The following is a 51,152-nucleotide window of genomic DNA, read 5'->3' as shown; positions in this document are numbered from 1 at the left end:
CGGCGACCGTGAGTGTCGTCGCCAGGGTCAGCACGACGACCGTCGAACGGATGTCAGGACGGCCCGAGCTCATGATCACTAGGGCTCTCCTTCCAGGGGTAAGGGAGGAAGGGGGACGGGAGCCCTCCGAAACTATCGATTGTTTTTCGGGGAGTGAAGAAACACGCTGGGCTGGTTTTTCGGCCTCTCAATGAGCTGCGAGAACGTTTTACTCCCGGCCGATCACACTGAAACTTTCGGTCCAATGGGCCCTGAACTTCCGTCCCGCCGTACCCGACGACCGCGTCGTGGAGTCCGCGCTCAGCCTGGCCACAGGGCCGACAGGGCGACGTGGAGCGCGGTGGCGCCGAGGACGCTGAGCACGGCGTTGCGGGTCTTCAGGTGCAGGCCGATCGCGGCGGCGAGGGCCAGGACGGTGGGCAGCACCGAGGCCGATCGGGCCGGGTCGACGCCGCGCAAGGTGTAAAGGGCGAGGATCACCATGATGCCCGTGGGCATCTGGGCGCCGAGGAACCGCAGCACGGCCGAACCGCGCAGCGGGGCGAGCACGGCGAAGGGCAGGGCGCGCAGGCCCCAGGTGACGGCGGCGCTGACACCGACCGCCGCGGCGAGGTAGAGCGGGCTGGGCATGACCGGGGTCACCTTTCCAGGGCCGGGACGGCGTGGCTCACCTGGGCAGGCGCGGGGGTCGCCGGCTGCCGGCGGCGGCGCAGGGCGTACCGGGTGAGAAGGCTCGCGGTGAACAGGGGCAGCGCCACCAGCAGCATCTGCCCCGGGGCCAGTACGGCCGCGGCGGCGGTGCTCAGTACGGCGAGCACGGGGGTGGGGAGGTCCCGCCGCGCGCGCCAGGCGTCGACGGCCAGCACCGCGAACAGGGCGGTCAGCGCGAAGTCCAGGCCCGGCGGCGTGCCGGGCAGCAGCGAGCCCGTCAGCGCGCCGAGGGTGGCGCCCGCCACCCAGTAGGCCTGGCACAGGGCCTGCGTCCACAGCACGCGGGTGCCGCTCCACTCCCTGGCCGCCTCGCCGCCGGCCAGGGCGTACGCCTCGTCGGTGAGCGCGTACGTCGCGTAGATCCGGGCGAGCGGCCGGACGCGGTGCAGGGGGAACGACAGCGCGTAGAAGACGTGCCGGAAGTTCACCAGCAGGGCGGTCACCGCGATCTGCCCGAGTGGCGTCGCCGAGGCCACCAGGCCGAGCAGCAGGAACTCCAGCGATCCGGCGTACACCACGGCGCTGATCACCGTCGCCCACCACCAGGTCAGCCCTGTGTGCACCACCAGGACGCCGAAACCGATCCCGAGCGGCAGCAGGCTCAGCCCCACCGAGGAGGTGTCCCGCGCCGCCGCCCGGAATTCCCCCGGGCGCTCGCCGGGCCCACGACGCCGGGAATGCCCTATTTTACTCATGGGCGCAATTTTAGTGCGCCAGTACTATTATTTGGTGTCAACTTCCATCGAGAACGGCGCCCGATGAGCAATTCCATAACGCTTGATGCGATAGACCGTGAAATATTGTTTCTTCTGGAGCAGGACGGCCGCCTGACCAACGTGGAACTCGCCCGCCGGGTGGGCCTGACGCCGCCGCCGTGCCTGCGCAGGGTGAAGCGCCTGGAGGAGGCCGGGGTGATCGCCGGATACCGGGCGCGGATCTCGCCCGAGGCGCTGGGCCGCTCCCTGGAGGTCGTGATGTCGGTGGAGATCGCGGTCAACGACCTGGAGACCGTGGAGGAGTTCGAGTCCCGCATCGCCGGCCTGGAGGAGGTCCTGGAGTTCCGGCGCATGTTCGGCCGCCCCGACTACTACATCCGCGTGGCCGTCCGCGACCAGTTCGCCTACGAGGAGTTCCTCAGCCAGCGCATCCTCCCGCTCCCGCCGATCGCACGGGTCGACTCCCACCTCACCATGAAGCGCATCAAGGGCTGACAGAAACCTACTGATGCCATGTGGCACCGCTATGGTGCCAAAGTGGTGCCATAAAGGCTTGCGATGGTGCCATGGGTGTGCCATCCTTGGTGTCATGGACCTCACGCCGTACGTCGAACACCTCCGGCACGAGCTCGCGGTCGCCGCCGACGCCGGCGGGAGCGAAGCCCGGGCCCTGGCCGAGCGGCTCACCGCGCCCCTGGAGTCGGCCGTCCGGCTCACCTTGCTGAACGCGCTGTCCGCCGCCATGGGCGAGGTCACCCGCGACCTCGCGCCGGGCTCGGTCGACGTGCGGCTGCGCGGGCTCGACCCCGAGTTCGTGGTGACGCCGCCTGCTCAGGAGCCGTACGAGGACGCCGGTGGGTACGACACCGCGCCGCGCGCCGCGCCGCCGCCGCCCCCGGCGGACGGCGACGAGGCGAGCGCCGCGCGCGTCAACCTCCGCCTCCCCGCCCACCTCAAGACCAGGGTCGAAGAGGCCGCCGGGCGCGAGGGCCTCTCGGTGAACTCCTGGCTGGTCCGGGCCGTCGGAGCCGCCCTGGAACCCGGCGAGCGCGGCCATCCCCCGAGCCGGGCCCGCCGCGGCGGGCCGCAGGGTTTCACGGGCTGGGTCCGCTAGCCCGTCGTGGCGCACCTCGCCACCTCATCACTTCACCTCCATCACCCGCCCGACCGGCGGGAACGCAACCCACCGCCATGAGAACGGGCCAGTCATGCCTGAGTTCGACACTCCAGAACCCATCTCCGTGACCATCGAGTTCGACGTCGGCACCGCCCGCGTCACCGCGAGCCGGCGCACCGACACCGTCGTCGAGGTGCTCCCGATGAACCCCGACGAGGACGCCGACGTGCGGGCCGCGCAGCAGACCAAGGTCGGCTACGCGGGCGGCAAGCTGCTCGTCAAGGGGCCGAGGAAGCGCTCGCTGTTCGGCAGGAGCGGGTCGATCGACGTGCGCGTCGAATTGCCCGCCGGATCGGACGTCCAGGGCGCCGCGCCGCTCGGGGACTTCACCTGCGAGGGCCCGCTCGGGGACTGCAGGCTGTCCGCCTCGGTCGGCGACATCCACGTCACCGAGGCCGCGAGCGTGGACCTGCGCACCGACCACGGCGGCATCCGCGTGGACCGCGCTTCGGGCGACGCCGAGGTCACCGGGGCGGGCCGCCTCGAGGTCGGCGAGGTCGGCGGCACCGCCACCGTCAAGAACGTCAACGGCGAGACCACGATCGGCGAGGTCGGCGGCGACCTGAGGGCCAGGGCGTCCAACGGCCGCATCTCGATCGGCGTCGCGCACGCCGGGGTCGACGCCAGATCCGCCAACGGCGGCATCCTGGTCGGTGAGGTGTCGCGCGGCCAGGTCACGTTGCAGACCGGCATCGGCGACCTGGAGATCGGCATCCGGGAGTCCAGCGCCGCGTGGCTCGACGTGAAGACCCGCCTCGGCAAGGTGCGCAACTCCCTCACCCCGTCCGAGGGCCCCGAGACCTCCGGCACCACCATCGAGGTGCGCGCTCACACCGCCCTCGGCGACATCATCATCCGCCGCCCCTGACCCCCGGCCCTCCGCCTTCTCCACTCCACCGCCTTCGCCGCCTCTGACCACCCGGGTCCGTCTGCCCTGACCACCCGGATCCGCAGACCCCGGCCCTTTCGACTCCCCGGCCCGCGCCCGGACCCGCACCGGCACTCCGCCGATCGACGGCGCCCGCATGCCGTCCGCGCCGCGTGCCCGGGCCGCGCGCACCACTCCCGTTCCTCCCGCTGAGATGAGGCATTCGTGAATACCCAATCATCCCGATCGGCAATACAGGCAAAGGGCCTGCGCATGTCGTACGGCGACAAGGTCGTGCTCGACGGCATCGATCTGGACGTCCCGGAGGGGACGGTCTTCTCCCTGCTCGGTCCCAACGGCGCCGGCAAGACCACCGTCGTGCGGATCCTGTCCACGCTGGCCCGCGCCGACGGCGGCGAGGCCCGGGTGTCCGGGCACGACGTGGTCACCGAGGCCGACGCGGTGCGCGCCGTGATCGGCGTCACCGGCCAGTTCGCCGCGGTGGACGGGCTGCTCACCGGCGAGGAGAACCTCATCCTCATGGCCGACCTGCACCGCCTGGGCAGGGCCGAGGGGCGGCGCCGCGTCGCCGGCCTGCTCGACAGGTTCGACCTGGCCGAGGCGGGCCCCAAACCGGCCTCCACCTACTCGGGCGGCATGCGGCGCCGCCTCGACATCGCGATGACCCTGGTGGGCGAGCCGCGCGTCATCTTCCTCGACGAGCCCACCACCGGCCTGGATCCCCGCAGCCGCCACACCATGTGGCAGATCATCCGCGAGCAGGTGTCCCGCGGCGTCACCGTCTTCCTCACCACGCAGTACCTGGACGAGGCCGACCAGCTCGCCGACCACGTCGCCGTGCTGGACCACGGCACGCTGGTCGCGCAGGGCAGCCCCGAGGAGCTCAAACGGCTCATCCCCGGCGGCCACATCCGGCTGCGGTTCAGCGACCCCGGCCGGTTCGACGCCGCGGCCGGGATCCTCGGCCAGGCGCAGCGCGACGACGAGGCGCTCGCGCTGCAGGTCCCGAGCGACGGCAGCTCCCGTTCGCTGCGCGCGCTGCTCGACCGGCTCGACCGGAACTCGATCGAGGCCGACGAGCTGTCCGTGCACACCCCCGACCTCGACGACGTCTTCTTCGCCCTCACCGACAAGGACAAGGTCCGATGAGCCACGCCATCACCGATTCGGCGACCATGCTGCGCCGCAATCTGCGCCACGCGCTGCGCTACCCCGGCATGACGGTCTCCAACGTGGCCATGCCGATCGTCATGCTGCTGCTGTTCGTCTACGTCTTCGGCGGTGCCATCGGCGGCGGCCTGCGCACCGGCGGGAACTACATCGACTACATCACCCCGGGCATCGTCCTGATGGCCGCGACGTCCGGCGCCATGGCCGTGGCCGTCGGCGTGTGCGTCGACATGACCGAGGGCATCATCAACCGGTTCCGCACCATGGCGATCACCCGGGCCTCGGTGCTGACCGGCCACGTCGTCGGGGGCGTCATCCAGACGATGATCAGCATCGTGCTGGTGGTCGGCGTGGCGCTGCTCGCCGGCTTCCGGCCCGCGGCCGGCCTCGCCGGGTGGCTCGGCGTCTTCGGCCTGCTGGCGCTGCTCAGCTTCGGCCTCACCTGGCTGGCGGCGGCGTTCGGCCTGATCAGCAAGACCCCCGAGGGCGCCAGCAACGCCGCGCTGCCCGTGCAGTTCCTCCCGTTCTTCGGCAGCGCCATCGTCACGCCGGAGTCGATGCCGGCGGGCCTGCGCTGGTTCGCCGAGCACCAGCCGTTCACCCCGGTCATCGAGACCCTGCGCGCCCTGCTCAACGGCACCCCAACCGGCACCACCGGCCTGGTCGCCCTGGCCTGGTGCGTCGCCCTCGCGCTGGCCGGGTACCTGTGGGCGCGCACCAAGTTCGACCGCGTCTAGCCCGGCGCGATCCTCCCACGCACGTGACCGATCTTCTCGCGAAGCGGCGGCCCTCCCCACCGGGGCGGGCCGCCGCGTCCGTGTCCGCGAGCCGGTGTCACCCGGAGAGGCTCATCAGGGGGATCACGACGACGGCGTAGGCGATCAGTGCCAGCGGCACGGCGGCCGTCAGGGTCAGTGCCCGTTCCCTGAGGGTGCGGCCCAGCAGCAGCGGCACCAGCACCATGGCCGCCAGGCAGGCCCACGCCTGGGAGGCGTGATGCAGATTCCAGGCGGCCAGGAGGCCTTCCATGCCGAAGACACCGGCCAGCGCCGCCGGCCCGGCGACACGGCGCCGCCGGTCCCGGCCACGCCGCCACCAGGCGCCCGCCACACCGAAGAGGGGCCCGGCGACGAAGGCCATGGCCAGCCACACCAGCGGGAAGAACAGGTCGCCCATGCCGTCCCTGCCGAACTCCGCGTAACCGTAGTAGCCGGCGACCAGCCCGGCCTCGGCGCACAGGCCTCCGGCGACGGCCACGGGCAGCGGTCGCCGGGCAAGCACGGCCCCGGCGGCGAACGCGGCGACCGTCCACACGGCGCCGGAGTTGGCGAGCTGGTTCCACCCGCCGGGCAGCCAGCCCTGGGCGAGGTTGGTGAGCACCCCGAGCGCGAGGCCGCCGCCCAGCGCCGCGCCGAGCGACAGGACCCACACCCGCGCGCCTGCTCGCGTGCGTACGGCGGCGGGGGAGTGGGTGTCGCTCATGGTGCGGATCCTTGCCGGGTCGGGGAATCGGAGGCGCTCCATTGTGCAGGTGGCGGGGCCGTCGCCACGGCCCGGGGCCCTGGAGGGGCCCGCCGTCCCGGCGCCGGCGACACATCCGGCGTCCCGCCGGCTTGTCAGGTAACGCCTGACGCCGTAGGGTGGCGGTCGTCTTGTCAGGCAATGCCTGACATCCTGCCCCCTGGAGACGATTCGCATGACCGCCACCACATTGGACGAGCAGCAGATCCGCTGCTCGTTCTGCGCCAAGTCCAAGACCGAGGTGAACAAGCTGGTCGCCGGGCCGGGGGTGTTCATCTGCGACACCTGCGTGGAGTTGTGCATCACCGTCCTGGACCTGCCGAAGAGCGCCTCGGCGGTGGAGATCCCCTGGTCGGACTCCATGACCGACGAACAGATCCTTGAGTTCCTGCCCCGCATCGGCGCGGTGAGCGCCCAGGTCGACGCCAGCCTGCGGCTCTGGGTGGAGCGTCTGCGCGACCGCGGCGTCACCTGGGCCCGCATCGGCGCCGCCCTCGGCATGGCACGCCAGTCGGCCTGGGAGAAGTTCTCCGGCGAGGAGTGATCCGGCCACGGCGGCGGGCCCGTGCCGCCCCGGGCCCGCGCCGTGTCAGCGGAACGCGGCGACGAAGCGGTGCGCCCAGCCGGCGAACGGGCGGGGCGCGCGGCCGAGGACCAGCTCGACGTCCGGGCTGACGAGCCGCTCGTCCGGTGACGGGTGGCCCATGATGTCCAGGGTGCCTTCCACCACCGGCTCGGGCATGAAGGCCAGCAGCCGGGCACGGGCCTGTTCGCGGGTCTGCTCGGTGAACCGCACCGGCTCGCCGAGCGCGTCGCCGATCGCCCGGGCCCGCTCGCGGGGGGTGGTGGCGGCCGGGCCGGTGAGCACGTAGGTGCGGCCGATGTGGCGGGTGTCGCGCAGGGCGGCCGCGGCGACCTCGGCGATGTCGGCCGGGTCGACGGACGGCAGGGCGACGTCGCCGAACGGCGCCGCCACCGCACGGTGCGCGCGGACCGTGTCGGCCCAGGCCAGCGCGTTGGAGTGGAACCCTCCGGGCCGCAGCGCCGTCCAGTCCAGGCCCGAGCCCCGCACCGCGTCCTCGAACGCCCGCAGCGGGGCGTGGGAGGGCGACTCCGGCCGGGTCCCCGCCCCCTGGGAGGACAGCAGCACGATCCGGCGCGCGCCGCCGGCCTTCACGGCGTCCAGCACGCCGTGCGGATCGGCCCCCGCGCCGGGGACCAGCACGAACACCGCCTCGGCGCCCTCCAGCGCCGGCCGCAGGCTTCCGGGGTCGGACAGGTCGGCCCGCAGGTGCCGCACGCCGTCCGGCTCCAGGGGCGGGTTGCGCGACACCGCCGTCACCGTCTCGCCCGCCTCGGCCAGCATGCGCACCAGCGGGCGGCCGACGTTACCGGTGGCCCCCGTCACCACGATCATGAGAATGCTCCCGTCTCCGTATCGTCGCGGGGCGTCCGCCCGCACGACCTCGGCGACGTTAGCATCCTGGATATAGTAGGTACCTAGAGGAAAGTATCGAGGTCGGAGGCGTGTGTGTGGAGTGACACGGCGAAGGCCGGGCCCGAGCTGGCCTGCCCGATCGCCCCGGTGGTCGACATCGTGTTCAGCCGGTGGACCACCCCGATCCTGTGGACGCTGCACGAGCACGGCCGGCAGCGGTTCGTCGAGCTGGAGCGCCGCATCGGCACGATCACGCCCAAGGTCCTGACCCAGCGCCTGCGGCAGCTGGAGCGCGACGGCCTGGTGCTGCGCACCTACCACCCCGAGGTGCCCCCGCGGGTGGAGTACGAGATCAGCGACCTGGGCCGCAGCCTGGCCCCCCTGTTCGCCTCGCTCGCCATGTGGTCGGCCGCCCACCTGGACGAGGTGGACCAGGCCCGCGAGCGCTACGACTCCACCGATCACCTGCCCGCCCGCCGTTCCTGACGTGTCGAGGCGGGGACGCGTCAGGCGATCCCGTTCTGATGGGCGTAGATGACGGCGTGGATCCGGTCCCGCAGGCCGAGCTTGCCGAGGATGCGGCTGACGTGCGTCTTCACGGTGCCCTCCGTGACGACCAGCCGGTCCGCGATCTCCTGGTTCGACATGCCCTGAGCGATCAGAGCGAGCACGTCCCGTTCCCTGGCGGTCAGCGCCGTCAGCGCGGCCAGTGCCGCGGTGCCGGGCGGGCGGGGCGCGGTACCGACGAAATGCCTGATCAGGCGGCGGGTCACCGTCGGGGCCGCCACATTGTTCCCCTGGGCGACGGACCGGACGGCGGCCACCAGGTCGGTGGCGAGGGTGTCCTTGAGCAGGAAGCCCGCGGCTCCGGCGCGCAGCCCGGCGTAGACGTACTCGTCCAGGTCGAAAGTGGTCAGAATGATCACGTGCGGCGGGCCGTCCGGACCGGCCGCGGCGCGCAGGCGGCGGGTCGCCTCGATGCCGTCGATGCCCGGCATGCGGACGTCCATCAGCACCACGTCGGGCCGCACCCGGCCGGTGACCTCCAGGACGGCCAAGCCGTCGGCGGCCTCGCCCGCCACGGCGATGTCGCCGGTCTCGTCGAGAATCATGCGGAAACCGGTGCGGACCAGGGCCTGATCGTCGGCGATCACCACGCGGATCACGCCGGTGACTCCAGCGGCAGCACCGCGACCACCTCGAAGCCGCCCGAGCCCGGCCCCGCCCGCAGCGTGCCGCCGAGAGCCGTCACCCGTTCGGTGAGGCCGCGCAGACCGTTGCCGAACACCGGGGCGGGCGCGGGCCCGCCGGTGTCGACGACCTGGATCCGCAGCAGGCCGGCGGCGAAGCGGAGGTCCACGCGGCAGCCGCAGCCCGGGGCGTGCTTGAGGCTGTTGGTCAGCGCCTCCTGGACGACGCGGTAGGCCGACAACTCCACCGCGGCGGGCAGCACGGCGGGCTCGCCGGTCACGGCGAACGCCACCTCGGTGCCGCCCGCCCGCACCCGTTCGATGAGCTCGGGCAGCGTGGCCAGGCTTGGCTGGGGGGCCAGCTCCGGGCCGGTGCGGATGAGGCCGAGCAGGCGTCGCATCTCGGCGAGCGACGCCCGCCCGGTGCCGATGACGTCGGCCAGCGCGGCCTCGGTGCGCTCAGGATGGCGTCGCAGCGCCGCCTGCGCGCCCTGGGCCTGGATCACCATCACCGACAGGCCGTGCGCGACGACGTCGTGCAGCTCGCGGGTGATCCGGCCGCGTTCGGTGGCCACCGCCAGGGCGGTGCGCTGCTCCTGCTCACGGGCCAGGTCGGCGGCCCGGGCCTCCAAGACGGCCAGGTGCGCCCTGCGGGTACGCGCGCTGTCGCCGACCGCCCACGCGACGCCGAGCAGCAGGGCGGGCAGCACCGCCTGCGCGGCGGCCTGCGCCAGCGGGTCCTGCGGCCCGCGCGGGACGGCCAGGAGGGATTGGGCGAACAGGTACTTGCTCCCGGCAGCGCCGTACGCGACGGTCAGGCAGATCCCGGCCACCACGGCCTGGACGGCGGCGAACGCGGCCACCGAGCGGCCGCGGGTCCGGGCGGTGGCGGCCACGGCGTACATGGTGAGCAGCGAGACCAGGTCCAGCGGCGTGTGCGGCAGGGCTGGGCACAGCAGGTGCCCGCAGGTCCCCGCGGCCGCCAGCCCCATGGCCGCCCCCGGCCGGCGGTGCCGGGCGAACAGGGCGAGCACGGTGACCAGGGCGGCCAGGCACCACCACAACCGCTGCCGCTGCCATTCGGGCACCGACCCGAACACCTTGAACATCGCCATCTCGTCCACCGGCCCGAGCAGCGTGCCGGGCCCGGACAGCACACTGGCCGCGAGCACCCCCGCGGTAAGGGCGACGTCGACGGCGAGCCGTCGCGCACCGGCCGAGACCCGCCCCAAGAGCCGCACGGCGGCAGGATACGCGGCCCGGCGGCGGCCCGGCATCTGCCGTGAGACGGACATCGATCTCCACCCGGCCGGCGCCGCGAGGCGGGATGTCCGTCCGGGGAGGGACGCCGGGGTCCGCCGGCCGGCGGACGCGCCGGGGCGGGGGGAACGGCGAGCCTTCAAGCCATGACTCCACGACTCGCCTCGGCGGCGCTGGCCGTGGCGCTGACGCTCGGCGCCACCGCCTGCTCGCCCGGACCGTCCGAGGGCCCGGCGGGAGCGACCGCCTCGCCGTCCCCCGACGACGTCCAGCGGGAACTGGCCGCGGCCCGGCGGTTCGCCCAGTGCGCCCGCGACCACGGCCACCCCGCCTTCCCCGACCCCGTGATCGAGGACGACCGGGTCACCTTCCCGGCAGGGGACGGGGACACCCCCCGGAAACGTGAGCTCGCCGCCCTGGAACGCGTCCCCGAGTGCCGCGCCATCATGAGCGAGATGGGCTCCCGCGGTTCCGCGCGAGGCCCCGCCCGCGTCCCGACCGCCGCCGAGCTCCGCCGGCTGCGGCAGCTGGCCCGGTGTGTCCGCGGCCACGGCGTTCCCGCATGGCCGGACCCCACCGCCGAGGGCATCTTCCCGGTCGGCTCCAGCCAGGTCGGCGACCCCAAGTCCGCCGCGGTGCGAAGAGCCTTCGAGTCCTGCGAACAGTACGCCCTCCCCGGCTTCGGCCAGCTCTCGTGAGGAACGGCCGGCCGGTTCCGATGCGGACCGGGGTGGTCCTGGCGGCCGTCCTCTGTGCCGCCTGCGCGGGGCCCGCGCCCGCGGACGGAGCGGGCGGGCCGCGGGTGGCGGTGACGTCGGCGCCGGTGACGCTGGGGGATGTGACGTCCCGGGTGTCGCTGCCCGGGGTGCTCGGCTTCGACGGGGACCGCAGCGTGGTCAGCGGCCTGCCGCCCGGGGTGGTGACGGCCGCGCCCCGTCCGGGGGCGGTGCTGCGGCGCGGGGCGCGGCTGTTCGCGGTGGCCGGGGTACGGGCGACGCTGCTGTACGGGACGGTCCCCGCCTACCGCCGTTTCGCGCCCGGCATGGGGGACGGCCGTGACGTCGAGCAGCTGGAGCGCAACCTCTCCGCCCTGGGCATGGACCCGGGTCGGGTGATGACGGTGGACCGGCACTTCTCCACGGCCACCGCGGCGGCGGTGCGGCGCTGGCAGGCCGCCCGGGGGCTTTCCGCCGCCCGCCGCACCGGCACCCTGGACCTGGGCGAGGTGGTCTTCCTTCCCGGCCCGGCCAGGGTCGCCCGGGTGGTCGCCGCCCCGGGGACGCTGGCCGGGCCGGGAGCCCGGATGCTGACGGCCACCTCCACGACGCGGGTCGTACGCGTGGCGCTGCCCACCGATCGGCGCCACCAGGTACGCGCCGGCGACCGGGTGGAGGTCCTGCCGCCGGGCGCCACCCGGCCCGTCCGGGGCCGGGTCCGCGCCGTGGGCGAGGTCGCCGCCGCGGCCGGGCAGGAAGGCGGCACGGCCACCGTCCCGGTGACGATCACGCTGATCAGGCCGGGCGCCGCCTTCACCGGGCTGGACCTGGCCCCCGTCCAGGTGGGCATCGTCGGCGAACGCCGCCGGGGCGTGCTGACCGTGCCGGTCACCGCCCTGCTGGCCCGCCCCGGCGGCGGCTACCAGCTGGCCGTGCTGGACGGCGCCGCGCGGCGCTTGCTCCCGGTCGAGCCCGGCCTGTACGACGAGGACGCCGGCACGGTCGAGGTGACCGGCGGGGGCCTTCGCGAAGGCGCCCGGGTGGAGGTGCCGCTGTCATGACCCCTGCCACCACGACCGGCGGCCGCCGGGAGGGAAGGTCCCGCGTCCGGGCGGCGGACCTGATGTCCCTGGCCACCGCCGGACTGCGGGCGCGGCGCCTGCGGGGCGTCCTGTCGGCGCTGGGCATCGCGATCGGGATCGCGGCGATCGTGGCGGTCCTCGGGATCACACGCTCCAGCCAGGCCGAGCTGCTCGGGCTGATCGACCGGCTGGGCACCGATCTGCTCACCGTCACCACGGGCCGCACCGTGGGCGGCGACGAGATTCAGCTGCCGGTCACCACCGGGGCGGCGGTCGCGCGGACCGACGGGGTGCGGCGGGTGACGGCGACCGCCCGGCTCGAGGACGGGCCGCGGGTCCGCCGCACCGACCGGATCCCCGACCACGGCGGCGGCGCCGTCGACGTGCGCGCCACCGAGCCCACCCTGCTCGCCACCCTGGACGGCGCCACGGCGGCCGGGGTCTTCCTCAGCGCCGCCACCGGCCGTTACCCGGTCGTCGTCCTCGGCCACGACGCCGCCGCGCAGCTCGGCGTCGCCCATCTCGACCCCGCGACCCGGATCCGCATCGGCGAGCACTGGTTCGCCGTCATCGGCGTGCTGCGGCCCCTGGAGCTCGCGCCGGAGATCGACCGGTCCGCCCTCATCGGCATGCCGGCCGCCGCCGGGCTCTTCGGCTACGACGGCCACCCCACCCGTGTCTACCTGCGGGCCGACCTGCGGCGGGTCACCGCGACCGCGGAGCTGCTCTCCCGCGCGGTCAACCCGCGGGCACCCAACACCGTCACGGTCAGCCGCCCCTCCGACGCGCTCACCTCCCGGATCCTGGTCGCGGGCTCCGGCACGTCGCTGCTGCTCGGCCTCGGCGCCGTCGCCCTGCTGGTCGCCGGGGTCGGCATCGCGAACGTGATGGTCATCTCGGTGCTGGAACGGCGCGGGGAGATCGGCCTGCGCCGCGCGCTCGGCGCGACCCGCCGCCACATCACCGTGCAGTTCCTGCTGGAGTCACTGCTGCTGGCGGCCCTCGGCGGCGCGGCCGGGACGGCGTCGGGCGCGCTCATCACGTACCTGACGGCCCTGAACCGCGGCTGGCCGCCCGTCGTCCCGGCCGGCGGCGTGGCCCTCGGCCTGGCCGCGGCACTGATCGTGGGCGCGCTGGCCGGGCTCTACCCGGCCGCCCGAGCCGCCCGCCTCGCCCCCACGGAGGCGCTGCGCGCCACGTGACCGGATTCCCCGCGTCTTCCGGCCGACGGGACGCCGCTCGCCGCCGCGCCGTGCGTACCATGGACGTGGTGACGGCGTTTTGCTCGATATCGTGATCGTTCCGGATTTCCGCGGCCAGCAGGCGCTGAACGCCTGGCTGGCCGGTCACGACGCCGGGGTGCTCCTGCAGGGGCCCGACCCCGACGGCGCCGATCCCGTCATGAACGGGATCGTGGTGGCGCAGGAACCGCCGCCGGGTACCCGTGTGGAGCGGTGGCGGGCGGTGACCGTGTGGGTCCGGGACGCGCCTGACGACGGCAGCGGGGTGCGTGAGCCGCGTGATCCCGCGCCGCCCTCGCGGACGCTCCAGGCCGGCCTTTCCGAGGAAGGCTGACGGTTCAGCGGGTGAGCAGGTCGCGGATGGCCTTGGTGACGTCGGCCGGGGACTCCTCGGCCATGAAGTGGCCGCTGGTGACCGTGGCGTGGTGCAGGCCGGGGGCCCAGGCGCTCCACAGGGACGCGGCGTCGAAGCCGAGGGCGGCGCCCCAGTCCTGCTGGAGGACGGCGACCGGCATGCGCAGCCGTGTGCCGGCGTCGCGGTCCGCCTGGTCGTGATCGGCGTCTATTCCGGCGGAGGCGCGGTAGTCGGCGACGATCGAGGGGACGGCGGCGCGGCAGGCGTCCAGGTAGGCGGCGCGGACGCCGGGCGGGATGACCTGCGGGCCGCCCGCCCAGATGTCGAGGAAGTGGCCGAAGAAGGCGTCCGGGGCGGCGGCGATCATGCGCTCGGGGAGGCCGGGCGGCTGGGCCATCAGGTAGAGGTGGAAGCCGACGGCCGCGGACCTGCCGCGCATCACCTCCCACATGTCCAGCGTCGGCAGCACGTCGAGGCAGGCCAGGTGGGTGATGGTGTCCGGGTGGTCGAGCCCGGCGCGGAAGGCGACCAGGGCGCCCCGGTCGTGCCCGGCCAGCGCGAACCGCTCGTGCCCCAGCGCGTGGGCCAGGGCGACGATGTCGGCGGCCATGGTGCGCTTGGCGTAGACGTCCGGACCGGTCTCGGCGGGTTTGTCGCTGGCGCCGTAGCCGCGCAGGTCGGGGCAGATCACCGTGTGGTCGGCCGCCAGGTCGGCGGCGACGTGCCGCCACATCAGGTGGGTCTGCGGGAAGCCGTGCAGCAGCACGACCGGGCTGCCCGAGCCCGCGACGGCGGCGTGCAGGCGCACGCCCTCGGCGACCTGGACGCGGTGGTGGGTGAAGCCGGGGATGGACGGTGTCATCGGTACTCCGTTTCGTGGCGGTGGGGGATGTCCTCAGCCTGCCGGGCGCGGATGAGCAACCGATGAGCACGGCATAGCGTGGTCGGAGGGGTGATGTCCCCGAAGGGGCGTGCGTCGCGGTGCGGCGTATCGGGTGACGCGGACGGCCGTGTCCGGGAACCCGAGGGGACTCCCCGGGCTGAGTGGCCGCTCCCGCGCGGCCCCGGCGCAGTGGTCGTCACGGTTCCGAGGAGAGGACGGGCGAGGGTGGAGGTCCGGTTCGGAGTGCTCGGGCCGGTGACGGCGTGGGAGGACGGCGGGGACGCGATCGCGTTGAGGGGGCCGCGGCACCGCGCCGTGCTGGCCCGGCTGATCGTCGCGCGCCGCCGGATCGTCCCGGTCACCCGTCTGGCCGGGGACCTGTGGACCGACCCGCCGTCCGACCCGGTGGGCGCGGTGCGCACCTTCGTGGCCGCGCTGCGCCGCGCCCTGGAACCCGGGCGCCCGCCCCGTGCCCCCGCCACGCTCCTGGTCACCGAGGGGCCGGGGTACGCGCTGCGCGCCGGACCGGGGTCGGTGGACGCCTGGCGCTTCGAGCGGGCGGTGGCCGCCGCCGCGACGCTCCCGCCCGCCGAGGCGCTGGCGCGGCTGGAGGAGGCGCTCGGCTGGTGGCGCGGCCCCGCCTACGCCGAGTTCGCCGCCGAGGACTGGGCCCGGGCGGAGCGTTCCCGGCTGGCCGAGCTGCGGCTGCACGCCGTCGAGCTCCGCGCCGAGACCCGCCTGGCGCTGGGCCTGGCCGCCGAGGCGGTGCCCGACCTGGACGCCCACGTCGCCGAACATCCCTGGCGCGAGGACGCCTGGCGCCTGCTGGCCCTCGCCCTGTACCGCACCGGCCGCCAGGGCGACGCCCTGGCGGTGCTGCGCCGCGCCCGCACCCTCCTGGCGGGACGGCTGGGCCTGGACCCCGGCCCCCGCCTGCGCCACCTGGAGACCGACATCCTCCGTCAGGCTCCCCACCTCGACCCCGGCCTGCCACGCGAACGAGACGACGCCGTCCAGCGCGCGGGTGAGGCGGGGCTCGCGGTGGACGCCGCCGCCGGGATCGCCGCGGCGGCCCCCAAGGCCGCCGCACCGGGCGACGCGCCTCACGGATCCGGCCCGACGGCGGACGCGGCACAGGTGTGGGCGCGGGCCGCGGACGCGTACGACCGGGTCGTCGCGTCGGGGGCGCGGGCGCGGCTGGAGTCGACGGTGGGGCTGATGCGCAGCCTCGCGGTGACCGGGGGCGGCGGCTTGGAGGAGGCCCGGCGGCACCGGGTGGCGGCCGTCGCGGCGGCCGAGGAGCTGGGCGACGCCGAGCTGACCGCCCGGGTGATCGGCGCGTACGACGTCCCGGCGATCTGGACCCGGGTCGACGAGCCCGAGCAGGCCGCGCGGGTGCTCGCGGCGGCCGAGCGCACCCTGGCGGATCTGTCGGCCGCCGGGCACGAGGCGGCGCGGGCTCGGCTGCTCGCCACGATCGCCGTGGAGTCGCGCGGCACCCGCGCGGCGCGCGGGCCCGAGGCCGCACGCCAGGCGGAGCGGCTCGCCCGGGGCCTGGACGATCCCGCGCTGCTGGCGTTCGCCCTCAACGGCGTGTTCATGCAGACCTTCCACCGGGCGGGCCTGGCCGGGGACCGGGACGCGATCGGCGCCGAGCTGGTCGCCCTGTCCGCCCGGCACGGCCTGGTCACCTTCGAGGTGCTCGGCCACCTCGTCCGCATGCAGGCCCGTGCCGCGCTCGCCGACTTCGCGACGGCCGAACGGCACGCCACCGCCGTGGACCACCTGGCCGCACGCAACGAGCTGCCGCTGGCGGGCGTGTTCACCCGCTGGTACCGCGCGCTCCGCCTCGCCGCCACCGGCCCGGGCCCGGCGCGGGAGGCGGAGACGGCCTACCGCGCCGCCGCCGCGCACCTGGACGGCGCCGGAATGCCCGGCCTTGAGCACGGCCTGCTGCCCCTCGCCCTGCTGTCCCTGCGGCTGAGCCGGTCACGGCCCTCCCAGACGTCCGGGACCGCCGGACCGGTGCCGGGGCCCGGCAGTGTGACCGCGGACTCCACCCCGGCGGCCGTCCCTGTCGACCGGACGGCCGTCCCCGACGGCCAGGTGGCGGAGGCCGCCGGCCAGGTGACCGGGCGGGCCCGCTGGGGGCCGTACCTGCCCTGGGTGCGTCCCCTGCTCCTGGCCCGGGACCGTCCCGGCGAGGCCGCGGCGGCGCTGCGGGAGATCCCTGAGCCACCGCGTGACCTGCTGTTCGAGGCCCTGTGGTGCCTCGTCGCCCGCGCGGCCGTCGCGGTCGGCGACCGGGAGACGATGGCGCGCGCCCGCGCCGAGCTCGCCCCCGCGGCGGCGGAACTGGCCGGGGCGGGCAGCGGGCTGTTCACCTTGGGTCCCGTCGCCGGGTACCTGAGCGATCTCGACGCCGCCCTGCGCCGCCCCCGGTGAGGGGACCCGGGCCCTCGCCTCACCGGTTCCGGGAGGCCTAGACCGTGATGACGACCTTCCCCGGGGCGTGGCCCTCCTCCAGGTACCTGACGGCGGCCGGGATCTCCTCGAACGGGTAGCGCCGGTCGATGACCGGGGTGACCCTGCCGTCCTCGCAGAACTCGGTCAGCATCATCAGGTTCTCCCTGTTCTTCGGGCAGTTGACGGCGTCCGCCAGGACCACCCGCTGCGACGCGAACACCCCCATCGCCAGCGCCGAGAACGCGTGCCCGGCGGGCTGCACCCACCGGCCGCCCGCCCCGCCGATGACGACGAACGTCCCCTTGCGGGTCAGCACGCGGCGGCAGGCCGTCAGCGAGCGGCTTCCCGCGACGTCCAGCAGCAGGTCGTAGCGCCGCTCGCCGCGCGTGAAGTCCCGCGCGGTGTAGTCGACGACCTCGTGCGCGCCGATCGACCGCACCAGGTCCACGTTCCGCGTGCTGCACACGCCGGTGACCTCGGCCCCGGCCGCCCGGGCCAGCTGCACCGCGAACGTCCCCACACCGCCGGACGCCCCGTTGACCAGGACCTTCTGCCCCGGCTGGAGCCGTCCCTGGTCGTGCAGGGCGATCAGGGCGGTGTTGCCCGCCATCGGTATCGCCGCCGTCTGCTCGAAGGACAGGTTCTTCGGCTTGGGCGCCAGCTCGCTCTCCCGGACGCACGCGTACTCGGCGAAGCCGCCCTGGTGGACCAGCGCGAACACCTCGTCGCCGGGACGGAACCGCGTCACGTCCCTGCCGACCGCCTCGACCTCCCCGGCCACGTCGGTGCCGAGGACGGCGAACTTCGGCCGGCGCTGCCCGAGCCCGCCCATCAGCCGCGCCACACGCGGCTCGCCACGCATGTGGTGCCAGTCGTAGGGATTGACGGACGTCGCGCGCACCCGGACCAGTACCTCGGTGTCCCCGGGCACGGGCTTGTCGATGTCGGTGAGCTCCAGCACGTCGGGTGAGCCGTAGGAGCGTAAGACGAATGCCTTCATTGCGTACCCCTCATCCGCTGAGGCGCGGAACCCGTAGGCCGCGCTCACGGAACCGAGACTAAAAGTCACGCCCCGCCGGGCTCATCGGTCGAAAGTACGCCTGATCGAGGGCCGATCGGCGGGGGCCGGTCAGCTCCCGACGCGGTTGGTCTCGTAGGCCCACATGGCGATCTCGACGCGGTTGCGGGCGCCGAGCTTGGCCATCAGGCTGGCGACGTGGGTCTTGACGGTGCTGAGCGAGATGTGCAGCTCGTCGGCGATCTCGCTGTTGGTGCGGCCCCGGGCCACGGTGACCAGGATCTCCTCCTCGCGGTGGGTGAGCGCCTCGATGGGCCGGACCGGGGGTGAGGCGGGGCCGGTGCGGGCGAACTTCCCGAGCAGGCGCGCGGTGACGCTGGGCGCGATGAGCGCGTCGCCGTCGGCGGCGGCGTGCACGGCCTGGGAGAGCAGGGCCGCGCCGGCGTTCTTGAGCAGGAAGCCTCTCGCGCCGGCCCTGAGGGCGCTGTAGACGTACTCGTCCAGGTCGAACGTGGTGATGACCACGACGGCGAGGGGGTTGTCCACGCCCGGCCCGGCGAGGGCGCGGGTGGCGGCGATGCCGTCCAGGCCGGGCATGCGGATGTCGAACAGGCACACGTCGGGGCGCAGGCGCCGGGCGAGCTCGACGGCGCGGCGGCCGTCGGCGGCCTGGCCGATCACCTCGATGCCGGGCTGAGCGTCGAGGATCATCGCCAGGCCGGTGCGGACGATCTCCTGGTCGTCGGCGACGAGCACCGTGACGCTCATGTCGCCGCCCCGGCCCGCGGCAGCACGGCGGTGACCGTCCAGCCCCGCTCGGGGTCCGGCCCGGCGACGCAGGTGCCGCCGAGCAGGGTGGCGCGCTCGCGCATGCCGATGAGGCCGTAGCCGGGGGGCGCGGCCGGGCCGCCGGCGCCGTCGTCGCTGACCCGCAGGCGCACCGTGGTGTCGTCGGCGGTGACGCGGACCTCGATGCGGGTGGCGTGCCTGGCGTGCCGCCGGGCGTTGGTCACCGACTCCTGGGCCAGCCGGAAGACCGCCGCCGTGATCGACGGCGGGAGGTCGTCGAGGTCGCCGGACGTCTCCACCTCGACGGACGGCCCCGAGCGGAACCGACCGGCCAGCCGCCGCAGGTCCTCGACGCTGCGGCCGGGGACCAGCTCCGCGGGCTGGTCGCGGCGCAGGACGCGGACCATGGCGCGCATCTCGTCCAGGGCTCGCGCGGCCTCGGCCTCGATCACGCGCAGCGCGTCGGTGGCGGCGTCCGGCCGTGACTCGGAGGTGGCGAGGCCCGCCTGCGCGCGGATCGCCATCGCCGAGACGTGATGGGCGACGGTGTCGTGCAGGTCCCGGGCCAGCTGTTCGCGTTCCAGCAGCTTGACCTGGTCGAGCTCGCGCATCCTCGCCCGGGAGCGGTAGCGGAACGCCACCCCGAGGGCGATGGCGGAGAACATGACGGCGATCGCGGGGAGCACGTCGGCGGGGGCGATGCGGTCGGAGACGAACGACAGGGTGACCGCGGTGAGCATGACGCCCATCCCGATCACGGCCTCGCGCCCTGCTCCCCACCGGAACAACGCGTACACGACCAGCAGCAGGAATCCCTGGGTGTTGGTCTCCACCGGCACGCCGCCGGTCAGCAGCGGGACCAGGCTCGTGGTGCCGAAGACGACGAGGACGACCGTCAGGGGATGGGTCCTGCGCCACAACAGCGTGGGCACCAGGGCGACGGTGACGGCCACCGCCAGGACCCGTAACGGGAGATCGGGCCGCAGGAACCCTTCCACCACGGCGAGCGGCGCGAACAGCGCCACGAGGGCCCAGTCCCGCCACACCCGCCGGGGCGGGTCGGGGGGACGGGGCTCATCCCACACCGAGCGAACGAGGCCGCGCACGCAATCATCGTACGGAAGGCGGCGGCGCCGCGGACCGGACGTGAGGCGCCTGTTTTCACCGGGGGTCAGGAGGCGGGCAGGCGGGAGGTGGCGTCGGGGGCGGTGTCGGCGATCAGGTGGCCGAGCAGGGCGATGGACTCGGCTGCCGGGCTGCCGGGGGCGGCGTGGAACAACATCAGGATCTGGCCGTCGCTGCCGGCTACGGCCAGCTTCTCGAAGTTCAGCTCCATGGGGCCGACCTGGGGGTGGCGCAGGCGCAGGACGCCGCTGGTGCGGGGGCGGATGTCGTGGCGGGCCCACAGGCGGCGGAACTCCTCGCTGCGCACCGCCAGCTCGCCGACCAGCTCGGCCAGGTAGGAGTCGCGGATCTCCGGGCCCGTCAGGGCGCGCACCGACGCCACCAGGCTGCGTGCGCACTTCTCCCAGTCGTCCTCGTACAGCGCCCGCACCCCCGGGTCGAGGAAGGTGGCGTGCAGGACGTTGAACCCGCAGGTGACGCCGTACAGGGCGGCGGCCAGGGGGTTGGCCACCAGCACGTCCTTGTAGCGCCCCACGACCATGGCCGGGATGTCGAGCCGGGACATCACCAGTTCCCGCAGCCCGCACGGCACCCGCTCGGGCTGGCGCCGGACCGCCCGCCGCCGCACCGGCCGGGCCAGCCGCCGCAGTTCGGCCAGCCCTTCCTCGTCCAGGCCCAGCACCCGCGCCAGCGCGTCCACGACCTGCGCCGACGGATGCCGGTCCCGTCCCTGCTCCAGCCGCAGGTAGTACTCCGCGGAGATCCCCGCCAGCTGCGCGACCTCGTCCCGCCGCAGCCCCGGCACCCGCCGGCGCCCCCCCGTTCCCAATCCGGCCTCCTCGGGCCTCACAAGGTCACGCCGGGAGCGCAGGAACACCCCCAGCTCATTGCTCTCACTCATGCCCTCAGGCTAGGCGCGCTCCCCCCAACCAGCCTGGTCCTGCCACAACCCCCCGGAACCGCCCAGACCGCCCCCCAGCTACCAGGGGGGCGGCGTTTTGGGCCTCCTCACCACCCGGGAACGGCCCAGAAGGCGGGTGGGGCCCGCCACCCGGGCGCGGCCGGCGGAGGGCGTGTGCCGGAGCATCACCGGCCGGGACTTCGTCAGCCTCGTCTCCGGGGGAGCGGGGGTGGCGCGCCTCACATCGCCCCCCATGTGGCCGACGGTCTGTGCGTCCCACGTTCGGGAGGAACAGGGGTGACGTGCATCACAACGCCACCTGCGTGGCGGTGCATGTCCATGTCGCGACACCGATCAAGTAACCGTTGTCGGCAGGGCGGCGACCGTCATCCGGTCACGTGGAGGACCCACGTGACCGGACGCTCGGCTCCGCTCACCGCCCGGGTGCGGCGAAGCGGACGATGTACGGCTGGGCGCCGGAGAGGCGGATCCGCTGCACGTGCTCGGGCACGAAGCCGTGGCCGATTCCGGTGGCGATGTCACCGCCGCCCGGGAGCAGCAGCACGGCCGTCCCGCCGGGTGCGAGCACGCGGCGCAGTTCCCGCCACCACGCCGAGGGATCCCCGGCCAGCGTTCCGCCCGCCCCGACCTGCGCGCCCCACGGCGGGTTGCACAACACCCGGTCGGCCACCCCGCCGGGGACGGGCAGCCGCCCCGCGTCCGCCTGCTCGACGCTGATGGGCACGGCGGATCGCACGCCCCCGCCGGGCCATCCCACAGGGGGCGGCGATCCGTCCCCGATGAGCAGGCGATCGGTGTCCGCGGCGGGCGCCCCGGCGGCGTTCCGCCGGGCGGCACGGACCGCGGCGGGCGAGAGGTCGAAGCCGTACAGGTGAGACCCCGGCTGCTGCAGGTACGCCTCGATCAGGAGGGTCCCGGCGCCGCAGCAGGGATCGAGGACGGTGTCGCCGGCCTGGACGCCGGCCAGGCGGGCCATCGCGGCGGCCACCGGCGGGTGCAGGCTCCCAGGCAGGGTGATCCCCTTGTAGGCGCGCCGATGCAGCGGACGCTCCCCGACCCGCAACATGAGGCTTGCCCGCACGCCGTCCATGGCCAGCCGCCATCCCCCGCCGGTGGCCGCGGGCACGGCTCCCGAGCGCCGGGAGTGGTACCCGACCCCCAGCCGCCGCGCCAGAACCGGCCCGACGGCATCCTCCACGTCGTACCGGTTGAACCTCCGCCTGCCGAGGAACGACGCCGACACCTCGACTCCGGTGAGTGCCCCGCCCCCCGTGTACCGCTCCCGCAGCCGCACCACGCCCAAGGCGTCCACCGCCGCCGCGAGCTCCGCCAGCGCCCCCAGCCCCTCCCTGCCCGGGCCGATGTCAGGACACGCCCCGGCCAGCAGGAACACGTCATCCGCCGTACTGGCGGCTCTCCATCCGCTGGCTCCCGCCCGGAAATGCACCTCGCGATGCCCAAGACGAGTGACGGTCACCCCGTCGCTCTGCAGGATCTCGGCCGCGACCACCGTCTCCAGCCCGCGCACACACCGCGCCACCAGGCGCGCCGCCGTCACAGAACGGCAGCCGCGCCAGGACGCAGGGCAACAAGAAACCACGCGCGAATGCGCATAAATCGTTCTTCTCCCACGTCGGCCCCGGGAACGGCACCCCACCGCCCCGCATCACCGGCAACGGGACAGACCACGTCTCACCGGCGGGGACCTAACCGAGCGGAAAGAAGAACTGCATGATCACCACCCTAACGCCCCCACCCTCACCCCCTCAACCGAAATCCCCGCCCCCCAACCAAGCCCCGGCCGCACCCCCACGGTCGCCCAGCCGGGATCAGTCGTTGCGGTCAGGGGGTGGAAGCGGTCGCGCGGTGGGTGGTGACGGCGTGGTGGGTGTCGGCGGTGATCAGGGCGGAGTTGATGGCGGCGGCGGCGCGGACGCCGGACCAGGCGGCGCCGATGACCTGTTCGAGGGGGTCGGCCAGGTTTCCGGCGACCCAGACGCCGGGGACGGTGGTGGCGCCGGTGGGGTCGGCGGGGATGTGGGTACCGATCACGTGGTCGCCCAGGAGGCGGTCGGCGGGGGTCAGGCCGAGGGTGGTGAGGACGTCGGCGCGGGCGGTGAGGCGGGTGGCCACCACCAGGGCCTGGCGGGGGATCGTGCGGCCGTCGTCCAGGCGGACGCCGGTGAGCCGGTCGCCGGTCACCTCGACGGCGGCCACCCGGCTCTCCACGACGGGGATGCCGCGCGCGGCCAGTTGCTCGCGCTCGTCCGGGCCGGGCTCTGGGGCGGTGTGGGTGAAGTAGGTGACGTCGGCGCTCCATTGCCGCCACAGCAAGGCCTGGTGCACCGACATCGGGCCGGTGCCCACCACGCCGATCGCCTGGTCGCGGACCTCCCACCCGTGGCAGTACGGGCAGTGCAGCACGTCCCGCCCCCACCGCTCGGCCAGGCCGGATATGCCGGGCAACTCGTCCACCAGCCCGGTCGCCACCAACAGCCGCCGCGCCACGACGGTGCGCGCGCCGTCCGAGGTGGGCTTTCCGTTCGACACGGCGGCGCCGTCCAAGAGGGCCGCACCGTCGTCCGGTGCGGTCCGGGCTTCGCGGACGGCGTCGTTCCCCGCTGTGGTTCCGGTCGGCGGCGCGCCCCGGTCGTCCACCGTGGCGATCTTCTCCAGCGTGACGTCGAAGTCTCCGTCGGGGCGGCGGCGGATCGCGCCGGCGGTGGCTGTCACGATCTCGCCGCCGTAGCCGGTCACCTCGGCACGGCCGATGGCCAGCAGTTCGCCGGGTGGGGTGCCCTCGCGGGTCAGGTAGGTGTGGACGTGGGTCGCCGGGGCGTTGCGGGGGTGGCCGGCGTCGATCACGAGGACCGACCGGCGGGCCCGGGACAGCGTGAGCGCGCCGCTCAGGCCGGCGGCACCGCCGCCGATCACCACGACGTCGTACCGTTGTCGACCGGGACGGGGTCCTGTCTGTTCTTCTGTCTTCGTCATGAGTGGATGCTCGGCCCGTACCGCCCTCTTTGACAAACTGTCTTGCCGTATCGGCAAGAGGGTGGCTCAGGAGCGGCCGGCGGCGGCGAACATGACGACGACGCCCAGGGAGGCGAGCAGGAGGTTGGCGAACAGTTCGTAGCCGGTGACGAAGTCCAGGCGCGGGATGATCTGGCGGTTGAAGAAGTTGAGGATCGGCCCGAAGAACGGCTGGACGGCCAGGTGGTCGATGGCTCCGCTGACGCCCTGCACGGTCATGATGAAACCGATGGTCGCGATGGCTTTGCGCATGCCGGGAAGCCTAGGAACCCCGCGCTACCCGGCGAATCGGCCATAAGGCCCTCGTGCCCGGCCGATCGTCGCGGGCTCCGGACGTGCGGAGCGACCAAAGTAGCGGGCCGGGGTGACTTCGGTATCGGCCTGGGCCGCCGGGGTCCGGGAGCGGGCCGGGGCGCCGTAGGCTCCCGGGCAGGATGGAGACTCAGACCCCCGCGCCGCGGCGGCGCCTTCGCAATGGCCTGGTGGACACCGCCCTGTTTCTGCTGGCGGTGTCGTTCGGGGTGGTCGCGGCCGCCATGCGCTGGGACGCGGAGGCGCTTCCGGTGCCCAAGTGGCTGTTCAACCTCGACCAGCTCAGCGGCGCTCTGGGCTGCGCGGCGTTGTGGCTGCGCCGCCGCCACCCCGTGGGGCTGGCGGTCACGCTGGTGGCGGTGTCGACGTTCTCCGAGCTGGTCGCGGGCGCGATGCTGGTGGCGCTGTTCACCGTGGCGGTGCATCGGCCGCCGCGGATCACCTGGGCGGTGTACGGGCTGAGCCTGCTGGCGGCGCTGTCCTACTCGCTGCTGCGGCCGGAGCCCGGCGCGTCGTGGGTGCTGCTGATGATGATGGGGGTGGTGGCGCAGAGCGCGGCGGTCGGGTGGGGCCTGTTCGTGCACCACCGGCGCCGCCTGATGGAGTCGCTGCGCGAGCGCGCGGTGCGCGCCGAGACCGAGGCGCGGCTGCGCGCCGAGCAGGCCCAGCACCACGCGCGCGAAGAGATCGCCCGCGAGATCCACGACGTCCTCGGCCACCGCCTGTCGCTGCTCAGCGTGCACGCCGGGGCACTGGAGTACCGTCCCGGCGCGCCCCCGGAGGACCTGGCACGAGCGGCCAAGGTGATCCGTGAGAGCGCGCACCAGGCACTACAGGATCTACGCGAGGTGATCGGCGTCCTGCGCGCCCCCGTGGGTGAGCTTCCCCAGCCCACCCTGGACGACGTACGCCACCTGGTGGCCGAGTCGGGCCTGGCCGGGATGCGCGTGCACCTGTGCGAGCACACCGAGGGCACCGTCCCCGGCGCCCTGGGCCGCACCGCCTACCGGATCGTCCAGGAAGCCCTCACCAACGTCCGTAAACACGCCCCCGGCGCCGAGGTCACCGTCCGCCTGTCGGGTTCCCCCACCGGGGGACTGACCGTGGAGATCCACAACACCCCGCCCGCGCCAGGGGCCGGCCCACCGGGAACCCCGGACACGCCCGGCGGCACGTCCGTGACGGCGAGCATGCCCGTGGTGAACTCCCCGGCTGCAGCCGGGACGCAGAGGCTCTACCTGCCGGGAACGGCGGGCCGGACGGCGCCGGCGTCGGTGATGGCCGCGCCGGAGGGCTCCGGGGGGCAGGGGCTGATCGGGCTGGGGGAGCGGGTGGAGCTGGTGGGAGGGCGGCTGGAGCACGGGGCGACGGGGGCAGGTGGATGGCGGGTGGCGGCTTGGTTACCCTGGCCGTCGTGAGGCCATCGCAGGACGTCGTCGGCGCGCCGGAAACGTGGACGGTCGATGTGCTGATCGTGGACGACGATCCGCTGGTGCGGGCGGGGCTGGCGATGATGCTGGGCGGGGCGCCCGACATCCGGGTGGTGGGCGAGGCCGGTGACGGCACCGAGGTGCGGCCGCTGGTGGATCGGCACGCTCCCGACGTGGTGCTGATGGACATCCGGATGCCGGCGATGGACGGCCTGGCCGCCACCGAGGCCCTGCGGGCCCGGGAGGGGGCGCCGGAGGTCATCATGCTGACCACCTTCGACGCCGACGCCCATGTGCTGCGGGCGCTTCGGGCGGGGGCGGCGGGGTTCCTGCTCAAGGACACCCCGCCCGCCGAGATCGTCGCCGCCGTACGCCAGGTGGCGCGGGGCCGCCCCGTGCTGTCCCCCTCGGTGACGCGGCGCCTGATCGCCCGGGTCGCCGAGTCCGGCCAGGACCGCCGCCGCGCCGAGGCGGCGGGACGCCTGGCGCTGCTCAACGACCGCGAGCGGCAGGTCGCGGTGGCGGTCGGCCAGGGCCGGTCCAACGCCGAGATCGGTGCGGTGCTCCACCTGAGCCTGCCCACCGTCAAGACCCACGTGTCGGGCGTCCTCGCCAAACTCGGCTTCAACAACCGCGTCCAGATCGCCCTGCTCGTCCACGACGCCGGCCTGCTGGACGACCACCCCGACACCGGCTGACGCCGTACCGGGACCGTGGCGGCCTTCCGGGCATGGTCCCGTCCGGCGCGTTCGCCGGGGGTCAGGGGGAGTCGGTGGTGTGGTCCTCGTCGACGATGTCGGCGGCGGAGATGACGATCCTGGGGTCGGGGGTGCCGACCACCTGCTTGTCCTTGTCCTCGTAGTCGAACAGGCTGAGGACGTGGCGCATGGCTTCCAGGCGGGCGCGTTTCTTGTCGTTGCTCTTGATGACCGTCCAGGGGGCGGAGTCGGTGTCGGTGTGGAGGAACATCTCCTCCTTGGCCTGGGTGTAGTCGTCCCATTTGTCGAGGGAGGCGATGTCCATGGGGGAGAGCTTCCACTGCCGTACCGGGTCGACCTGGCGGATGACGAAACGGGTGCGCTGCTCGGCCCGCGACACCGAGAACCATAGTTTGACCAGGCTGATCCCGGACTGGACGATCATGCGCTCGAACTGCGGGGTCTGCTGGATGAACTCCGCGTACTGCTGGGGGGAGCAGAAGCCCATCACCCGTTCCACCCCGGCGCGGTTGTACCAGGAGCGGTCGAACAGCGCGATCTCCCCGGCGCCGGGCAGGTGGGCGATGTACCGCTGGAAGTACCACTGGCCCTGCTCGCGCTCGCTGGGCTTCTCCAGGGCGATGACGCTGGCGCCGCGCGGGTTGAGGTGCTCCATGAAGCGCTTGATGGTGCCGCCCTTGCCGGCGGCGTCCCGGCCCTCGAAAAGGATCACCAGCCGCCCGCCGGTCGACTTCAACCAGTACTGCAGTTTCAGCAGCTCGATCTGCAGCAGCCGCTTGTCGCGGTCGTAGTGGGCGCGGGAGACGCGCGTGTCGTAGGGGTAGTGCTGGCGCCAGGTGTCGACGGGCGTGCCGTCGGACCGCACCAGTGTCGGGTCGTCGTCATCGTCGTCCTCCACCCACAGGCCGGGCATGGTGCGCAGCAGCTCGCTGCGCTGGGCGGCGGCCTGCGGGCCGACGATCGGCGAATCCGGCCCGTTCACCGGGGCGCCTTCACGGCCTGGGCGGCGGACACCGTCATGGGGTTCATACCTCCCCATCTGACACCACAGCGCGCGCTTAATCCCACCGGGGTGCCTCCGTTGGGGAATTCACCCGGCGTCCACCGCTGAGCCACCTTCCCCCCTAACCGGCCCCTAGGGCGCCGCGGGCGGGTGCCGCCGGGCGGGCCGCGGCGGCGACCCTGCCAGAGAGTCCCCCCACCCCGAAGGAGATCACGATGAAGAGGATAGTCGCGTCGTTCTTCCTGTCGCTGGACGGCGTCATGGAGGCACCGGAGAAGTGGCACTTCCCGTACTTCAACGACGAGATGGGCCAGGCGGTGGAGGAGCAGCTGTTCGCCGCGGACACCATGCTGATGGGACGGCGCACCTATGAGGAGTTCTCCGGGGCGTTCGCCGGCAAGACCGCCGAACAGGACCCGATCGCGGGGCGGATCAACGCCACCCCCAAGTACGTGGTGTCCACCACCATGACCGGCGCCGACTGGGAGAACAGCACGCTGATCGGCGGCGACGTCGTGGAGGAGGTCACCCGGCTCAAGCAGGGCGGCGGCGGCGCCATCGCGATGAGCGGCAGCGCCACGCTGGTGCGGACCCTGCTGTCGGCCGGGCTGGTCGACGAGCTGCGGCTGCTGGTGCACCCGATCGTGGTGGGCGCCGGGGCCCGCCTGTTCGACGAGTCGGCGCAGATCCCGCTGCGCCTGGTGGAGTCGCGGACGTTCGCCACCGGCGTGCTGCACCTGACCTACGCCCCCGAGGCCTGAGCGGCGCTCATCGCCAGCCGTCGTCCTCGACCCCGCCGGGCACCGGGGCGGCCGGGTCGTAGGGCGCGCGGGTGAACACGAAGGTGTTGAGGTCCAGGTGGCTGACCGTGCCGTCGGGGCGCCGCACCACGCGCAGGGTCTCCCCGGCGTAGTAGCCCTCCAGCCCGACCCAGGTGCCGTCCTCGCGGGCGGCGAACCGGGAGGCGCGGCCGTGCACGCCAGCGGGGGTGATGGTCAGGTCGCGTCCCGAGCGCAGCCGCAGCACGTACGGCGCGGGTCCCCAGTACCAGGGGCCGGTCAGCTCCAGCAGGCCGGTGTCGCATTGGGCGGGCCGCCAGGCGCGGGGCACGGCGGGCTCGTGGGCGTCCAGGATGTCCAGCAGGTCGGTGCCGATGGCGGGGCGCAGCCCGGAGGTGGCGTTGGCGAGGATCACCACGCCGGTGCCGTCGGCCGGGTCGGCCCACACCAGCGACAGGAAGCCGGGCATGGAGCCGCCGTGCCCGGCCAGGCGGCGTCCCCGGTGGCGCAGCAGCTGGACGCCGAGGCCGTAGCCGCCGGTCCAGGCGTCGGCGTCGTCCACCGCGGCGGGCTCGCGCATCTCGGCGAGGGTGGCGCGGCTCAGCACGGCCTGGTCGCCGAGGGCCAGGAACGCCGCCCACCGGCCGAGGTCGCCCAGGGTGGACCACAGCTGCCCGGCGGGGGCCATGGCCACCGCGTCGTGCTCGGGTTCGGGCAGCAGCACGTCGGCGTAGGGGTGCACGGCGTACCCGCGGGCGTGCGGCGCGCGGGGCCGCGGGGTGGTGTCGCGCATGCCGAGCGGCTCCAGCACCTCCTGCCGCACCGCCTCGTCCCACGGGACGCCGCGGTGCCGGGCCACCAGCTCGCCGAGCAGGGCGTAGCCGACGTTGGAGTAGTGGTAGCGGCGGCCGGGGCGGTGGCGGGCGGCGGTGGCGTCCAGCGAGGCGGTCAGCGTGTCGGCGTCCACCCCGGCGGTGCGCTCCCACCAGGGGCCGGGCGGCTCGGCGGTCAGCCCGGCGGTGTGCGACAGCAGCTGGGCGATCGTGACCTCGCCGACCGCCGTGCCCGGCAGGTGCTTGTCCAGGGGGTCGTTGAGGTCGACCAGCCCTTCGTCGCGCAGCCGCATCACCGTGGTGGCGACCAGGGTCTTGGTGATGGAGCCGATGCGGTACTGGGTGGCGGGACCGGGCGGGGCGTCCTCCACCTGGCCGCGTGCCCCCGACCAGACGGGCTCGCCGTCCCGGAGCACCGTCGCCAGCAGTGACGGCACGCGCGCCTCGGCCTGCTCGATCGCCAGCCGGCGCAGCAGTGCCCGCGCCGTACCCTCCAGAACCGCCGCCATGGCCGACCTCCCGCTTGCGTGAACCGTGTGCACGGTCCGGGGGAGGATACCGCCCTGACCACCCGGTGAGCCGTGACCCGCGGCCCGGCCGGGCGGGCGCCGCCCGGCGCGGCGGTCACCTCCGCGGGGCCGGGCGGGGGTGCGGCCTCGTGCCGCCGCGGGAGATCGCACGGGTAGATCAGTGAACCCTTCTGGAAAGTTGCCGAGTATTGATCTCGCGTTTCTAATCAACGGAGACGGGATCAACACCGCTTCTATCTCGTGGAAAAGTCCATCGGTCATCGGCGCCTCCAGATCTCGACAGAGGAGAACTCCCCATGTCATCGGACCACCTGACCAGGTCACCGCTAATTTCCACGCTCCTCGCGCCCGGCAGGCTGCGCACGGCCGTCGCCGTTTTGGCCGGCACCCTGCTTCTCCTGCTCTTCACGGCCGCCCCCGCCGGCGCGATGCCGCTGCGTGCCCTCGACTGCCCGGCCCCTTCATGGGTCAAGGTCGCGCAGTCCAACAGCGCCGGATCGGTCAACCACAGCAACTCGGCCGTCTCGCTCAGCCCCGGCGGCACCGTCGAACTCCGCTACAGCCAGCCCTCGACCCGTTATGTAAGCCATTTCGGCGACATACGTCCCAGCACCCGGGCGACTTTCAACTTCTACGAAATCAATTCGGGCACCCTTATCTACTCGCACACCACCTGGCCGTCGCGCAATAACGGCGTCATCCACCAGGAATACGAGGTGTCTCCCATCAACGTTCCCCCCGGCGTGGTGCTCACCATCTGGACCACGTTCAACGACGAATGCGGCGCCGGCCTGATCGATATGCACCTCGGCTACCTCAGCATGATCGCCTGACCCGCGGATCCGGAACGAAACGGCCCAGGACGGCCGGACCATGACCGTCCTGGGCCACGCCCGCGGGCGGGGACCGGCTGCTCTACGCTTGGCGAAAGCGCTGCGCGGGAGGGGTTCGGTGACGACGGGATCGGACAGGACCCCCGGCGCGACGCTGGACGCGGTCCTGGAGCGCATCACCTACGCCAACGAGGAGACCGGGTACACCATCGCGCGGGTGGCGGTGGAGCGGGGCGGGGACGATCTGGTGACGGCGGTGGGGCCGTTGCTGGGGGCGCAGGTGGGGGAGAGTCTGCGGCTGACCGGGCGGTGGGGGTCGCATCCCCGGTACGGCAGGCAGTTCGAGGTGTGGTCGTACACGACGGTGCTGCCGGCCACCGTGCAGGGGATCCAGCGTTATCTCGGGTCGGGGCTGGTGAAGGGCATCGGGCCGCGGATGGCGGAGCGCATCGTCGATCATTTCGGGCTGGACACCCTGGAGGTGATCGAGTCGGCGCCCGAGCGGCTGGTGGAGGTGCCGGGGCTTGGGCCCAAGCGCACCAAGATGATCGCGGTCGCGTGGGAGGAACAGAAGATCATCAAAGAGGTGATGATCTTCCTGCAGGGGGTCGGGGTGTCCACCTCGATCGCGGTGCGCATCTTCAAGCAGTACGGCGACGCCTCCATCACGGTGGTGCGCACCGAGCCGTACCGGCTGGCCGACGACGTGTGGGGCATCGGGTTCAAGACGGCCGACACCATCGCCCAGGCGGTCGGCATCCCGCACGACAGCCCCGACCGGGTGAAGGCCGGGCTGCGGTACACCCTGTCGCAGGCCGCCGACGGCGGGCACTGCTACCTGCCGGCGCCCAACCTGGTGGGCGACGCGGTGAAGATCCTCGAGGTGCCGGCCGAGCTGGTGGCCTCCTGCCTCGACGAGCTGGCCGCCGACGAGGGGGTGGTGCGCGAGGAGGTGCCCGCCGGGGACGGCACGGTGCCCGCGGTGTACCTGGTGCCGTTCCACCGGGCGGAGCTGTCGCTGGCGGGGTCGCTGCTGCGGCTGCTGGAGGGCGGCCACGACCGGCTGGGCGTGTTCCGGTCGGTCGACTGGGACGCGGCGCTCGGGTGGCTGCGCGAGCGCACCGGCACCGAGCTGGCCGCCGGGCAGGCCGAGGCGGTGCGCCTGGCGCTCACCTCCAAGGTGGCGGTGCTGACCGGCGGCCCCGGGTGCGGCAAGAGCTTCACGGTGCGTTCCATCGTGGCGCTGGCCCGGGCCAAGAGGGCCAAGGTGGTGCTGGCCGCGCCCACCGGCCGGGCGGCCAAGCGGCTGTCGGAGCTGACCGGGCACGAGGCCACCACCGTGCACCGGCTGCTGCAGCTGCGGCCCGGCGGGGACGCCACCTTCGACCGGGACAACCCGCTGGACGCCGACCTGCTGGTGGTGGACGAGGCGTCCATGCTGGACCTGCTGCTGGCCAACAAGCTGATCAAGGCGGTCGCCCCCGGCGCGCACGTGCTGCTGGTGGGGGACGTCGACCAGCTGCCCTCGGTGGGGGCCGGGGAGGTGCTGCGCGACCTGCTGGCGGCCGAGGTGCTGCCCCGGGTGCGGCTGACGCAGATCTTCCGGCAGGCGCAGAAGTCGGGGGTGGTGGTCAACGCGCACCGCATCAACACGGGCCTGCACCCGGCCCTGGAGGGCATGTCGGACTTCTTCCTGTTCCCCTGCGAGGAGCCCGAGGAGATCGCGGCGCTGACCGTGGACGTGGTGTCGCGGCGCATCCCGCGCCGGTTCGGCCTGGACCCGCGCCGCGACGTGCAGGTGCTGGCGCCGATGCACCGGGGCGCGGCCGGGGCGGGCAACCTGAACACCGCGCTGCAGGAGGCGCTGACCCCCGCGCGGGAGGGCATGCCCGAGCGGCGGTACGGCGGGCGGGTGTTCCGCATCGGCGACAAGGTCACCCAGCTGCGCAACAACTACGACAAGGGCACGGCCGGGGTGTTCAACGGCACCGTGGGGGTGGTCACCGACCTGAGGCCCGAGGACGGCAGGCTGACCGTCCGCACCGACGAGGACGAGAACGTCGACTACGCCTTCGACGAGCTGGACGAGCTGGCGCACGCCTACGCGGTGTCCATCCACCGCTCCCAGGGCAGCGAGTACCCCGCGGTGGTGATCCCGCTGGCCACCAGCGCGTGGATGATGCTGCAGCGCAACCTGCTGTACACGGCGGTGACCCGGGCCAAGAGACTGGTGGTGCTGGTGGGGTCGCGCCGGGCGCTCGGGCAGGCGGTGCGCACCCGGGGCGCCGGGCGGCGGCACACCGGCCTCACCCACCGGCTGCGGCAGGACTGACCCCCGCGCGGGGATTAGGCCCGCCGGTGCGGGCCGATAGTGATCATTGTTTCGGGGTAGTCCGGGCAATGTGCACCCCATAGGCGTCTCAAATGCTGACAAAGACCGTAACTCGCCCCGGCGGCCCCACATGGCCTCCCACGTCCGCATTCGTCCTCTGTGGTGGCCGAAATGTGATCTAACTCGCCCAAAAGATGTACGTATCGGTGCCCATGCCTATTAGGGTTTTTTCATGGGACTTTGCCGACTGGGGGAGAAGTGACCGTGCGGGACGTTCGTCAGCGTCTTAGGACCCCGATCACCGCGCTGGCCCTGGTGGTCGCGGGCCTGCTGACCGTGTCGTCGTGCTCCGGTGGCGGTCCCGCCCTGCCCGGTGCCTCCTCCGGGCCGGACGCCTCCACCGCGCCCCCCGTCCCCGCGCCCACCATCAAGATCAGCCCGGTGAAGGGCGCGGCCAAGGTCCGCCCCGACAAGCCGGTCGTGGTCACCGCCGCCGGCGGCGCCCTGGAGGACGTCAACCTCACCAGCGGCGGCAAGCCCGTCGAGGGCGAGTTCAACGCCGACCGCACCCGCTGGAAGTCCAGCGGGCCGCTCAAGCCCGCCAGCGAGTACAGCATCACCGCCAGGGCCGCCGGCGAGGGCGGCCCGGCCACCGTCACCGGCGGGTTCACCACCCTCACCCCCGCCAGGCAGCTGCGGATCGCCGACGTCACCCCCAACCTCAAGGGCGAGACGGTCGGCATCGGCATGCCGATCATGGTGACGTTCGACCAGGAGGTGAAGGACAAGAAGTCGGTGGAGGCCGCGCTCACCGTCACCTCCGACAAGCCGGCCACCGGCGCGTGGCGCTGGATGAGCGACCGGCTGGTCATCTACCGGCCCGCCAAGTACTGGGCGGCGCACCAGAAGGTCAAGCTCACCGCCAACCTGCAGGGTGTGCGGGGCGCGTCCGACATGTACGGCGTGCGCAACTACACGGCCACCATGAAGATCGGCGCGGCGTGGATCAGCACCGTCAGCACCCGCGCGCACACCATGGTGGTCCGCAAGGACGGCAAGGTGGTCAAGCGCATGGCGATCAGCGCCGGCAAGGCCACCACGCGTGAGTACACCACCACCAACGGCGTCCACCTGACCATGGAGCGCGGGAACCCGGTCACCATGATCTCGCCCGGCAAGAAGGAGGGCGACCCCGGCTACTACAAGGAGATCGTCAACCACGCCGTGCGGATCTCCAGCAGCGGCGAGTACGTGCACAGCGCCCCCTGGTCGGTCGGCTCCCAGGGCCGCGCCAACGTCAGCCACGGCTGCGTCAACGCCCGCCCCGACCAGGCCAAGTGGTTCTACGACAACTTCCACCGCGGCGACATCGTCAAGGTCACCGGCACCAACCGCCAGCTGGAGTGGAACAACGGCTGGGGCTTCTGGCAGATGTCGTTCAAGCAGTGGCGCAAGGGCAGCGCCCTCCCCAAGTCCACCCAGACCGTCACCGGCTGACCCGCCCGGACCCCGGGAAGGGCCGTAAAGGCCCGTACGGGCCCGCGGATCGGCCTGGCTACCGGTTACAGCAGGGCCATCTGGCGGGTGGCGGCGCGGCTGGGGGTCCAGGGGCGGTTCTTGGCGCCGATGCCGTACAGGCGGGCGAACTCGGTGACGCGGGCGGTGACGCGGTCGCGGTAGGCCTGGGCGGCCACGGCGCCGCCGCCGTACAGCTCGGTGTAGCGGGGCAGCAGGGCGGGGTGCTGCTCGGCGAGCCAGCGCAGGTACCACTCGCGCGAGCCGGAGGGCAGTTGCAGCACCAGCGGGGTGATGCTCACCGCGCCGGTCTCGGCGACCCGGCGCACCACGGCGCGCAGCTGGTCCTCCGAGTCGGTGAGGCACGGCAGGATGGGCGCCATCAGCACGCCGCACGCGGCGCCGCGCTCGTTGAGCTCGGCGCATAACTCCAGGCGTTTCTGCGCGCTCGGCGCGCCGGGCTCCACGGCGCGGCGCAGGCGGTCGTCCACGAAGCCGATCGACACCATCACCCGCGCCTCGGCCACCTCGGCGGCCTGGGCGATCAGGTCGGCGTCCCGCAGCACCAGCGCGCTCTTGGTCATCACCTGGAACGGGTTGCCGCTGTCGCGCAGCGCCGCCACGATGCCCGGCATGAGGCGGTAGGTGCGCTCGGCGTCCTGGTAGCAGTCGCCGGTGAGCCCGATGGCGACCGTCTCGCCGCGCCACCGCGGCTTGGCCAGCTCGGCCCGCAGCCGCCGCGCGGCGTCGGTCTTCACCACGATGGCCGACCCGAAGTCCCGCTCGCCGTCCAGCCCGAGGTAGCGGTGCCCGCGCCGCCCCGCGCAGTACAGGCACGCGTGGGCGCACCCGCGGTAGGGGCTGACCGACCAGTCGACCCCGAGGCCGATGGCGGGGGGCACCTTGTCGATGACGGTGCGCGAGGCGACCTCGTAGAACGTGGTCTCGCCCTCAGTGCGGCGCACCGCCCGCCGCTCGATCCGCGGGCGTTCCGCGGGGGCGTCCGCGACGAGGGGAAGGGCGTCGAAACGCATGCCCCACAGTGGAACACGTTTTCGATACCGTTGGCAACCCGGCTCGCCGCCGCCCGCCCCCCGACCGGACTCCCGGGGCGGCGGGGGCACAGCTGGTACGGTTGGGGCAGGTGAGCCGGGAAGCCTGGTCGGCACGTTTCGTCCCGTCGGTTGTGAAGGATGTGCGTGTGCGCGCCCGAGACCTGCTCGCTGACCTGCCCGTCGTCGGGCTCGACGACCCCATCACCGAGGCCGCGCGCCTGCTCGCGCGGCACGACCTGCCCGGCGTGATCGTGGTGGACGCCGCCGGGGTGCCGGTGGCGGTGCTCCCCGGGCCGCAGGTGCTGCGCCTGGCGGTGCCGGCCTACTGCCAGGACGACCCGGCGCTGGCGCGGGTGGTGGACGAGGCGCACGCCGACGAGCTGCTGGGGCGCCTGCACGGCCTGGTGGTGCGCGACGCGCTGCCGCCGCACCCGAGCGAGCTGCCGGTGACCGACCCGGACGCCACGGTGCTGGAGCTGGCGGCACTGATGGCCCGGACCCGCAGCCCCATCGTCGCGGTGATGGACGGCGGGCGGCTGGCCGGGGCGGTCACCCTGCGGGCGCTGCTGGCGCGCATGCTCGCCGCATGACGCTGCTCGCCTGGGCGAGCGTGGCGGTGTTCCTGGCCGCCTACGCGCTGATCGCCACCGAACGCGTGCACCGGGTCGCCGCCGCCCTCGGCGGCGCGGGCGTCATGCTGCTGATCCACGCCACCGACGCCGGGGCGGCGTTCTTCTCCCGGCACTCGGGGATCGACTGGAACGTCGTGTTCCTGCTGCTCGGCATGATGATCATCGTGGGGGTGCTCAAGCAGACCGGGGTGTTCGAGTACCTGGCCATCTGGGCGGCCAAACGCGCCCGCGGGCGCCCGTTCCCGCTGATGACGCTGCTGGTGGTGATCACCGCGCTGGCCTCGGCGCTGCTGGACAACGTCACCACCGTGCTGCTGATCGCGCCGGTGACGTTCCTGGTGTGCGAGCGGCTGGCGCTGCCGGTGGCGCCGTTCCTGATCGCCGAGGCGATGGCGTCCAACATCGGCGGCGCCGCCACCCTGGTCGGCGACCCGCCCAACATCATCATCGCCAGCCGCGGCGGCCTGACGTTCAACGACTTCCTGGCGCACATGGCGCCCATGGTGGCCGTGCTGATGGTGGTGTTCGTCGTGCTGTGCCGCCTGATGTTCGCCCGGCGGCTGCGCTACGACCCGGCGCGGGCGGGCGCCGTCATGGCGCTGGACGAGCGGGAGGCGATCGCCGACCCGCGGCTGCTGTGGCAGAGCCTGGCCGTGCTCGGCCTGGTGCTGGCCGCGTTCGTGCTGCACCCGGTGCTGCACTACGAGCCGTCGGTGGTGGCGCTGCTCGGCGCCGGCACGCTGGTGGCGCTGACCAGGGTGACCACCCGGCAGGCCCTGGCCGAGGTGGAGTGGCCCACCCTGGTGTTCTTCGCCGGGCTGTTCGTCATGGTCGGCGCCCTGGTGGAGACCGGCGTCATCGGCCGGCTGGCCGAGGCCGCCGCCGGCGCCTCCGCGGGGCGCCCGGAGCTGACCGCGATGGGCCTGCTCGGCGTCTCGGCGGCGGCGTCGGCGATCGTGGACAACATCCCCTACGTCGCCACGATGAGCCCCATCGTCGAGCAGCTGGTGCACACCTCCGGCGGCCCGGACGGCGGACGGGTGCTGTGGTGGGCGCTGGCGTTCGGCGCCGACCTCGGCGGCAACGCCACCGCCGTCGGCGCCGCCGCCAACGTGGTGGTCCTCGGCATCGCCGCCCGCAACCGCACCCCGATCAGCTTCTGGGAGTTCACCCGCTACGGCCTGATCGTCGCCGCGGTCACCGTCACCCTGGTGGCGCCGTACCTGTGGCTGCGCTACCTGTGAGCGGTCAGTCCCCGGCCGGGGGGTAGGGCGTCGCCGACACCACCGCGCCGGCCGGGACCGGGCCGTAGATGTGGGGGAACCGCTCGGCCGCGCCCGGCGGGGTCTCCAGCACCACCGGGCAGCCGAGCAGGGACTCGTCGATGGCCAGCACCACCAGGGGCTCGGTGACGCCGCCGTAGTAGCGCCCGGCGACCCCGTCCAGCTGCTCCCTGCCGGAGCAGGCGTGGATGTAGCCCTCCTGCTCCAGGGTGCGGCCCAGGGTGGACACGCGGTACTCGCCGGCCTGCCGCGCGGCGGCCCAGTCGGCGGCCAGCGCCAGGTGAAGGATCATCAGTGGGCTCCCGTCAGGTTGAGCAGCACCACGCCGCCGATGATCAGGGCGATCCCCGCCACCTTGGGCAGGCTCAGGCCCTCGCCGAGGAACAGCGCACCGATCACGGCGATCGCCGCGGTGCCCACCCCGGCCCACACCGCGTACGCGATGCCGACCTCCATCTGCGTCTTCAGCACCCGCGCCAGCAGCGCGAACGAGGCGACGTACCCCAGCGCCACCACCACCGCCCACCCCTTGTGGGCGAACCCGTCGCTCAGCTTCAGCGCCGTGGTGGCCAGCACCTCGCACGCGATCGCGCCCGCGAGCAGCAACCACGCCATCGACCCGGCCTCCAGAGGTTCCCGGCCGGCGCGGCGCGCCGGCACGCCGCCCGACTCTAGCGCCCCCCGTCCCCCCGGTTCCCCTCAGGTCCCCCCGGTCGTCAGGGCAGCAGTTTGCTCCGCAGGCGGGCCGCGGCGAACATCAGCCCGGCCGCGGTGAGGGCCAGCAGGTAGGCGGCGTGGCCGAGCAGCGGCCAGCCGGGCGCCCCGACGCACAGGCCGCGCACCAGCTCCACCGAGTGGTACAGCGGCGTCAGCCAGACCACCACCTGCGCGGCGGCCGGGTAGTCGCCGACCGGGGCGAAGGTGCCCGAGAACAGGAACAGGGCGAACTGGCCGGTGTTCATCAGGTCGAAGTCCTGCCAGCCGCGCAGCAGGGTGCTGACCGCCATGCCGAGCGCCCCGAACGCCAGCCCCACCAGCATGGTCGCCGGGAACGCCGCCAGCGCCCACAGCGGGGACGTCAGCCCGAACGCCACCATCACCACCAGGAACGCCGCGGTGTACACCGACCCGCGGATCATCGCCCAGCCGAGCTCGCCGAGCGCCACCTCCAGCGGCCGCACCGGCGTGGCCAGCACCGCCTCGAACGTCTTCTGGTACTTCATCTTGAAGAAGAAGTTGATCGTGGTCTCGGCCAGCGCGCCCGACATGGCGGCCACCGCCAGCATCGCGGGGGCGACGAACGCGGCGTAGGACAGGGTGCGCCCGCCCACGTCCAGGTTCCCGACCAGCGCGCCCACGCCCACGCCGATGGACAGCAGGTACAGCAGCGGCTCGCAGAACCCCGACAAGATGACCAGCCAGTAGGCCGGTCCCGAGCGCATCACGCCGACGTTGCGGTTGATCACCGCGCCCACCCGGGCCGGGGACACCCGGGCGGCGATCATCGTGGTCACCATGGCGATCAGTCCTGGAGGCGGGATCGGAAGGCGCGCAGCGCCCAGACGACGCCGGCGGCGGACACCGCCAGCAGGTAGGCCACGTGCGCGGCCACCGGCCAGTGCGGCGCGACGCCCAGCGTGGCCGCGCGCTGCAACTCCACCCCGTGCCACAGCGGCGACACGTACGCCAGCGGCCGGACCACGCCGGGCAGCTGGTCCACCGGGAAGAACACCCCGCCGAACAGCATGGCGGGGACCAGCACGAACCGGAACAGCAGCACGAAGTAGCTGTCGTGCGGCACGGTGGCGGCGAAACCGGTGGTGGGCGCCGCAGCGGCCAGCCCCGCCAGCGCGCACACCAGCGGCGTGGCCAGTGCCCACGGCGAGCGCAGCGCGCCGAACAGCGCGGTGACGGCCAGCACGATGAGCACCGACAGCAGCACGCGCAGCACGACGAACAGCAGCCAGCCGCACACGATGTCGCCGATCCGCACCGGCGTGGCGCGCATGGCGTGGAAGCCCCGCACCCATTTGAAGTCGCCGAACACCGGCCAGGTGCACTCGCCGACCGCGATCTGGAACGCGGTGGAGGCCAGCACCCCGGGCACGATCCACGCCAGGTAGTCGACGCCCTCGACCTGCCCGACGCGGCCCCCGACACCGACGCCGAAGCCCACAAGGATCATGAAGGGCATCAGGAACGAGGAGAACGCCGACGCCCGCCACAGCCTGCGGTGCAGCGTCAGGTACCGCTCCAGCACCGCCGTCGTCGGCCCGAGCCCGGCGCCGCCTCCGAAGGGCCGCGGAGGGCCGCCCGGCGCGGCCCCGGCGGCGGGCCCGGTCGCGGTGGTGGTCATCGCTCACCTCCGGCGGGCGCGTGCGGCCCGGTCGTCGCGGCGGCCATCAGTCGACCAGGGTGCGGCCGGTGATGTGCAGGAAGACGTCCTCCAGGGAGGAGCGGCGCACCAGCACGCTGGTGGGGGACAGGCCGCGCCGGTGGATCTCGGCGACCGCGGCGTCGCCGTCGGCGGCGTACACCAGCACGCGGTCGGGCAGCGGGTCGGCCCGCTCGCCGACGCCTACCAGCTTGCCGGCGACGTCGGCGGGCCGCTGGTCGCCGAACCGCAGCTCCACCACCTCGGCGGTGGAGTAGGTCTCGATGAGCGTGCGGGGCGAGCCCTCGGCGACGATGCGGCCGCCGTCCATGACGACCAGCCGGTCGCACAGCTGCTCGGCCTCGTCCATGTAGTGGGTGGTCAGCACCAGCGTGGTGCCGCGCCGTTTCAGCTGGAACAGCCGCTCCCACAGCAGGTGCCGCGCCTGGGGGTCCAGCCCCGTGGTGGGCTCGTCCAGCAGCACCAGGTCGGGGTCGTTGATCAGCGCCCGCGCGATGGTGAGGCGCCGCTTCATGCCCCCCGACAGCGGCTCCACGGGGCTGCCCGCCCGGTCGGCCAGCTGCACGAACTCCAGCATCTCGTCGGCGCGGCGCCGCGCCTCGGCCCGCGCGATCCCGAAGTACCGGGCGTAGGTGGTGAGGTTCTCCCGCACGTTCAGGTCGGGGTCGAGGTTGTCCAGCTGCGGGCACACCCCCAGCCGCCCCCGGATGCGGGTGCCGTCCCTGACCGGGTCCATGCCGAGGATGCGCAGCTCCCCCGACGTCGGCGCCGACACGCACCCGATCATGCGCATCGTCGACGACTTCCCCGCCCCGTTGGGCCCGAGGAACCCGAACGCCTCACCGGGCGCCACGTCCAAGTCGATGCCGTCCACCGCGGTGAACCCACCGAACCGTTTGACCAGCCCACGCGCGTAGATGAGGGAGTCCCCAGACATGCGCCAGACCCTAGCCCGGCCCCCCGACATTCCGGCAACAGGTTTTCCGCCCCCGGCCCTCCCGGGACGCCGCACCCGCGGCCCCTCCGGCGCCGCGCTGCGGCGCGGCCGTGACGGCGCGCGCTCCGGCATCCCCGGCCGCCCGCCCCGGGGGCGGCGCGTCAGGTTCCCGCCGCGCCGGAGGGGTCACACGGTGCCGCTCTCACCGGAGGGCGGGCCGGCGCTCACACGCCGTCGCGGGGACCGGACGAGACGACCTTCGCCGCCACCCTGCCGGTCAGGCGCCGGACGGCCCACAGCACGCCCTGGTGGACGGCCACGCCGGCCAGGGCGTTGGCGGCGCCCAGGGCGGCGGCGCCGAGCAGCAGGGTAGGGGACGCCGCCGCGCCGGAGCTGGTGCCCAGCACGAGCAGGGTCCAGACGACGGTGCCCGCCAGGAGGGCCGGGCGGGGCCAGCGGCCGAACAGGAGGCCGTAGAGGATCATGGTGGGGATCAAAAGATCGCTCCCGGTGGACGACGGACGCCGACCGCACCATCATCGCCCCTGCGGGGCGGCGGGGCCACCGGCCGCGTGATCGCGTCCGGGCCCGGCGGGGCGGGGTTACTCGACGACCAGCCGCACCGGGATGTTGCCGCGGGTGGCGTTGGAGTAGGGACACACCTGGTGGGCGGCCTCCACCAGGGCCTCGCCCTGCTCGCCGTGCAGTTCGTCGGGGAGCTCGACACGCAGGGTGACCTCCAGGCCCATGCGGCCCTCCGCCGCGGCGACCAGGCCCACCTCGGCGGTGACCGAGGCGTGGGAGACGTCGAGCTTGCGGCGGCGGGCCACCAGGGACAGGGCGCTGGCGAAGCAGGCGGCGTATCCGGCGGCGAACAGCTGCTCGGGGTTGGTGCCCTCGCCGGTGCCGCCGAGCTCGGACGGCGGGGCCAGCGTGAGGTCCAGCAGGCCGTCGGAGGAGACCGCACGCCCCTCACGGCCCGAGGCGGTGACGATGGCGGTGTACAGCGTAGACATGGAGGATCCCTCTCTGGCGCCGGACGCGAACCGAATTATGTTCGGTACGAGCCAATCTAGCGCCACCCGAACACGCCGCGGCGGCCGGGTCCCCGGGCCCTGTGCGGGCGCCCCTGTCGGGCTCGTCACCCGGGCCGCCGGGGCGTCGTCGCGCGGCGGTGGGCCGGTGCGGTCAGATGACGGGGCCGCCGTCGGCGCGGGGGCGGGGGAGGCGTTCCAGCATGGTGGCCAGGTCGTCGGCGTGGTCCTCCTCGTCGGCGAGCAGCTGCTCGAAGACGCGGCGGGTGGTGGGGTCGCCGTCGCCCAGCCACTGGGCGATCTCGGTGTAGGAGGCGATGGCGACCCGTTCGGCCACCAGGTCCTCCCTGATCATGTCGAGGAGGTCGAGGCTGGAGTCGTACTGGGTGTGGGCGCGGGTGCTCAGGCGTGCGGGGTCGAAGTCGGGCTGGCCGCCGAGCTGGGCGATGCGGTCGGCCAGCATGTCGGCGTGCCGCTGCTCGTCGGCGGCGTGCTCCAGGAACTCCTTCGCCACCGGCTCGGCGTGGATGCCGGTCGCGGTGTAGTAGTGGCGTTTGTAGCGCAGCACGCAGACGATCTCGGTGGCCAGGGCCTCGTTGCAGACCTGGACGACGCGGGGCAGGTCGGCGCCGTAGGCCTCGGTGACCGGCCCTTTGTCGATCTGCGCCCGTGCCCGGTCGCGCAGCGTCTGGATGTCCGTGAGAAACTCCGCCATGTGGTGCCTGTACCCCGCCCCACCCGGCAGGATGCGCCATTAATCCTTTTTGTCGGTTTCGGTGGGCGGGACGATCCCGGTGGCCGCCAGGAAGTCCTCCACCAGGTGCCCGGTGTCGCGGGAGAAGTCCAGCACCACCCCGTTCTCGTCCGGCTCCAGCGGCTCCAGCGCCGCGTACTGCGAGTCCACCAGCGACGCGGGCATGAAGTGCCCCTGACGGCCCGCCACCCGCCGCCGCACCACCTCGGGGTCGCCGTGCAGATGCACGAAGAACACCGCCGGCGCGGCCTCGCGCAGCACGTCCCGGTAGCCGCGCCGCAGCGCCGAGCAGGCGGACACCGCCCCGGTGCCGGCACGCCCCGCCAGCCATTCGCCCACCGCGCGCAGCCACGGCAGCCGGTCGGCGTCCTGCAGCGGGATCCCGGCCGCCATCTTGGCGACATTGGCCGGGCTGTGGAAGTCGTCGGCGTCGGCGAACGGCAGGCCGAGGCGCGCGGCCAGGGCGCGGCCCACCGTCGTCTTGCCCGACCCCGACACGCCCATCACCACCAGCAGCGGGACAGGAGAGGTTTCGGAGCCCGGGGAGCGGGCAGCGGGCGGAGGGTCGGCGATGGTCATCGGCTGCCTCACGATGGTGAGCGGTCGGCGGTGTGGCGACAGAGTGGCACGACTGATCAGTCATAATCAAGTACAAGCACTCATAAATCATATTTATAGGGCGTGTGGCTGGCTTTGCATCTGTTTTGTGGAAGGATCGGCGACCGTGGGGGGCAATGACCAGACCATTCCGCCGGCCGCCGGCTCGGGCCTGCACGGGGACGTGCTCGACGGCCTGGGCACCCTGATCACCTCAGGGGCGCTGTCCACCGGCGCGGTGCTGCGCGGCGAGCAGCTGGAACGCCGCTTCGGGGTGTCGCGGTCGGTGGTCCGCGAGGCGATCCGGGTGCTGGAGTCGATGGGCCTGGTGACCAGCCGCCGGCGCGTCGGGGTGACCGTGGCGCCGCGCACCGCCTGGAACCTGTTCGACCCGCACGTCATCCGCTGGCGCCTGGCCGGGGCCGACCGCGCCGAGCTGCTGGGGTCGCTGGGGGATCTGCGCCGCGGCGTGGAACCGGTGGCCGCCGCCCTGGCCGCCCGCAACGCCACCCCCGCGCAGTGCGGCGTGCTCACCGGGGCCGTCATGCGCATGGCCGTGCACGGGCGCGCCGGGGAGTCGCGCGACTACCTGCAGGCCGACGTCCTGTTCCACCGCACGCTGCTGGAGGCCTCCGGCAACGAGATGCTGCGCGCCCTCACCGACGTGGTCACCGAGGTGCTGCGCGGCCGCACCCAGCACGGCCTGATGCCCGCCGTCCCCGAGGGCGCCGCGATCCGCCGGCACGCCGACGTCGCCGAGGCGGTGCAGTCCGGCGACGCCGAGGCCGCCGAGCGCGCCATGCGCGACATCGTGGACGAGGCCACCACCGCCATGCTCACCCCGCCCCCCGCCGAGCCCCCGGCGCCGCCCCCCGGGCCGGCGCACCACAACAACCACCAGGCCGACGCCCACTGACCCCCGCGCTCAGCCGAGCCGGGGACCGCGAGACGCGGGGATCCACAGCGTGCGGTCGGCCGGCGGGGGAGTGAACGGCAGGGTGACCACCGCCTCGGGGGTCCCCGAGGGGTCGAGGGCGTCCAGGACCAGCAGCGCGGCGCGGCGCCGCGCGTGGTCGCGCACCGGCACCAGCAGGCGGCCGTCGCCCTCGGCGGCGCCGCGCGGCACGAACACCGGCTCCTCCGCGCGCAGCCCCGGCGCCAGCGCCAGCACCCGGCGCGTCCCGGCGGCCAGGTCGCACGCCACCAGCGCCCGCCCGTCCTGGTCCGGCCCGAACAGCACCTGGTGCCTGCGCCCGGCCCGCCGCGGGTCCACCGCCGCCCCCTCCGGCGCTCCCGCCAGCGGGGCCGTCCGCACCGTCCCGCCGGCCGGGTCCAGCGTCCAGCGGCGCGGCCCCCGCAAGACCGGCTCCACACCGCGGGCATCCGACTCACCCTGAATGTCGGTTCCGGTGACGTCGACGACGACGCGTGCGCCGTCGTCGAAGGCGTTCACCACCCGGGCGCACGGCTCGGCGGCGAACCAGCGCGGCCCGCCGTGCCCGTGGCGGGGGAGCAGCCCGACGCGGGCGGGGCGGCCGTGCGGGCGGTAGGGGAGCGGGTCGCCCATCAGGTCGGCGGCGCGGCTGTAGGCGACCGGCGGGTCGTACACCACCCAGAACCGCCCGGTCCGCGCCACCACCCGGGCCTGCGGCGCCCCCGGGACGGCCCGCTCGCCGCCCGGGGTCCCGGCCGCGGCCAGTTCCGCCGCGAGCGCGGGGGGCAGGCCGGGGAGGGCCAGGCGGCGGGCGGTGCCGCCGGACAGGCGGATCCCGCAGACCAGGGGGCGGCCGGGCCGCCCGGAGGGGCCGATCCGCACCAGGGCGCCGTCCAGCGCGGCGGGGATGGCGCCCTCGACGGGGAACGGCCCGGCGCCGTCGGCTCCCCGGGGACCGTCCCGGTGGACGGGCGGCTCCCGGCCCGGCGCGGCGGCGCCACCGGTGGCGGCGGGGCGGGGGAGCCGGGGCGCCCGGGGGTGGGCGTGCTCGGTGACGGCCATACTGGGCACCTCCTGGTGCGGGTTACATAACGGCGTTATGTCAAAAATAACGGTGTTATGCCATACTGTCAAGGTGAGCCCACGACGATCCGATCCGCGTACCGGCCCCGCCCTGGTCGACATCGCCGCCCGCCTGCTCGCCGACGAGGGCCCCCAGGCCCTGTCGGCGCGGCGCCTGGCCTCCGAGGCGGGCAGCTCCACCATGGCCGTGTACACCAACTTCGGCGGCATGAGCGGCCTGGTCCGCGAGATGGTCTACGAGGGGTTCGCCCGCCTGCAGGAGTACTTCTCCCGGGTCGCCGAGACCGGCGACCCGGTGTGCGACATGGTGCTGCTGGGCCGCGCCTACCGCCACAACGCCCTGACCAACCCCCACCTGTACGCCGTGATGTTCGGCGGCGCGTCCCTGGCCGGGTTCTCCCTGGGCGCCGAGGACCGCCAGTACGGCCGCTACACCCTCGGCACCGTCGTCGACTGCGCCACCCGCTGCCTGCGGGCCGGCCGTTTCGCCGTCGGCGACGCCGAGCTGATCGCCCACCAGCTGTGGACCGCCGTGCACGGCCTGGTCACCCTGGAACTCGGCGAGTACCTCATCGCCCCCTGCGACGCCGACCGCGTCTTCGAGTCCCAGCTGGCCGCCCTGATGGTGGGCGCCGGCGACACCCTGCAGGCCGCCACCCGCTCGGTCGCCGCGTCCCTGCCCCGCCTGGACACCGAGGTCCGCACCCCCGCCTGACGGGCGCGCCGCCGCGAAACATCGGGGAACCGGGATGATTCCCGGGGGCGGGGATGTTCGGTGATGTTCGGACGACTGGCGTCACCGGAGGAGAGAGAGCACCATGACGGATCGGGCGGATCAGACGATCAAGGCGTTGCGTTCGGGGCTGGACGACCTGGCGGCGCTGGTGCGCGGGCTGGGCGAGCAGGACCTGGCGCGGACCTCGGGGGCGTCGCAGTGGGACGTGTCGCAGGTCCTCAGCCACCTGGGCAGCGGCGCCGAGATCAGCCTGGCGGGCCTGCAGGGCGCACTGGCCGGGACCGGCGCCCCCTCGGGCGACTTCATCAGGGGCGTGTGGGCACGCTGGGACGGCATGTCGCGCGCCGAGCGGGCCGCCGAGTTCGCCACCGCCAACGAGGCCCTGGTGCGGCGCTTCGAGGACCTGGACCCCCGGGCCCGGCAGGACCTGCGGATCGAGCTGTGGTGGCCGTCGGAGCCGCTGGACGTCGCCGGGTACGCCGCGATGCGGCTCAGCGAGTTCACCCACCACACCTGGGACGTCAAGGCCGCCACCGACCCCGGCGCGGCCCTGGCCCCCGAGGCGGTGGAACTGCTGCTGGACACCGCCGGCGGCCTGGTCGGGTTCGTCGGCAAGGCCGACGGCCTCGGCGGACGCACCGCCAGCGTCGCGGTGCGCACCACCGCCCCCGCGCGCTCCCTCGGCCTGCACGTCGGCGGCACCGTCACCCTCACCGCCGCCCCCGACACCCCCGACGCCACGCTGGAGGCCCCCGCCGAGTGGTGGCTGCGCCTGGTGTCGGGCCGCCACGCCCCCGGGCACACCCCGCCCGCCGTCCGCCTCACCTCCGCCACCCTCACCCTGGACGACCTGCGCCGCGTCTTCCCCGGCTTCTGACCGCCCCGCCCCGGGCCGCGGGGACCACACCCCCGCGGCCCGGCGCCCGCCGCGTCCCCAGGCCGGCCGGGTGTCACATCCAGGCGGGCGGCGCGGTCATCTCCGTGGAACATCCGTTTCCCGGAGAAAAGGGGATAATGATCATGGACATCGCCTTATGGGCAGCACAGATCCTGCTGGCCGGCGTCTTCCTGGGGTCGGGCGTGGTCAAGTCCATCTGGCCCAAGGACCGCGTGATCGCGTCCGGCCAGACCGGCGTGGCACCGTTCCCGCAACCGGTGATCCGGCTGGTCGCGGCGGCCGAGCTGTGCGGCGCGGCCGGCCTGATCGCGCCGTGGGCGACCGGGATCGCGCCCCTGCTCACCCCGGCCGCCGCGATCGGCCTGAGCGTCGTGATGATCGGCGCCCTGATCAGCCACAGCGCGCTGCTGCGCGCCGACCGCCGCGCCGGGCGCGGCTCCCGCGAGGCGCGCAACCTCGCCGTCAACACGGTGATCCTCGCGTTGTGCCTGTTCGTCGCCATCGGCCGCCTCTGAACCGGGCCGCGCCACCCCGGCCGGGCGGGATCCGGCGTCAGCCCGGCGGCGGGACGGGGGAGGGGACGGTGATGCGCCACGCGGCCGGGGTCACCGTCCACGTCCGCCCCGACACCGGGCCGGTGATCTCACCGTCGGCGTTCACCTCCGACGCGGGCCCGCTGATCTGGATCCGCGAGCCCCGCGCGAACACCACCGTGTCCTGGCGCCCGTGCCGGCCGAGGCGCAGCAGCACCCCGTAGACCAGGCGGCGCACCGGGCCGGTGGAGAACGACACCATCACGTCGGCCAGCCCGTCGTCGGGCCGCGCGCCGGGCGTCAGGGGGGTGCCGCCGCCGATGCTGGTGCCGTTGCCGACACCCACCATCAGCACCCGGCGCCGCCCGTCGGCCAGGACCCGCCCGTCCACCTCCACCCGCACCCGCCACCCCCGCGCGCGCACCCCGGCGGCCAGCCCCCCGGCCGCGTACGCGAACCGCCGCAGCACCGGCTTGAGCGCGGTCGCCGCCTGACCGGCCGCCACACCCACACCCAGATGCACCGCGTTGACCACGATCCCGCCCTGGTCGTCGTACAGCAGGTCCATCCGCCGCTCCACCCCGCCGGTCACCACCCGCGCCGCCTGCGAGGGCTCCAGCGGGATGCCCAGCGCCCGCGCCATGTCGTTGCCGGTGCCCAGCGGCACCAGCCCCACCGTGCGGGTCTTCAGCTCGCCACGCGCCGACAACGCCGCCACCACCCCGTGCAGCGTCCCGTCGCCCCCCACCGCCACCGGATCGCGCCCCGGATGCTCACCCAGCAGCCCGGCCAGATCCCGCGGATCACCAGCCGTGACCTCCACCACGTCGGCGTGCTCCTTCAGCACCGCCATGACCACGTCGTGCGCCTCGTCACCGGCCCCTCCGGCCGAGGGATTCCTCAGTACGAGCAGCCGCCGCATCGCCTCGCCCTCCGCCCAGCCCGCCACGGGCACCGGATGCCCCGCCGCTGACGGTCTACCCCCCACCCCCCGGCGAAACGCCCGCCCCGCACCCCGGCCGCGGCAGGGACACCCGGCACGGGCGCACCGCCGGACGCCGGGCCGCGGCACGCACACCAGCCCGGCCCCGTACCCGGCCGGACGCCGGGCCGCGGCACGCACACCGGCCCCTGCCCCGGCGCGCCCCGCCGAACGGCAGGGCGCGGTGCACGGCCAGGCCCGCGTCCCGCCACGGCGGCCGGACGCGGGGCCGCGGGTGGTCAGCTGCCGGCGTACACCCGGTGGACGAACTCGGCCAGTTCGGTGTCGGAGAGCTCCTTGGCCAGGTCCGCCTCGCTGATCATGCCGACCAGGCGGTGGTGGTCGATGACGGGCAGCCGCTTGATCTGGTGGCTGGTCATCACCTCCAGCGCCTCCTCGACGCTGGCCTCCGCGTTCACCCACACCAGCCCCCCGGCCAGCTCCCCGGCCGTGGTCCGGTCCATGTCGCAGCCCTCGGCGCAGCACCTGACCACGATGTCCCGGTCGGTGATGATGCCCTTGAGCCGGTCGTCCTCGCCGCAGATCGGCAGCGCGCCGACCGACAGGTCGCGCATCATCCGCGCGGCCACGCGCAGGTTGTCGTGCTCACCGACGCACTGCGCGCCCTCGTGCATGACGTCGTGCGCCGTCTTGCCGGATCCGTATGCGGTCATCGGTACCCCCGGTGTAGTCCGTCGGACTTCTACCTACGAGGGAGTTATGCCCGGGAAATTCCGTCAACCGGGGATTATGCGGACTATCTCCCGGTTGTTGTGGTGCTGGTTGCCGGGCCGGGGGAGCACCACCCCGGCCCGGCAACCGCGGACAGGGCCGCCGCGGCCCGCTCCCCGGCGACCCTGCCCAGTCCGATCCCCCCTCCCGGCCCCGGCCGGACGGCGCGGGGTCAGGCGGTACATCCTCAGGCGGTCATCCCGCCGCCACCGCCGGCTCACCCGCCGGTTCCACGGCCGGGGGGATGTTGAGATTGCCGCGGAACACGTTCCCCGGATCCCACTCCCGCTTCACCCGCGCCAGCCGCAGCCAGTCGTCCGCCGCGTACGCCGACGCCGTACGCGCCGGGTCGGACAGAAAGTTCAGGAACGACCCCCCGGTCACATGCGGCCGCACCGCCGCCACCAGCTCGGGAACCCGCTCGTCCAGCGTCACCGACAACGGCGCCGCCCGGTGACCCACCGGCCCCGCGCCCGCCCCGGGACGCGCCATCGCGCCACCCCAGTGCCGCACCTCCACCGCCGACACCGGCGAATCACCGTCGTCCACCGCCCCGGCCAGCACCTCCACCAGCGCGTCCGGAAGATCATGGGCGAACTCCACGTGCGCCGACCGGGTCCCGCCCATCGCCGCCTCGGCGAACGGCACCCGCTCCAGGCCGTCGTGCAACGCCGCCCCGGCCACCGCCCGCAACGGCCGCAACGCCCGCTCGGCCCGCCCCGGCGCCCCCGTCGACAACACCTTCAGCACCACCGCCCGCCGGCCCCGCACCACCGCCGGGATCTCCGGCGCGTCCGGCAACCGCCGCACCAGCACCGCCGTACTCAGCCCGTCCGGCGCCGACCCCACCCACTCGCGGTACCGGGCCAGCAACTCCGCGGCCCGCGCCGCCGGGAAGTACACCGCCCCGGCGTACACCCGCCGCACCGGATACAACCGGAACGACAGCGACGTCACCACCCCGAAATTCCCCCCACCGCCCCGCAACGCCCAGAACAGATCACCGTGCCGCCCGCCGTCCACCTCCGCAAGCCGCCCGTCCGCCGTCACCACCCGCGCCCGCACCACACTGTCGGCCGCGAACCCGTACCGCCGCGCCAGCCACCCCACCCCACCGCCCAGCGTGTACCCCGTCACCCCGACATCGGGGGACGACCCCGCCAGCGGCGCCAGCCCGTACACCGCCGCCGCCTCGATCACCCGGCCCCAGCACGCACCCGGCCCCACCCGCGCCACCCGCGCCACCGGATCCACCTGCACCGCGTCCATCGCCGCCGTCCGCAGCAGCACCCCGCCGTCACACGGCACATGCGTACCGTGCCCGGTGGCCTGCACCGCCAGCGGCACCCCGTGCCCGGCCGCCACCCCCACCGCAGCCCGCACATCCCCCTCCGACCGCGCCTCCACCACCACCGCCGGCCACGGATCGATCGTGTCGAACAACGGCGCCCGCGCCGCGTCGTACCCCTCGTCACCGGGCAGATGCACCGCACCGGCCACCCGGCCACGCAACCGCCGCCCCGCCGCCCGCACCGCACCACCGGAACCGAGGCCACCGGCAGGCGACGAACCGTCCTCCACACGCCGGGTCATGTGCGCACCCCCATCCGTCCGAATCCGACAGCGGCCCGCACCGGCCCGCCGCAACCACCATGCGCCACCCCCTTTACGGCCACCTGACCACCGCCTTACGGCCCCCCGCCCACCACCCCGTAACCACCACCCCACACCCACGCGACGCCGTGAAACCCCGCCCCGCGCGGCGTTATCGTGACACCCATGCGTTTTGGCGTGCTGGGGCCGCTGACAGCCTGGACGGCCGACGACCGCCCGGTCCCCATCCCCGGCCTCAAAGTCCGCGCCCTGCTGGCCGACCTGCTCGCCCACGACGGCCGCCCCGTCCCCGCCGACCGCCTCATCGACGACCTATGGGCCGGCGACCCCCCCGGCAACGCCACCGGCGCCCTGTCGGCCAAGATCTCCCAGCTGCGCCGCGCCCTGGAGGACGCCCAGCCCGGCGCCCGCGCCCTGCTCGCCGCCCACCCCGCCGGCTACCAGCTGTGCGTCGACACCACCAACGCCGACCACCTCACCTTCACCGACCTGCTCACCAAAGCCCGCCACACCACCACCCCCCGCACCAAGGCCACCCTGCTCGCCGACGCCCTGGCCCTGTGGCGCGGCCCCGCGTTCGCCGACTTCCGCGACGAACCATTCCTGCACCCCACCATCGCCCGCCTGGAAGAACAACACCTCACCGCCCGCGAAGAACACGCCGAGACCCGCCTGCACCTCGGCGAACACACCCAGCTCGCCGACGAACTCACCGAACTGCTCCGCGAGCACCCCCTGCGCGAACGCCTGCGCGCCGCCCACATGCGCGCCCTCTACCGCGCCGGACGCCCCAGCGAAGCCCTCGACAGCTACCACCGCCACCGCGACCACCTGGCCGCCGAACTCGGCCTCGACCCCGGCCCCGCCCTCACCGGCCTCCACCAGGCCATCCTCACCCAGGACCCCGCCCTCGACGCCCCCGCCACCACCCCGCCCCCCACGCCCCCGCCCGCCCTCCCCACCCC

General features: G+C 74.0%; 55 protein-coding genes. 25 read left to right on the top strand and 30 right to left on the bottom strand.

The genetic code is table 11. The annotated features are described in order from the left end of the window. Window positions 1-300: 300 nt before the first annotated feature. Both ACFP1K_RS31185 and ACFP1K_RS31180 read right to left on the bottom strand, forming a co-directional pair. A complete protein-coding gene (locus ACFP1K_RS31185; protein ID WP_380760036.1) occupies window positions 301-630 on the bottom strand; it encodes a branched-chain amino acid transporter permease in 330 nt (109 codons plus the stop codon). A gap of 8 nt (window positions 631-638) precedes the next feature. Further along, the gene (locus ACFP1K_RS31180; protein WP_380760034.1) at window positions 639-1,406 is read right to left on the bottom strand and encodes an AzlC family ABC transporter permease; all 768 of its coding nucleotides are present in this window, start codon (window positions 1,404-1,406) and stop codon (window positions 639-641) included. A gap of 63 nt (window positions 1,407-1,469) precedes the next feature. Between ACFP1K_RS31180 and ACFP1K_RS31175 the strand changes: the two genes are divergently transcribed. The 5 genes from ACFP1K_RS31175 (at window position 1,470) to ACFP1K_RS31155 (ending at window position 5,400) form a co-directional block, all read left to right on the top strand. Continuing rightward, a complete protein-coding gene (locus tag ACFP1K_RS31175) occupies window positions 1,470-1,922 on the top strand; it encodes an Lrp/AsnC family transcriptional regulator (protein WP_380760032.1) in 453 nt (150 codons plus the stop codon). A gap of 94 nt (window positions 1,923-2,016) precedes the next feature. Next, window positions 2,017-2,541 (top strand): hypothetical protein, encoded by a 525-nt coding sequence (locus tag ACFP1K_RS31170; RefSeq protein ID WP_380760030.1) that lies wholly within the window; start codon window positions 2,017-2,019, stop codon window positions 2,539-2,541. A gap of 94 nt (window positions 2,542-2,635) precedes the next feature. After that, window positions 2,636-3,472, top strand: a complete 837-nt coding sequence (locus ACFP1K_RS31165; protein WP_380760028.1) for a DUF4097 family beta strand repeat-containing protein — start codon at window positions 2,636-2,638, stop codon at window positions 3,470-3,472. A 273-nt stretch (window positions 3,473-3,745) separates the two neighbouring features. Beyond that, a complete protein-coding gene (locus ACFP1K_RS31160; RefSeq protein ID WP_380760026.1) occupies window positions 3,746-4,642 on the top strand; it encodes an ATP-binding cassette domain-containing protein in 897 nt (298 codons plus the stop codon). After that, on the top strand, window positions 4,639-5,400 hold the full coding sequence (locus tag ACFP1K_RS31155; protein ID WP_380760024.1) for an ABC transporter permease: 762 nt from the start codon (window positions 4,639-4,641) through the stop codon (window positions 5,398-5,400). The genes ACFP1K_RS31160 and ACFP1K_RS31155 overlap by 4 nt, the downstream gene beginning before the upstream one ends. 97 nt (window positions 5,401-5,497) lie before the next feature. Here ACFP1K_RS31155 and ACFP1K_RS31150 read toward each other — a convergent pair whose 3' ends face one another. Beyond that, window positions 5,498-6,145 carry a DUF6518 family protein gene (locus tag ACFP1K_RS31150; protein ID WP_380760022.1) on the bottom strand — a complete coding sequence of 216 codons (648 nt, stop codon included), beginning with the start codon at window positions 6,143-6,145 and terminating at the stop codon, window positions 5,498-5,500. Between the two features lie 214 nt (window positions 6,146-6,359). On the opposite strand from ACFP1K_RS31150, the gene ACFP1K_RS31145 reads away from it, so the two are divergent. After that, window positions 6,360-6,728: a ClpX C4-type zinc finger protein gene (locus ACFP1K_RS31145; protein WP_380760020.1), complete on the top strand. Its 369-nt coding sequence runs from the start codon at window positions 6,360-6,362 to the stop codon at window positions 6,726-6,728. A 45-nt stretch (window positions 6,729-6,773) separates the two neighbouring features. Here the strand turns inward: ACFP1K_RS31145 and ACFP1K_RS31140 are convergent, their stop codons facing one another. Then, a complete protein-coding gene (locus tag ACFP1K_RS31140) occupies window positions 6,774-7,601 on the bottom strand; it encodes an SDR family oxidoreductase (RefSeq protein WP_380760018.1) in 828 nt (275 codons plus the stop codon). A gap of 114 nt (window positions 7,602-7,715) precedes the next feature. Here ACFP1K_RS31140 and ACFP1K_RS31135 point away from each other — a divergent pair, with 114 nt between their 5' ends. Beyond that, window positions 7,716-8,108: a winged helix-turn-helix transcriptional regulator gene (locus ACFP1K_RS31135; protein WP_380760016.1), complete on the top strand. Its 393-nt coding sequence runs from the start codon at window positions 7,716-7,718 to the stop codon at window positions 8,106-8,108. A gap of 20 nt (window positions 8,109-8,128) precedes the next feature. Here the strand turns inward: ACFP1K_RS31135 and ACFP1K_RS31130 are convergent, their stop codons facing one another. Further along, window positions 8,129-8,788: a response regulator gene (locus tag ACFP1K_RS31130; protein WP_380760014.1), complete on the bottom strand. Its 660-nt coding sequence runs from the start codon at window positions 8,786-8,788 to the stop codon at window positions 8,129-8,131. Continuing rightward, window positions 8,785-10,053: a sensor histidine kinase gene (locus tag ACFP1K_RS31125; protein WP_380760012.1), complete on the bottom strand. Its 1,269-nt coding sequence runs from the start codon at window positions 10,051-10,053 to the stop codon at window positions 8,785-8,787. Before ACFP1K_RS31125 ends, ACFP1K_RS31130 begins: the two co-directional genes overlap by 4 nt. Before the next feature lie 165 nt (window positions 10,054-10,218). Here ACFP1K_RS31125 and ACFP1K_RS31120 point away from each other — a divergent pair, with 165 nt between their 5' ends. The 4 genes from ACFP1K_RS31120 (at window position 10,219) to ACFP1K_RS31105 (ending at window position 13,445) form a co-directional block, all read left to right on the top strand. After that, window positions 10,219-10,770 (top strand): hypothetical protein, encoded by a 552-nt coding sequence (locus tag ACFP1K_RS31120; protein ID WP_380760010.1) that lies wholly within the window; start codon window positions 10,219-10,221, stop codon window positions 10,768-10,770. A 20-nt stretch (window positions 10,771-10,790) separates the two neighbouring features. Continuing rightward, window positions 10,791-11,849, top strand: coding sequence for a peptidoglycan-binding protein (locus tag ACFP1K_RS31115; protein ID WP_380760007.1), 1,059 nt, complete (start codon window positions 10,791-10,793; stop codon window positions 11,847-11,849). Further along, window positions 11,846-13,072 (top strand): ABC transporter permease, encoded by a 1,227-nt coding sequence (locus tag ACFP1K_RS31110; RefSeq protein WP_380760005.1) that lies wholly within the window; start codon window positions 11,846-11,848, stop codon window positions 13,070-13,072. The genes ACFP1K_RS31115 and ACFP1K_RS31110 overlap by 4 nt, the downstream gene beginning before the upstream one ends. Window positions 13,073-13,163: 91 nt before the next feature. Further along, window positions 13,164-13,445, top strand: coding sequence for a PASTA domain-containing protein (locus ACFP1K_RS31105; RefSeq protein WP_380760003.1), 282 nt, complete (start codon window positions 13,164-13,166; stop codon window positions 13,443-13,445). A gap of 4 nt (window positions 13,446-13,449) precedes the next feature. On the opposite strand, the gene ACFP1K_RS31100 is transcribed toward ACFP1K_RS31105, so the two are convergent. After that, a complete protein-coding gene (locus ACFP1K_RS31100) occupies window positions 13,450-14,328 on the bottom strand; it encodes an alpha/beta fold hydrolase (protein ID WP_380760001.1) in 879 nt (292 codons plus the stop codon). Between the two features lie 246 nt (window positions 14,329-14,574). On the opposite strand from ACFP1K_RS31100, the gene ACFP1K_RS31095 reads away from it, so the two are divergent. Continuing rightward, a complete protein-coding gene (locus ACFP1K_RS31095; RefSeq protein ID WP_380759999.1) occupies window positions 14,575-16,794 on the top strand; it encodes an AfsR/SARP family transcriptional regulator in 2,220 nt (739 codons plus the stop codon). 37 nt (window positions 16,795-16,831) lie between these two features. On the opposite strand, the gene ACFP1K_RS31090 is transcribed toward ACFP1K_RS31095, so the two are convergent. The 7 genes from ACFP1K_RS31090 to ACFP1K_RS31060 form a co-directional block, all read right to left on the bottom strand. After that, window positions 16,832-17,815, bottom strand: a complete 984-nt coding sequence (locus ACFP1K_RS31090) for an NAD(P)-dependent alcohol dehydrogenase (RefSeq protein ID WP_380759997.1) — start codon at window positions 17,813-17,815, stop codon at window positions 16,832-16,834. A 129-nt stretch (window positions 17,816-17,944) separates the two neighbouring features. Further along, a complete protein-coding gene (locus ACFP1K_RS31085; protein ID WP_380759995.1) occupies window positions 17,945-18,601 on the bottom strand; it encodes a response regulator in 657 nt (218 codons plus the stop codon). Then, window positions 18,598-19,728 (bottom strand): sensor histidine kinase, encoded by a 1,131-nt coding sequence (locus ACFP1K_RS31080; protein WP_380759993.1) that lies wholly within the window; start codon window positions 19,726-19,728, stop codon window positions 18,598-18,600. Before ACFP1K_RS31080 ends, ACFP1K_RS31085 begins: the two co-directional genes overlap by 4 nt. Before the next feature lie 65 nt (window positions 19,729-19,793). Beyond that, complete coding sequence (locus ACFP1K_RS31075; RefSeq protein WP_380759991.1) at window positions 19,794-20,648, bottom strand: helix-turn-helix transcriptional regulator; 855 nt, start codon at window positions 20,646-20,648, stop codon at window positions 19,794-19,796. Between the two features lie 433 nt (window positions 20,649-21,081). Beyond that, window positions 21,082-22,227 carry a TRM11 family SAM-dependent methyltransferase gene (locus tag ACFP1K_RS31070; protein WP_380759989.1) on the bottom strand — a complete coding sequence of 382 codons (1,146 nt, stop codon included), beginning with the start codon at window positions 22,225-22,227 and terminating at the stop codon, window positions 21,082-21,084. Window positions 22,228-22,511: 284 nt separating this feature from the next. Continuing rightward, entirely contained in the window at window positions 22,512-23,663 is a 1,152-nt protein-coding gene (locus ACFP1K_RS31065) for an NAD(P)/FAD-dependent oxidoreductase (RefSeq protein ID WP_380759987.1), read from the bottom strand. Window positions 23,664-23,729: 66 nt separating this feature from the next. Next, window positions 23,730-23,954, bottom strand: a complete 225-nt coding sequence (locus tag ACFP1K_RS31060) for a hypothetical protein (RefSeq protein WP_380759986.1) — start codon at window positions 23,952-23,954, stop codon at window positions 23,730-23,732. Window positions 23,955-24,136: 182 nt separating this feature from the next. On the opposite strand from ACFP1K_RS31060, the gene ACFP1K_RS31055 reads away from it, so the two are divergent. Both ACFP1K_RS31055 and ACFP1K_RS31050 read left to right on the top strand, forming a co-directional pair. Beyond that, a complete protein-coding gene (locus tag ACFP1K_RS31055) occupies window positions 24,137-25,432 on the top strand; it encodes a sensor histidine kinase (RefSeq protein WP_380759984.1) in 1,296 nt (431 codons plus the stop codon). Next, window positions 25,396-26,142 (top strand): response regulator, encoded by a 747-nt coding sequence (locus ACFP1K_RS31050; RefSeq protein ID WP_380759982.1) that lies wholly within the window; start codon window positions 25,396-25,398, stop codon window positions 26,140-26,142. Before ACFP1K_RS31055 ends, ACFP1K_RS31050 begins: the two co-directional genes overlap by 37 nt. Window positions 26,143-26,203: 61 nt before the next feature. Here ACFP1K_RS31050 and ppk2 read toward each other — a convergent pair whose 3' ends face one another. After that, window positions 26,204-27,145, bottom strand: coding sequence for a polyphosphate kinase 2 (gene ppk2, locus ACFP1K_RS31045; RefSeq protein ID WP_380759979.1), 942 nt, complete (start codon window positions 27,143-27,145; stop codon window positions 26,204-26,206). A gap of 236 nt (window positions 27,146-27,381) precedes the next feature. Between ppk2 and ACFP1K_RS31040 the strand changes: the two genes are divergently transcribed. Next, the gene (locus ACFP1K_RS31040; protein ID WP_380759977.1) at window positions 27,382-27,927 is read left to right on the top strand and encodes a dihydrofolate reductase family protein; all 546 of its coding nucleotides are present in this window, start codon (window positions 27,382-27,384) and stop codon (window positions 27,925-27,927) included. 7 nt (window positions 27,928-27,934) lie between these two features. Here ACFP1K_RS31040 and ACFP1K_RS31035 read toward each other — a convergent pair whose 3' ends face one another. Beyond that, window positions 27,935-29,287 (bottom strand): serine hydrolase domain-containing protein, encoded by a 1,353-nt coding sequence (locus ACFP1K_RS31035; protein WP_380759975.1) that lies wholly within the window; start codon window positions 29,285-29,287, stop codon window positions 27,935-27,937. 317 nt (window positions 29,288-29,604) lie between these two features. Between ACFP1K_RS31035 and ACFP1K_RS31030 the strand changes: the two genes are divergently transcribed. From ACFP1K_RS31030 to ACFP1K_RS31020, 3 genes are all read left to right on the top strand, one after another. Next, window positions 29,605-30,141 carry a hypothetical protein gene (locus ACFP1K_RS31030; RefSeq protein ID WP_380759973.1) on the top strand — a complete coding sequence of 179 codons (537 nt, stop codon included), beginning with the start codon at window positions 29,605-29,607 and terminating at the stop codon, window positions 30,139-30,141. Between the two features lie 118 nt (window positions 30,142-30,259). Beyond that, window positions 30,260-32,473 (top strand): SF1B family DNA helicase RecD2, encoded by a 2,214-nt coding sequence (recD2, locus tag ACFP1K_RS31025; RefSeq protein WP_380759971.1) that lies wholly within the window; start codon window positions 30,260-30,262, stop codon window positions 32,471-32,473. Between the two features lie 264 nt (window positions 32,474-32,737). Further along, the gene (locus ACFP1K_RS31020; protein WP_380759969.1) at window positions 32,738-33,970 is read left to right on the top strand and encodes a L,D-transpeptidase; all 1,233 of its coding nucleotides are present in this window, start codon (window positions 32,738-32,740) and stop codon (window positions 33,968-33,970) included. A gap of 65 nt (window positions 33,971-34,035) precedes the next feature. Here the strand turns inward: ACFP1K_RS31020 and ACFP1K_RS31015 are convergent, their stop codons facing one another. Further along, a complete protein-coding gene (locus ACFP1K_RS31015) occupies window positions 34,036-35,022 on the bottom strand; it encodes a radical SAM protein (protein ID WP_380759967.1) in 987 nt (328 codons plus the stop codon). Window positions 35,023-35,189: 167 nt separating this feature from the next. Between ACFP1K_RS31015 and ACFP1K_RS31010 the strand changes: the two genes are divergently transcribed. After that, the gene (locus ACFP1K_RS31010) at window positions 35,190-35,633 is read left to right on the top strand and encodes a CBS domain-containing protein (RefSeq protein WP_380759965.1); all 444 of its coding nucleotides are present in this window, start codon (window positions 35,190-35,192) and stop codon (window positions 35,631-35,633) included. After that, window positions 35,630-36,919, top strand: coding sequence for an ArsB/NhaD family transporter (locus tag ACFP1K_RS31005; RefSeq protein WP_380759962.1), 1,290 nt, complete (start codon window positions 35,630-35,632; stop codon window positions 36,917-36,919). Before ACFP1K_RS31010 ends, ACFP1K_RS31005 begins: the two co-directional genes overlap by 4 nt. Window positions 36,920-36,923: 4 nt before the next feature. Here the strand turns inward: ACFP1K_RS31005 and ACFP1K_RS31000 are convergent, their stop codons facing one another. From ACFP1K_RS31000 to ACFP1K_RS30960, 9 genes are all read right to left on the bottom strand, one after another. After that, window positions 36,924-37,250, bottom strand: a complete 327-nt coding sequence (locus tag ACFP1K_RS31000; protein WP_380759960.1) for a DUF952 domain-containing protein — start codon at window positions 37,248-37,250, stop codon at window positions 36,924-36,926. Beyond that, window positions 37,250-37,573: a DMT family transporter gene (locus ACFP1K_RS30995; protein ID WP_380760040.1), complete on the bottom strand. Its 324-nt coding sequence runs from the start codon at window positions 37,571-37,573 to the stop codon at window positions 37,250-37,252. Before ACFP1K_RS30995 ends, ACFP1K_RS31000 begins: the two co-directional genes overlap by 1 nt. A gap of 101 nt (window positions 37,574-37,674) precedes the next feature. Further along, entirely contained in the window at window positions 37,675-38,475 is an 801-nt protein-coding gene (locus ACFP1K_RS30990) for an ABC transporter permease (RefSeq protein ID WP_380759957.1), read from the bottom strand. Window positions 38,476-38,480: 5 nt separating this feature from the next. Further along, complete coding sequence (locus tag ACFP1K_RS30985; RefSeq protein ID WP_380759954.1) at window positions 38,481-39,314, bottom strand: ABC transporter permease; 834 nt, start codon at window positions 39,312-39,314, stop codon at window positions 38,481-38,483. Between the two features lie 46 nt (window positions 39,315-39,360). Then, a complete protein-coding gene (locus ACFP1K_RS30980) occupies window positions 39,361-40,290 on the bottom strand; it encodes an ABC transporter ATP-binding protein (protein ID WP_380759952.1) in 930 nt (309 codons plus the stop codon). A gap of 224 nt (window positions 40,291-40,514) precedes the next feature. Beyond that, complete coding sequence (locus tag ACFP1K_RS30975; protein WP_380759950.1) at window positions 40,515-40,775, bottom strand: hypothetical protein; 261 nt, start codon at window positions 40,773-40,775, stop codon at window positions 40,515-40,517. A 117-nt stretch (window positions 40,776-40,892) separates the two neighbouring features. After that, the gene (locus ACFP1K_RS30970; RefSeq protein WP_380759948.1) at window positions 40,893-41,306 is read right to left on the bottom strand and encodes an organic hydroperoxide resistance protein; all 414 of its coding nucleotides are present in this window, start codon (window positions 41,304-41,306) and stop codon (window positions 40,893-40,895) included. Between the two features lie 172 nt (window positions 41,307-41,478). Beyond that, entirely contained in the window at window positions 41,479-42,039 is a 561-nt protein-coding gene (locus ACFP1K_RS30965) for a ferritin-like domain-containing protein (RefSeq protein ID WP_380759946.1), read from the bottom strand. A 39-nt stretch (window positions 42,040-42,078) separates the two neighbouring features. Further along, complete coding sequence (locus ACFP1K_RS30960) at window positions 42,079-42,582, bottom strand: gluconokinase (protein ID WP_380760038.1); 504 nt, start codon at window positions 42,580-42,582, stop codon at window positions 42,079-42,081. 220 nt (window positions 42,583-42,802) lie between these two features. Between ACFP1K_RS30960 and ACFP1K_RS30955 the strand changes: the two genes are divergently transcribed. Next, window positions 42,803-43,591: a FadR/GntR family transcriptional regulator gene (locus tag ACFP1K_RS30955; protein WP_380759944.1), complete on the top strand. Its 789-nt coding sequence runs from the start codon at window positions 42,803-42,805 to the stop codon at window positions 43,589-43,591. Between the two features lie 9 nt (window positions 43,592-43,600). On the opposite strand, the gene ACFP1K_RS30950 is transcribed toward ACFP1K_RS30955, so the two are convergent. Next, window positions 43,601-44,671 carry a carotenoid oxygenase family protein gene (locus ACFP1K_RS30950; protein WP_380759942.1) on the bottom strand — a complete coding sequence of 357 codons (1,071 nt, stop codon included), beginning with the start codon at window positions 44,669-44,671 and terminating at the stop codon, window positions 43,601-43,603. A gap of 73 nt (window positions 44,672-44,744) precedes the next feature. Between ACFP1K_RS30950 and ACFP1K_RS30945 the strand changes: the two genes are divergently transcribed. The 3 genes from ACFP1K_RS30945 (at window position 44,745) to ACFP1K_RS30935 (ending at window position 46,841) form a co-directional block, all read left to right on the top strand. Beyond that, window positions 44,745-45,407 carry a TetR/AcrR family transcriptional regulator gene (locus ACFP1K_RS30945; RefSeq protein ID WP_380759940.1) on the top strand — a complete coding sequence of 221 codons (663 nt, stop codon included), beginning with the start codon at window positions 44,745-44,747 and terminating at the stop codon, window positions 45,405-45,407. 103 nt (window positions 45,408-45,510) lie between these two features. Next, window positions 45,511-46,305, top strand: a complete 795-nt coding sequence (locus ACFP1K_RS30940; RefSeq protein ID WP_380759938.1) for a maleylpyruvate isomerase family mycothiol-dependent enzyme — start codon at window positions 45,511-45,513, stop codon at window positions 46,303-46,305. 143 nt (window positions 46,306-46,448) lie between these two features. After that, complete coding sequence (locus tag ACFP1K_RS30935) at window positions 46,449-46,841, top strand: DoxX family protein (RefSeq protein WP_380759936.1); 393 nt, start codon at window positions 46,449-46,451, stop codon at window positions 46,839-46,841. Between the two features lie 37 nt (window positions 46,842-46,878). Here ACFP1K_RS30935 and ACFP1K_RS30930 read toward each other — a convergent pair whose 3' ends face one another. From ACFP1K_RS30930 to ACFP1K_RS30920, 3 genes are all read right to left on the bottom strand, one after another. Then, window positions 46,879-47,814 carry a diacylglycerol/lipid kinase family protein gene (locus tag ACFP1K_RS30930; RefSeq protein ID WP_380759934.1) on the bottom strand — a complete coding sequence of 312 codons (936 nt, stop codon included), beginning with the start codon at window positions 47,812-47,814 and terminating at the stop codon, window positions 46,879-46,881. A gap of 266 nt (window positions 47,815-48,080) precedes the next feature. Next, entirely contained in the window at window positions 48,081-48,515 is a 435-nt protein-coding gene (locus ACFP1K_RS30925; protein ID WP_380759931.1) for a CBS domain-containing protein, read from the bottom strand. A gap of 253 nt (window positions 48,516-48,768) precedes the next feature. After that, complete coding sequence (locus ACFP1K_RS30920; protein WP_380759929.1) at window positions 48,769-50,166, bottom strand: FAD-binding oxidoreductase; 1,398 nt, start codon at window positions 50,164-50,166, stop codon at window positions 48,769-48,771. Between the two features lie 186 nt (window positions 50,167-50,352). Here ACFP1K_RS30920 and ACFP1K_RS30915 point away from each other — a divergent pair. Further along, window positions 50,353-51,152: AfsR/SARP family transcriptional regulator (locus ACFP1K_RS30915; protein ID WP_380759927.1), on the top strand; the 800-nt coding region annotated here is incomplete at its 3' end.

This window comes from Sphaerisporangium aureirubrum, assembly GCF_042658925.1.
Classification (GTDB): Bacteria; Actinomycetota; Actinomycetes; order Streptosporangiales; family Streptosporangiaceae; genus Sphaerisporangium; species Sphaerisporangium aureirubrum.
The sequence above is the reverse complement of the archived record's forward strand: the minus strand, read 5'-3'. Positions and strand labels throughout refer to the sequence as shown.

Excerpts from the sequence above, each read along its gene's own strand:
- ACFP1K_RS31150 (WP_380760022.1), bottom strand. The coding sequence starts at position 6,145 with ATGAGCGACACCCACTCCCCCGCCGCCGTACGCACGCGAGCAGGCGCG.
- ACFP1K_RS31175 (WP_380760032.1), top strand. The coding sequence starts at position 1,470 with ATGAGCAATTCCATAACGCTTGATGCGATAGACCGTGAAATATTGTTT.
- ACFP1K_RS30960 (WP_380760038.1), bottom strand. The coding sequence starts at position 42,582 with ATGGGCGTGTCGGGGTCGGGCAAGACGACGGTGGGCCGCGCCCTGGCC.
- ACFP1K_RS31065 (WP_380759987.1), bottom strand. The coding sequence starts at position 23,663 with ATGACGAAGACAGAAGAACAGACAGGACCCCGTCCCGGTCGACAACGG.
- ACFP1K_RS30995 (WP_380760040.1), bottom strand. The coding sequence starts at position 37,573 with ATGGCGTGGTTGCTGCTCGCGGGCGCGATCGCGTGCGAGGTGCTGGCC.
- ACFP1K_RS31140 (WP_380760018.1), bottom strand. The coding sequence starts at position 7,601 with ATGATCGTGGTGACGGGGGCCACCGGTAACGTCGGCCGCCCGCTGGTG.
- ACFP1K_RS30975 (WP_380759950.1), bottom strand. The coding sequence starts at position 40,775 with ATGATCCTCTACGGCCTCCTGTTCGGCCGCTGGCCCCGCCCGGCCCTC.
- ACFP1K_RS31030 (WP_380759973.1), top strand. The coding sequence starts at position 29,605 with ATGTCATCGGACCACCTGACCAGGTCACCGCTAATTTCCACGCTCCTC.
- ACFP1K_RS31145 (WP_380760020.1), top strand. The coding sequence starts at position 6,360 with ATGACCGCCACCACATTGGACGAGCAGCAGATCCGCTGCTCGTTCTGC.
- ACFP1K_RS31185 (WP_380760036.1), bottom strand. The coding sequence starts at position 630 with ATGCCCAGCCCGCTCTACCTCGCCGCGGCGGTCGGTGTCAGCGCCGCC.
- ACFP1K_RS31085 (WP_380759995.1), bottom strand. The coding sequence starts at position 18,601 with ATGAGCGTCACGGTGCTCGTCGCCGACGACCAGGAGATCGTCCGCACC.
- ACFP1K_RS31075 (WP_380759991.1), bottom strand. The coding sequence starts at position 20,648 with ATGAGTGAGAGCAATGAGCTGGGGGTGTTCCTGCGCTCCCGGCGTGAC.
- ACFP1K_RS31040 (WP_380759977.1), top strand. The coding sequence starts at position 27,382 with ATGAAGAGGATAGTCGCGTCGTTCTTCCTGTCGCTGGACGGCGTCATG.
- ACFP1K_RS31050 (WP_380759982.1), top strand. The coding sequence starts at position 25,396 with ATGGCGGGTGGCGGCTTGGTTACCCTGGCCGTCGTGAGGCCATCGCAG.
- ACFP1K_RS31005 (WP_380759962.1), top strand. The coding sequence starts at position 35,630 with ATGACGCTGCTCGCCTGGGCGAGCGTGGCGGTGTTCCTGGCCGCCTAC.
- ACFP1K_RS31055 (WP_380759984.1), top strand. The coding sequence starts at position 24,137 with ATGGAGACTCAGACCCCCGCGCCGCGGCGGCGCCTTCGCAATGGCCTG.
- ACFP1K_RS30940 (WP_380759938.1), top strand. The coding sequence starts at position 45,511 with ATGACGGATCGGGCGGATCAGACGATCAAGGCGTTGCGTTCGGGGCTG.
- ACFP1K_RS30950 (WP_380759942.1), bottom strand. The coding sequence starts at position 44,671 with ATGGCCGTCACCGAGCACGCCCACCCCCGGGCGCCCCGGCTCCCCCGC.
- ACFP1K_RS30935 (WP_380759936.1), top strand. The coding sequence starts at position 46,449 with ATGGACATCGCCTTATGGGCAGCACAGATCCTGCTGGCCGGCGTCTTC.
- ACFP1K_RS31170 (WP_380760030.1), top strand. The coding sequence starts at position 2,017 with ATGGACCTCACGCCGTACGTCGAACACCTCCGGCACGAGCTCGCGGTC.
- ACFP1K_RS31115 (WP_380760007.1), top strand. The coding sequence starts at position 10,791 with ATGCGGACCGGGGTGGTCCTGGCGGCCGTCCTCTGTGCCGCCTGCGCG.
- ACFP1K_RS31090 (WP_380759997.1), bottom strand. The coding sequence starts at position 17,815 with ATGAAGGCATTCGTCTTACGCTCCTACGGCTCACCCGACGTGCTGGAG.
- ACFP1K_RS31160 (WP_380760026.1), top strand. The coding sequence starts at position 3,746 with ATGTCGTACGGCGACAAGGTCGTGCTCGACGGCATCGATCTGGACGTC.
- ACFP1K_RS31035 (WP_380759975.1), bottom strand. The coding sequence starts at position 29,287 with ATGGCGGCGGTTCTGGAGGGTACGGCGCGGGCACTGCTGCGCCGGCTG.
- ACFP1K_RS30965 (WP_380759946.1), bottom strand. The coding sequence starts at position 42,039 with ATGGCGGAGTTTCTCACGGACATCCAGACGCTGCGCGACCGGGCACGG.
- ACFP1K_RS31120 (WP_380760010.1), top strand. The coding sequence starts at position 10,219 with ATGACTCCACGACTCGCCTCGGCGGCGCTGGCCGTGGCGCTGACGCTC.
- ACFP1K_RS31155 (WP_380760024.1), top strand. The coding sequence starts at position 4,639 with ATGAGCCACGCCATCACCGATTCGGCGACCATGCTGCGCCGCAATCTG.
- ACFP1K_RS31000 (WP_380759960.1), bottom strand. The coding sequence starts at position 37,250 with ATGATCCTTCACCTGGCGCTGGCCGCCGACTGGGCCGCCGCGCGGCAG.
- ACFP1K_RS30920 (WP_380759929.1), bottom strand. The coding sequence starts at position 50,166 with ATGACCCGGCGTGTGGAGGACGGTTCGTCGCCTGCCGGTGGCCTCGGT.
- ACFP1K_RS31100 (WP_380760001.1), bottom strand. The coding sequence starts at position 14,328 with ATGACACCGTCCATCCCCGGCTTCACCCACCACCGCGTCCAGGTCGCC.
- ACFP1K_RS30970 (WP_380759948.1), bottom strand. The coding sequence starts at position 41,306 with ATGTCTACGCTGTACACCGCCATCGTCACCGCCTCGGGCCGTGAGGGG.
- ACFP1K_RS30980 (WP_380759952.1), bottom strand. The coding sequence starts at position 40,290 with ATGTCTGGGGACTCCCTCATCTACGCGCGTGGGCTGGTCAAACGGTTC.
- ACFP1K_RS31110 (WP_380760005.1), top strand. The coding sequence starts at position 11,846 with ATGACCCCTGCCACCACGACCGGCGGCCGCCGGGAGGGAAGGTCCCGC.
- ACFP1K_RS31165 (WP_380760028.1), top strand. The coding sequence starts at position 2,636 with ATGCCTGAGTTCGACACTCCAGAACCCATCTCCGTGACCATCGAGTTC.
- ACFP1K_RS31180 (WP_380760034.1), bottom strand. The coding sequence starts at position 1,406 with ATGAGTAAAATAGGGCATTCCCGGCGTCGTGGGCCCGGCGAGCGCCCG.
- ACFP1K_RS30925 (WP_380759931.1), bottom strand. The coding sequence starts at position 48,515 with ATGACCGCATACGGATCCGGCAAGACGGCGCACGACGTCATGCACGAG.
- ACFP1K_RS30990 (WP_380759957.1), bottom strand. The coding sequence starts at position 38,475 with ATGGTGACCACGATGATCGCCGCCCGGGTGTCCCCGGCCCGGGTGGGC.
- ACFP1K_RS31015 (WP_380759967.1), bottom strand. The coding sequence starts at position 35,022 with ATGCGTTTCGACGCCCTTCCCCTCGTCGCGGACGCCCCCGCGGAACGC.
- ACFP1K_RS30985 (WP_380759954.1), bottom strand. The coding sequence starts at position 39,314 with ATGACCACCACCGCGACCGGGCCCGCCGCCGGGGCCGCGCCGGGCGGC.
- ACFP1K_RS31060 (WP_380759986.1), bottom strand. The coding sequence starts at position 23,954 with ATGCGCAAAGCCATCGCGACCATCGGTTTCATCATGACCGTGCAGGGC.